General features: G+C 61.3%; 40 protein-coding genes and 1 tRNA gene. 22 read left to right on the top strand and 19 right to left on the bottom strand.

Annotated elements, in window-relative coordinates; all coding sequences use genetic code 11:
- Window positions 1–185: 185 nt before the first annotated feature.
- Together AB5Y80_RS14845 and tcdA are read left to right on the top strand one after the other, a co-directional pair.
- Window positions 186–262, top strand: a tRNA-Asp gene (locus AB5Y80_RS14845).
- A 147-nt stretch (window positions 263–409) separates the two neighbouring features.
- Window positions 410–1,246, top strand: coding sequence for a tRNA cyclic N6-threonylcarbamoyladenosine(37) synthase TcdA (gene tcdA, locus AB5Y80_RS14840; protein WP_368173128.1), 837 nt, complete (start codon window positions 410–412; stop codon window positions 1,244–1,246).
- Window positions 1,247–1,267: 21 nt separating this feature from the next.
- On the opposite strand, the gene AB5Y80_RS14835 is transcribed toward tcdA, so the two are convergent.
- Both AB5Y80_RS14835 and AB5Y80_RS14830 read right to left on the bottom strand, forming a co-directional pair.
- Complete coding sequence (locus AB5Y80_RS14835) at window positions 1,268–1,702, bottom strand: SufE family protein (protein WP_368173127.1); 435 nt, start codon at window positions 1,700–1,702, stop codon at window positions 1,268–1,270.
- A 13-nt stretch (window positions 1,703–1,715) separates the two neighbouring features.
- Window positions 1,716–2,936 (bottom strand): aminotransferase class V-fold PLP-dependent enzyme, encoded by a 1,221-nt coding sequence (locus AB5Y80_RS14830; protein WP_368173126.1) that lies wholly within the window; start codon window positions 2,934–2,936, stop codon window positions 1,716–1,718.
- Window positions 2,937–3,088: 152 nt separating this feature from the next.
- Between AB5Y80_RS14830 and rep the strand changes: the two genes are divergently transcribed.
- Entirely contained in the window at window positions 3,089–5,101 is a 2,013-nt protein-coding gene (gene rep / locus AB5Y80_RS14825) for a DNA helicase Rep (RefSeq protein ID WP_368173125.1), read from the top strand.
- Here rep and AB5Y80_RS14820 read toward each other — a convergent pair.
- From AB5Y80_RS14820 to AB5Y80_RS14800, 5 genes are all read right to left on the bottom strand, one after another.
- On the bottom strand, window positions 5,088–7,391 hold the full coding sequence (locus AB5Y80_RS14820) for a bifunctional diguanylate cyclase/phosphodiesterase (RefSeq protein ID WP_052224759.1): 2,304 nt from the start codon (window positions 7,389–7,391) through the stop codon (window positions 5,088–5,090). The genes rep and AB5Y80_RS14820 overlap by 14 nt on opposite strands.
- 84 nt (window positions 7,392–7,475) lie before the next feature.
- Window positions 7,476–7,928, bottom strand: coding sequence for a cytochrome c5 family protein (locus AB5Y80_RS14815; RefSeq protein ID WP_039041132.1), 453 nt, complete (start codon window positions 7,926–7,928; stop codon window positions 7,476–7,478).
- A 219-nt stretch (window positions 7,929–8,147) separates the two neighbouring features.
- On the bottom strand, window positions 8,148–9,173 hold the full coding sequence (gene tdh, locus AB5Y80_RS14810; RefSeq protein ID WP_010672427.1) for an L-threonine 3-dehydrogenase: 1,026 nt from the start codon (window positions 9,171–9,173) through the stop codon (window positions 8,148–8,150).
- An 89-nt stretch (window positions 9,174–9,262) separates the two neighbouring features.
- Window positions 9,263–10,453 (bottom strand): glycine C-acetyltransferase, encoded by a 1,191-nt coding sequence (locus AB5Y80_RS14805; protein WP_052815560.1) that lies wholly within the window; start codon window positions 10,451–10,453, stop codon window positions 9,263–9,265.
- Between the two features lie 183 nt (window positions 10,454–10,636).
- Window positions 10,637–11,281: a TetR/AcrR family transcriptional regulator gene (locus tag AB5Y80_RS14800; RefSeq protein ID WP_010672429.1), complete on the bottom strand. Its 645-nt coding sequence runs from the start codon at window positions 11,279–11,281 to the stop codon at window positions 10,637–10,639.
- 154 nt (window positions 11,282–11,435) lie between these two features.
- Here AB5Y80_RS14800 and rfaD point away from each other — a divergent pair, with 154 nt between their 5' ends.
- Genes rfaD through AB5Y80_RS14775 form a run of 5 tightly spaced genes read left to right on the top strand, consistent with a single transcriptional unit; the run spans window position 11,436 to window position 16,956 of the window.
- Window positions 11,436–12,395, top strand: a complete 960-nt coding sequence (gene rfaD, locus AB5Y80_RS14795) for an ADP-glyceromanno-heptose 6-epimerase (protein ID WP_368173124.1) — start codon at window positions 11,436–11,438, stop codon at window positions 12,393–12,395.
- A gap of 49 nt (window positions 12,396–12,444) precedes the next feature.
- Window positions 12,445–14,208 carry a polysaccharide deacetylase family protein gene (locus AB5Y80_RS14790; protein WP_368173123.1) on the top strand — a complete coding sequence of 588 codons (1,764 nt, stop codon included), beginning with the start codon at window positions 12,445–12,447 and terminating at the stop codon, window positions 14,206–14,208.
- Between the two features lie 21 nt (window positions 14,209–14,229).
- Window positions 14,230–15,552: an O-antigen ligase family protein gene (locus AB5Y80_RS14785; protein ID WP_368173129.1), complete on the top strand. Its 1,323-nt coding sequence runs from the start codon at window positions 14,230–14,232 to the stop codon at window positions 15,550–15,552.
- Window positions 15,533–16,264, top strand: a complete 732-nt coding sequence (locus AB5Y80_RS14780) for a glycosyltransferase family 25 protein (RefSeq protein ID WP_042864640.1) — start codon at window positions 15,533–15,535, stop codon at window positions 16,262–16,264. Before AB5Y80_RS14785 ends, AB5Y80_RS14780 begins: the two co-directional genes overlap by 20 nt.
- Window positions 16,261–16,956, top strand: a complete 696-nt coding sequence (locus AB5Y80_RS14775) for a glycosyltransferase family 32 protein (RefSeq protein ID WP_039041138.1) — start codon at window positions 16,261–16,263, stop codon at window positions 16,954–16,956. The genes AB5Y80_RS14780 and AB5Y80_RS14775 overlap by 4 nt, the downstream gene beginning before the upstream one ends.
- Before the next feature lie 21 nt (window positions 16,957–16,977).
- Here AB5Y80_RS14775 and AB5Y80_RS14770 read toward each other — a convergent pair whose 3' ends face one another.
- From AB5Y80_RS14770 to AB5Y80_RS14755, 4 genes are all read right to left on the bottom strand, one after another.
- Entirely contained in the window at window positions 16,978–18,027 is a 1,050-nt protein-coding gene (locus AB5Y80_RS14770; protein WP_368173122.1) for a glycosyltransferase family 9 protein, read from the bottom strand.
- 215 nt (window positions 18,028–18,242) lie between these two features.
- Window positions 18,243–19,499, bottom strand: coding sequence for a PTS ascorbate transporter subunit IIC (locus tag AB5Y80_RS14765; RefSeq protein ID WP_011704190.1), 1,257 nt, complete (start codon window positions 19,497–19,499; stop codon window positions 18,243–18,245).
- Window positions 19,500–19,559: 60 nt separating this feature from the next.
- Window positions 19,560–19,847: a PTS sugar transporter subunit IIB gene (locus tag AB5Y80_RS14760; protein ID WP_026142047.1), complete on the bottom strand. Its 288-nt coding sequence runs from the start codon at window positions 19,845–19,847 to the stop codon at window positions 19,560–19,562.
- Between the two features lie 32 nt (window positions 19,848–19,879).
- Window positions 19,880–20,323: a PTS sugar transporter subunit IIA gene (locus tag AB5Y80_RS14755; protein WP_104455056.1), complete on the bottom strand. Its 444-nt coding sequence runs from the start codon at window positions 20,321–20,323 to the stop codon at window positions 19,880–19,882.
- Window positions 20,324–20,575: 252 nt separating this feature from the next.
- Here AB5Y80_RS14755 and AB5Y80_RS14750 point away from each other — a divergent pair, with 252 nt between their 5' ends.
- From AB5Y80_RS14750 to AB5Y80_RS14740, 3 genes are all read left to right on the top strand, one after another.
- Complete coding sequence (locus AB5Y80_RS14750; protein WP_041212112.1) at window positions 20,576–21,598, top strand: LacI family DNA-binding transcriptional regulator; 1,023 nt, start codon at window positions 20,576–20,578, stop codon at window positions 21,596–21,598.
- A gap of 265 nt (window positions 21,599–21,863) precedes the next feature.
- Window positions 21,864–21,986 carry a hypothetical protein gene (locus AB5Y80_RS14745; RefSeq protein WP_010672437.1) on the top strand — a complete coding sequence of 41 codons (123 nt, stop codon included), beginning with the start codon at window positions 21,864–21,866 and terminating at the stop codon, window positions 21,984–21,986.
- A gap of 168 nt (window positions 21,987–22,154) precedes the next feature.
- Window positions 22,155–22,493 carry a DUF2799 domain-containing protein gene (locus AB5Y80_RS14740; protein ID WP_041212113.1) on the top strand — a complete coding sequence of 113 codons (339 nt, stop codon included), beginning with the start codon at window positions 22,155–22,157 and terminating at the stop codon, window positions 22,491–22,493.
- A 57-nt stretch (window positions 22,494–22,550) separates the two neighbouring features.
- Here AB5Y80_RS14740 and AB5Y80_RS14735 read toward each other — a convergent pair whose 3' ends face one another.
- Window positions 22,551–22,721, bottom strand: coding sequence for a hypothetical protein (locus AB5Y80_RS14735; RefSeq protein ID WP_010672439.1), 171 nt, complete (start codon window positions 22,719–22,721; stop codon window positions 22,551–22,553).
- 56 nt (window positions 22,722–22,777) lie between these two features.
- Entirely contained in the window at window positions 22,778–23,209 is a 432-nt protein-coding gene (locus AB5Y80_RS14730; protein ID WP_201927896.1) for a flagellar basal body-associated protein FliL, read from the bottom strand.
- A 145-nt stretch (window positions 23,210–23,354) separates the two neighbouring features.
- Here AB5Y80_RS14730 and AB5Y80_RS14725 point away from each other — a divergent pair, with 145 nt between their 5' ends.
- Both AB5Y80_RS14725 and ubiA read left to right on the top strand, forming a co-directional pair.
- Complete coding sequence (locus tag AB5Y80_RS14725) at window positions 23,355–23,906, top strand: chorismate lyase (RefSeq protein WP_029313450.1); 552 nt, start codon at window positions 23,355–23,357, stop codon at window positions 23,904–23,906.
- Complete coding sequence (gene ubiA, locus AB5Y80_RS14720) at window positions 23,903–24,766, top strand: 4-hydroxybenzoate octaprenyltransferase (protein ID WP_010672442.1); 864 nt, start codon at window positions 23,903–23,905, stop codon at window positions 24,764–24,766. Before AB5Y80_RS14725 ends, ubiA begins: the two co-directional genes overlap by 4 nt.
- 63 nt (window positions 24,767–24,829) lie before the next feature.
- On the opposite strand, the gene plsB is transcribed toward ubiA, so the two are convergent.
- Window positions 24,830–27,253, bottom strand: a complete 2,424-nt coding sequence (gene plsB, locus AB5Y80_RS14715; protein ID WP_368173121.1) for a glycerol-3-phosphate 1-O-acyltransferase PlsB — start codon at window positions 27,251–27,253, stop codon at window positions 24,830–24,832.
- 204 nt (window positions 27,254–27,457) lie between these two features.
- On the opposite strand from plsB, the gene lexA reads away from it, so the two are divergent.
- The 4 genes from lexA to dinF all read left to right on the top strand — a co-directional run bounded on the left by lexA (window position 27,458) and on the right by dinF (window position 30,927).
- Entirely contained in the window at window positions 27,458–28,084 is a 627-nt protein-coding gene (gene lexA / locus AB5Y80_RS14710; RefSeq protein WP_010672444.1) for a transcriptional repressor LexA, read from the top strand.
- 431 nt (window positions 28,085–28,515) lie between these two features.
- The gene (locus AB5Y80_RS14705) at window positions 28,516–28,725 is read left to right on the top strand and encodes a hypothetical protein (protein ID WP_080560358.1); all 210 of its coding nucleotides are present in this window, start codon (window positions 28,516–28,518) and stop codon (window positions 28,723–28,725) included.
- Window positions 28,726–28,915: 190 nt separating this feature from the next.
- The gene (locus AB5Y80_RS14700; protein ID WP_042879170.1) at window positions 28,916–29,542 is read left to right on the top strand and encodes an SCO family protein; all 627 of its coding nucleotides are present in this window, start codon (window positions 28,916–28,918) and stop codon (window positions 29,540–29,542) included.
- Window positions 29,543–29,556: 14 nt separating this feature from the next.
- Window positions 29,557–30,927: an MATE family efflux transporter DinF gene (gene dinF / locus AB5Y80_RS14695; RefSeq protein ID WP_052130377.1), complete on the top strand. Its 1,371-nt coding sequence runs from the start codon at window positions 29,557–29,559 to the stop codon at window positions 30,925–30,927.
- Window positions 30,928–30,958: 31 nt separating this feature from the next.
- Here dinF and trmL read toward each other — a convergent pair whose 3' ends face one another.
- From trmL to AB5Y80_RS14680, 3 genes are all read right to left on the bottom strand, one after another.
- On the bottom strand, window positions 30,959–31,423 hold the full coding sequence (gene trmL / locus AB5Y80_RS14690) for a tRNA (uridine(34)/cytosine(34)/5-carboxymethylaminomethyluridine(34)-2'-O)-methyltransferase TrmL (RefSeq protein ID WP_039041146.1): 465 nt from the start codon (window positions 31,421–31,423) through the stop codon (window positions 30,959–30,961).
- Window positions 31,424–31,493: 70 nt separating this feature from the next.
- Entirely contained in the window at window positions 31,494–32,849 is a 1,356-nt protein-coding gene (locus tag AB5Y80_RS14685; RefSeq protein ID WP_039041147.1) for an ATP-binding protein, read from the bottom strand.
- Window positions 32,846–33,541 carry a response regulator gene (locus AB5Y80_RS14680; protein ID WP_324036443.1) on the bottom strand — a complete coding sequence of 232 codons (696 nt, stop codon included), beginning with the start codon at window positions 33,539–33,541 and terminating at the stop codon, window positions 32,846–32,848. Before AB5Y80_RS14680 ends, AB5Y80_RS14685 begins: the two co-directional genes overlap by 4 nt.
- Window positions 33,542–33,628: 87 nt before the next feature.
- On the opposite strand from AB5Y80_RS14680, the gene AB5Y80_RS14675 reads away from it, so the two are divergent.
- The 4 genes from AB5Y80_RS14675 (at window position 33,629) to AB5Y80_RS14660 (ending at window position 37,061) form a co-directional block, all read left to right on the top strand.
- Window positions 33,629–34,540, top strand: coding sequence for a cation diffusion facilitator family transporter (locus AB5Y80_RS14675; protein WP_043155671.1), 912 nt, complete (start codon window positions 33,629–33,631; stop codon window positions 34,538–34,540).
- Window positions 34,541–34,548: 8 nt separating this feature from the next.
- Window positions 34,549–35,328, top strand: coding sequence for a serine O-acetyltransferase (gene cysE, locus AB5Y80_RS14670; protein ID WP_010672452.1), 780 nt, complete (start codon window positions 34,549–34,551; stop codon window positions 35,326–35,328).
- Between the two features lie 21 nt (window positions 35,329–35,349).
- Complete coding sequence (locus AB5Y80_RS14665; protein ID WP_319909412.1) at window positions 35,350–36,630, top strand: hypothetical protein; 1,281 nt, start codon at window positions 35,350–35,352, stop codon at window positions 36,628–36,630.
- Window positions 36,631–36,851: 221 nt separating this feature from the next.
- Window positions 36,852–37,061: a cell division protein ZapB gene (locus AB5Y80_RS14660; protein ID WP_010672454.1), complete on the top strand. Its 210-nt coding sequence runs from the start codon at window positions 36,852–36,854 to the stop codon at window positions 37,059–37,061.
- A gap of 72 nt (window positions 37,062–37,133) precedes the next feature.
- On the opposite strand, the gene elbB is transcribed toward AB5Y80_RS14660, so the two are convergent.
- Window positions 37,134–37,784: an isoprenoid biosynthesis glyoxalase ElbB gene (gene elbB, locus AB5Y80_RS14655; RefSeq protein ID WP_039041149.1), complete on the bottom strand. Its 651-nt coding sequence runs from the start codon at window positions 37,782–37,784 to the stop codon at window positions 37,134–37,136.
- A gap of 401 nt (window positions 37,785–38,185) precedes the next feature.
- Between elbB and polA the strand changes: the two genes are divergently transcribed.
- Window positions 38,186–40,936, top strand: a complete 2,751-nt coding sequence (gene polA / locus AB5Y80_RS14650; RefSeq protein WP_368173120.1) for a DNA polymerase I — start codon at window positions 38,186–38,188, stop codon at window positions 40,934–40,936.
- A gap of 83 nt (window positions 40,937–41,019) precedes the next feature.
- Here polA and AB5Y80_RS14645 read toward each other — a convergent pair whose 3' ends face one another.
- Entirely contained in the window at window positions 41,020–41,559 is a 540-nt protein-coding gene (locus AB5Y80_RS14645) for a gamma carbonic anhydrase family protein (protein ID WP_043155683.1), read from the bottom strand.
- Between the last annotated feature and the right edge of the window lie 320 nt (window positions 41,560–41,879).

Here is a 41,879-nt window from a genome sequence, read left to right as displayed (position 1 = left end):
CTGACCCCATGCCGAACTCAGAAGTGAAACGCTGTAGCGCCGATGGTAGTGTGGCATTCGCCATGCGAGAGTAGGACACTGCCAGGCACCCAATTAAACGGTGATGTGAAGAATCACATGACTGGCTGCGAGGATGACACCTCATTAAGAAGCGGCAAATGATTTAGCGAAAGCTAACCGAATGCGGAGCGGTAGTTCAGTCGGTTAGAATACCGGCCTGTCACGCCGGGGGTCGCGGGTTCGAGTCCCGTCCGCTCCGCCACTACTTAAGAAGCCCAGTCGAAAGACTGGGCTTTTTTTCGTTTTCGATACCGCACTCCTTTTCTCTCACATCAACACCACCATCATCCGATCATCGCCCCTGAGAGAGGTTGCCGCTATAATGGCCGCCCTCAAGCAAGGTGGTGGTATGAAAGCAGAGTATCTACAGCGATTCGGGGGCATAGCCCGTCTTTATGGTCAGAGTGCGCTGCGCTCCTTCAGCCAGGCGAAAGTTTGTGTGGTAGGGATCGGTGGCGTCGGCTCCTGGGCAGCCGAGGCGTTGGCTCGGGCCGGTATCAACCAGATCACCCTTATCGACATGGACGACATCTGCATCACCAACACCAATCGCCAGATCCATGCCATGCAGGGCACGGTCGGCCGTCTCAAGACGGAGGTGATGGCCGAGCGCATCCGTGCCATCAATCCGGATTGCGAGGTGATCGAGGTGGATGACTTCGTCACCGTCGACAACCTGGGCGAGCATATCAAGCGGGAGTTTGACTATGTGGTGGACGCCATCGACTCGGTCAAGGCCAAGGTGGCGCTGATAGCCTTCTGCAAGCGCAACAAGATCCCGGTGATTGTGGCGGGCGGTGCCGGCGGGCAGATGGACCCGACCCAGATCACCGTGGCCGATCTGGCCAAGACTATTCAGGACCCGTTGGCTGCCAAGGTGCGCTCCGACCTGCGTCGGCTGCACAACTTCAGCAAGAATCCGGCCCGCAAGTTCGGGGTGGAGTGTGTCTTCTCAACCGAGCAGCTGAGTTATCCGGATGGCAATGGCAGCACCTGCCAGGCCAAGGCGGCCAGCGACGGCAATATGAAGATGGATTGCGCCTCTGGCTTTGGCGCCGTGACGCCGGTGACGGCCACCTTTGGATTGGTCGCGGCCTCCCGGGTATTGAAGAAGATTGCCGAGCGGGGAGCTCGTGCCGAGAGAGAGGCCGGGAATGAAGAGGCAGAGTCGATTGGCAAAGCCTAATCGACCACTGGACAAGGCGGGTTAGATTGCCTGCTCCCGGATTGCCAATACGATAGCTCTGAGCCCGTTGCCTCGCGACGGGCTCAAGTGTTTCTCAAGCCCTAGTTCGGTGAAATAGCCCTCCATGTCGAAGGAGTGGATCGCCGCTGCGGGTTGGTGGTTGAGCGCCGCCATCACGATGACGATAAGGCCCCGCACGATGCGGGCATCGGAATCGCAGGCAAAGTGCCAGCAATCATCCTCGCTCTTCTCCCCCTTCAGCCAGGCCTGGCTTTCACATCCCTTGAGGCGAAATGCCTCCTGCTGCCATTCACCGGGCAGTGCAGGCAGCCGTTTGCCGAGCTGGATGATGAGCCGGTACTGGTTTTCCCAACCGTGTGCTGCGGCAAACTGCTGACGGATACTATTTGCGTCGGGCTCAACGCCTATCCGGGTATAGGTTGCGAGGCTGTTCATTGGATTGTCTGCCTTAGAAGAAGTCACTGAGTTTGTGCAGGGCGGCCAGCAGGGCGTCGACATCGTCCCGATTGTTGTAGCAGGCCAGCGAGGTGCGCAGGGTACCGCCGATACCGAGCGATTCCATCAGCGGCATGGCGCAGTGATGGCCGACCCGCAGTGCGATCCCCTGCATGTCGAGCAGGGTGGCGGCGTCCTGCGGGTGGATATCCTCCAGCAGGAAGGAGACGGCGCCGGCGCGCTGGCGAGGTTCGCCGACTAGGCGCAGCCCCGGCACCTGTTGCAGTCCGGAAACCAGATAGTTGGTCAGCGCCGCTTCATGGCTGGCCAATGCCTCCCTGTCCTGCTCCATCACAAAGTCGATGGCTGCGGCGAGGCCGATGGCGCCGGCAATATGGGGGGTGCCGGCTTCAAACTTGAAGGGCAGGGAGTTGAAGGTGGTGCCGGCGAAGCTGACTCTGTCGATCATCTCGCCCCCCGCTTGCCAGGGTGGCATCCGCTCCAGCAGTTCGGTGCGGCCCCACAGCACGCCGATCCCGGTCGGGCCATAGAGCTTGTGACCGGAGAAGGCGTAGAAGTCGCAGCCGATGGCCTGCACATCCACCTCGAGATGGGCCACTGCCTGGGCGCCGTCGATCAGGGTCAGGGCCCCGACCGCCTTGGCGGCAGCCACCATCTCTTTGACCGGATTGACGGTGCCAAGGGCATTAGAGACGTGGGCCACGCTCACCAGCCGGGTGCGTGGCCCCAGCATGGCGTGATAGGCCGCCAGATCGAGATCGCCCCGCTCATCGAGGGGGATGACCCGGATCACGGCGCCGGTACGCTGGGCAATCAGCTGCCAGGGGACGATGTTGGCATGGTGCTCCAGGGTGCTGAGCACTATCTCGTCCCCCGCCTTGAGTTCGCTCATGCCCCAGCTCTGGGCCACCAGATTGATCGCCTCCGTGGTGCCACGGGTCCATATCACTTCGTGGCTGCGAGGGGCATTGATAAAGCGGGCAACCGTCTCGCGGGCGGCCTCGAAGGCTCGGGTGGCGCGGCCGCTCAGGGCATGGGCGGCGCGGTGCACGTTGGCGTTGTCGGCCCGATAGTAGTGCGCGATGGCGTCCAGCACCACCTGGGGTTTCTGGGTGGTGGCGGCGTTATCCAGATAGACCAGAGGGTGGCCGTTGACCTCTTGTGCCAAGGCCGGAAACTGGCTGCGCAGCCGGGCGTGCTGTTGCTGGTTCATGCTCCCCTCATATCGTCTGGAAAAGTCGGCCATGATCCGGAAAATAGCGGTCAAACACAAGGCGCAGTGGCGGGATATTGCCTGCGGTTTCGGCTGCCTGCGGGATCTCTGTTACAATGCCGCCCCTCATCATAAGCCAAGAGATCCGGCCCATGAAGCTCAACCCCAATCAGAACGAAGCGGTCAAGTTTGTCTCCGGCCCTTGCCTGGTGCTGGCGGGTGCCGGATCGGGCAAGACCCGCGTCATCACCAACAAGATTGCCTATCTGGTACAGCAGTGCGGCTACAACGCGCGCAACATCGCCGCCGTCACCTTCACCAACAAGGCCGCGCGGGAGATGAAAGAACGGGTCGGCCAGACCCTGGGTCGCAAGGAGGCGCGGGGACTGATGGTCTCCACCTTCCATACCCTGGGACTCGAAATCATTCGTCGCGAGCACAAGAGCCTGAACCTCAAGGCCAACTTCTCCCTGTTCGATGACACCGACCAGCTGGCGCTGCTGAAAGAGCTGACCGAGGCGGAGCTCGACAACGACAAGGACAAGCTCTCGGCCCTCATCAGCCAGATCTCCAACTGGAAGAACGATCTCATCCTGCCGGCCCGGGCCATGCGCATCGCCCACGGGCCGGAAGAGGTGCTGATGGCTCAGCTCTACGAGCGCTACCACCGCCAGATGGTGGCCTACAACGCGCTGGATTTCGACGACCTCATCGTGATGCCGACCCTGTTGCTCAAGAGCAACCAGGAGGTGCGCGAGCGCTGGCAGAACAAGATCCGCTACCTGCTGGTCGATGAATACCAGGACACCAACACCAGCCAGTACGAGCTGGTGAAGCAGATCGTCGGCGAGCGGGCCCGCTTCACCGTGGTGGGGGATGACGACCAGTCCATCTACTCCTGGCGCGGGGCGAAGCCGCAGAACCTGGTGCTGCTGAACGAAGATTTCCCCAATCTGCGACTCATCAAGCTGGAGCAGAACTACCGCTCCAAGCGGCGCATTCTCAAGTGCGCCAACATCCTGATCGCCAACAACCCCCACGTCTATGACAAGGCGCTTTTCTCCGAACTGGATGAAGGGGTGAAGCTCAAGGTGCTGTTTGCCAAGAATGAGGAGCACGAGGCGGAGCGTATCGCCGCCGAGCTGATGGGCCACAAGTTCATGAACCGCACCCGGTTCAAGGATTACGCCATCCTCTACCGGGGCAACCATCAGTCGCGCATCTTCGAGAAGGCGCTGATGACCAACCGTATTCCTTACCGTATCTCGGGCGGTACCTCGTTTTTCTCCCGCACCGAGATCAAGGACATCATGGCCTACCTCAAGCTGCTGGTGAACCCGGACGAGGACACTGCCTTCCTGCGGGTGGTCAACCTGCCGCGCCGCGAGATAGGCCCCACCACCCTCGAAAAACTGGGCCAGTATGCCAACCAGCGCGGCAAGAGCCTGTTTGCTGCCAGCTTCGAGCTGGGGCTGGAGCAATACCTCTCCGGGCGCGGTCTATCCGCCCTGCAGGCCTTCACCAACTGGCTGGTACGGCTTGGCGATCAGGCGCTGCGCGGCAATCCGGTGGAGGCGGTGCGGGACATGATCAAGGAGATCCACTACGAGGAGTGGCTCTATGAGACCTCCCCCAGTCCGAAGGCGGCGGAGATTCGGATGCAGAACGTCTCCACCCTTTATCGCTGGATCAGCGAGATGCTGGAAGGGGATGAGCTGGAGGAGTCGATGACACTTGCTCAGGTGGTGACTCGCCTCACCCTGCGGGACATGATGGAGCGCAACGAAGGGGAGGATGAGGCGGATCAGGTGCAGCTGATGACATTGCACGCCTCCAAGGGGCTGGAGTTTCCCTATGTCTACATGGTGGGCATGGAGGAGGGGCTGCTGCCCCACCAGACCAGCATCGACGAGGACAACGTGGAGGAGGAGCGGCGCCTCGCCTACGTGGGGATCACCCGGGCCCAGACCGAGCTGACCTTTACCCTCTGCAAGGAGCGTCGCCAGTTTGGCGAGTCGGTACGGCCGGAGCCGAGCCGCTTCCTGCTGGAGCTGCCCCAGGATGACCTGGAGTGGGAAAACCAGAAGAAGGTGACGGCAGAGGAGCGCCAGCAGAAGGGGCAGGTTGGTGTCGCCAACCTGCGGGCCCTGTTCAAGAAGGATTGAGGCCGGAAGGCTTGGCCTCTCGGGCGGCCTGACCCAGCAGGGGGGGAATATCGGCTCCCGGTAGCGGGGGGGAGATGTGGCGCCCCTGCCCGAGGGCGCAGCCAAGCTCGATGAGCTTTTGCAACTGTTGCTGATTTTCGATCCCCTCGACCACCAGGGTGAAGTCGAGGTCCTGGCAGATGTCCCGCATGGCACGGATAAGCGCCAGATCCTTGGGTGAGTTCAACATGCGATGGGTGAAGCTGTCGTCCACCTTGATGTAATCCACCGGGAAGTGAAACAGGGCGTTGAGGGAAGAGAAGCCGGTGCCGAAGTCATCCAGGCTGACCTGGATCCCTTTCGCCCTCAGTTCATGCAAGGCTGTGAGGGAGTCGGCACTCTGCCGGGAGAGCTCGCGTTCGTTGAACTCAAAGATGAAACATGCGGGGATGACACCCTCCTCCTCCATGATGGTGAGCAGTTGCATGATCTGCTCGTGGCTGGCCAGGTGCTTGCCGGAGAGGTTGATGGCTATCCTGAAACGACCGACCCCGGAGGCGGGTTGCCAAAGCTTCAGTTGCTGGCAGGTGCGCTTGAGGATCTGGCGGTCCAGATCCTGAATGAGGCCGCACTGTTCCGCCAGAGGAATGAAGTCGAATGCATCCTTGAGCTCCCCTTCCTCCGTTATCCAGCGCGCCATCACCTCCAGTCCGACCAGGCGGCTGTCACACAGCCTGATCACCGGCTGGAAGTAGGGCACAATCCGCCCTTCCCGCAAGGCTCTGAAGAGCCGCTCTTCCGGTGACCCCGCCTGTTCGGTACAGGCCTCCGAATACATGACGATGCGGCTGCGACCGTTGCGCTTGGCCTGGTACATGGCGAGGTCTGCCTGGTGCAGCAGTTCACTGACATCGGCCGTTTGCTCCGTCACGCTGGCGACCCCCAGACTGACGGTGATGGTCAGTTCGTTGCCCTGGAGCCGGAACGGATGGCCGATACGGCCAATCAGGCGATTGAGCACGGGGCTGATGTCCTCTTCCCGCTGGCTGTTGTCCAGATAGATGACGAATTCGTCCCCTCCGAGCCTCGCCACCATGTCATTTTGCCGGATGCAGCCTTGCAGCCTGCTGCCCAGCTCCTGCAGCAGCTGATCGCCGGCACTGTGGCCCAGGGCGTCATTAACCTGCTTGAAGTGATCCACATCGACGAAGATCAGGGTGAAGCCGGCTGTCTGGTAACGGCGGTAGCGGGTCATGGCATGATGCAGGTGATTCATCAGCAGCGCCCGGTTTGGCAGCTGGGTCAGCGGATCGTGCAGGGCATTGAACTGGAGCCGCCGCTCCAGCTCCTGATGATGCTTGAGCCGTTTTTGCAACCTCAGGTTGGTTTGGCGCAGCTGTTGAAGGCGCTGGTTGATGGACTCCTCCGAGTTGAGCTCATCGAGTTGCTGTCGCACCCTTTTGAGCTCCAGCAACAGGGTCAGCTGATGGCGCAGGAAATCGAGGAACAGCCTGTCATCGGTTTCCAGAGGCCGGGTCATGTTGAGGATGAGGTGGGCAAAGTATTGCTGCTGCTGGCGCAGGGGCAGGCTGTACCAGTAAAGCCCCTCTTCATGGCGCTCTACGCTGTTGGTGCTGTGGCACATGGCCCGAATGATGTCATCGTCGTATGTCAGGTGTGGTGGATAGAGTCGCTCCAGTCGCTGGTTTTCCAGCCGGATCAGCAACATGTCGCTGACCGAGAGCATCTGGCGCAACACAGCTTCCAACTGGGCAAACAGGGCATGCTGAGGCAGGTTGTGAGCCAGGCGCATCACTCGGCCGATCTTCTCGATTTTCTCCTGCCACTGGGGATCCCGCTGCATGAGAGGGGAAGCCTGCCCCGCCAGCTGGGTACCGGTCTGGGTTTCGTGCAGGCGTTTGGCCAGGCACTCCAGCAGCAGCCTCAGGGTGGGTGCCTGCTCCGGGGTGCTGCGTGCCAGCAACCACTGCACGTCGATATGCTCCACAGGCTGCACGCACCAGCCCTGACCTTCATCGAGCCGGGTGAGCTGTTCGGTGAGGCGAGGCTCTTCCCGTCCCAATTGTTGCTTGAACACGTCGGGAAGCTGATAGGTGTAGCGCCAGTTCAGCCCCCCGTCGGCCAGCCCCAGCATGGCGAAATGTTGCAGAGGGCAGAGTGTGTCCAGCAGACCGACCAGTCGGGCGTAATCCTCGGGGGAGGCAATGCCGGGGGCGGGAAAATCCATGATGGAGGAGACGACCGCCAGCAAGGAGTGCGAGTCTGGCGGTGTGGTGGGCTGAACTGACATGCAACACTCCCGAAAAAACTTACCTTCAAGCGTAGTCGGAAGTGATGGGATTGAAAGGGCTGCAAGAGGAGCCCTTTCAATTACTTAGAGCTTGTCGATCATGTAGTGAATGGCGTTCTCGATCTCTTCGTCACTGCAGGTGGCGCAGGTCCCCCGCGGTGGCATCATGCCAGCCTTGCCGGTGAAGCCTTCGATGGCGTGTTTGCGCAAGGTGTCGAATCCCTGGGCGATGCGTGGCTCCCAGGCGGCCTTGTCACCTCGCTTGGGGGCGCCGGCGGCACCGGTATCGTGGCAGGCGAAGCAGGCACCCTTGAACACGGTCTCTCCGTCACGTGGGCCGGAGGAGGCTGCTGCAGGCGCCGCCGCCGCGGTCGCAATGCCTTCCAGATCCTTGGCGGTATAAACCTGGCCAACCGGGGCAATACGCTCGGCGATGGCCTCTGTCGACATGTCATCGGCGGCAAGGACGGCGCCGGACAGAGTGGCGGCCGCCATCCCGGCAGCCAGCAAATAGCTCAGTTTTTTCAACACGCTCATGTACTCCCAGCAGGCTCTTATTATCCCCAGAAAACGACGGGATTATAACCGAATAGTTACAGCCATTTAAACGCTTGTGTGTGAAGTGTTAAGCAATCTGCAAACAAAGTGGTAGAGCGGGAAAGGGTGATCCCACATAAAAAAACCCGGCATGCGCCGGGTTTCGTGAGGCTGAACAAGAGAGGGCGCGCTGATTGCCCAGGCGCCCCTCGCGTGTCCTCAATCCCAGTTCAGGATCACCTTGCCGGACTTGCCCGAGCCCATGGCTTCGAAGCCCTGCTGGAAGTCGTCGATGTGGAAGTGATGGGTGATGATGGGGCTGAGATCCAGGCCAGACTGGATGAGGCTTGCCATCTTGTACCAGGTTTCGAACATTTCGCGGCCGTAGATCCCCTTGATGAAGAGTCCCTTGAAGATCACCTTGCCCCAGTCGATGGCCATGGTGGAGGGAGGAATGCCGAGCATGGCGATTTTGCCGCCGTGGTTCATCTTGTCGATCATGTCCTGGAAGGCGCTGGGCACCCCGGACATCTCCAGCCCCACATCGAACCCTTCGGTCATGCCGAGATCTTCCATGACATCGGAGAGCTTCTCCTTGGCCACGTTGACGGCACGGGTGGCGCCCATCTTGCGGGCCAGTTCCAGCCGGTATTCGTTGACGTCGGTGATCACCACGTGACGGGCGCCAACGTGACGGCAGACGGCAGCGGCCATGATGCCGATGGGGCCTGCGCCGGTGATGAGCACGTCTTCACCCACCAGGTCGAAGGAGAGGGCGGTGTGCACGGCATTGCCGAACGGATCGAAGATGGCGGCCAGCTCATCGGGGATGTTGTCCGGCAGCTTGAAGGCGTTGAAGGCCGGGATCACCAGGTATTCGGCGAAGGATCCCGGGCGGTTCACACCCACACCAATGGTGTTGCGGCACAGGTGGGTGCGACCGGCACGGCAGTTGCGGCAGTGGCCGCAGGTGATGTGGCCTTCGCCGGAGACGCGATCGCCGATGGCGAAGCCGCGCACTTCCTGGCCGACGGCGACCACCTCTCCCACATACTCGTGCCCTACCACCATGGGGACGGGAATGGTCTTCTGGGCCCACTCGTCCCAGTTGTAGATGTGCATGTCGGTGCCGCAGATGGCGGTCTTGCGGATCTTGATGAGCAGATCGTTGTGGCCGAGCTCGGGAGCCGGGACATCGGTCATCCAGATGCCGACTTCGGATTTGAGTTTGGAGAGTGCTTTCATGACAGATTCCTCACGGCGCCATGCCGGGTACAGAGGGTAATAAAATGGGGCCCAACCTTGGCCCCCGTTTTAATCAGCCAGCCATGTGATCAAATCACACCGAGCTCGCGACCGATGCGAATGAAGGCATCGATCGCCTTGTCCAGTTGCTCCCGGGTATGGGCGGCGGACATCTGGGTCCGGATGCGCGCCTGACCCTTGGGTACCACGGGGAAGGAGAAGCCCACCACGTAGATACCGGCGTCCAGCATGCGGCTCGCCATCTCGGCGGCCAGTTTGGCATCCCCCAGCATGACCGGAATGATGGCGTGATCGGCACCGGCTAGGGTAAAGCCGGCGGCGCTCATGCGCTCGCGGAAGTAGGCACTGTTCTCCTTGAGGCGGGCACGCAGGTCGTGACCCTCGGCCAGCATGTCGATCACCTTGATGGTGGCCGAGACGATGGAGGGTGCCAGGGAGTTGGAGAAGAGGTAGGGACGGGAGCGCTGACGCAACCAGTCGATCACCTCTTTCTTGCCGGATGTGTAGCCACCGGACGCGCCCCCCAGCGCCTTGCCCAGGGTACCGGTGATGATGTCGACCCGTTCCATCACCTCGCAGTATTCGTGGGTGCCGCGGCCGTTCTCGCCGATGAAGCCGACGGCGTGGGAGTCATCCACCATCACCAGCGCGTCGTACTTGTCGGCCAGATCGCAGATGGATTTGAGGTCGGCGATGACGCCATCCATGGAGAAGACGCCGTCGGTGGCGATCAGCTTGAAGCGGGCGCCGTCGGCATCGGCCTGCTTGAGCTGGGCTTCCAGTTCGGCCATGTCGTTGTTGGCGTAGCGATAGCGCCTGGCCTTGCACAACCGCACCCCATCGATGATGGAGGCATGGTTGAGGGCGTCGGAGATGATGGCGTCTTCGGCACCGAACAGAGTCTCGAACAGACCGCCGTTGGCGTCGAAGCAGGAGGAGTAGAGGATGCTGTCTTCGGTGCCGAGGAAGGCGGACAGCTTCTGCTCCAGCTCCTTGTGCTGGTCCTGGGTACCGCAGATGAAGCGCACGGAGGCCATGCCGAAGCCGTGGCTCTCGAGCCCCTGATGGGCGGCGGCAATCAGGTCGGGGTGGTTGGCCAGCCCCAGGTAGTTGTTGGCACAGAAGTTCAGTACCTGCTCGCCACCCACCGCAATCTGGGCCTGCTGGGCCGAGGTGATGATGCGCTCCTGCTTGTATAGCCCTTCCGCCTTGACCTGTTCGAGCTGTTCGGTCAGGTGACGATAGAATCCGTTAGACATCCTCGGTCCTCATTGCTGTATCGACTGTGTTATCAGGATCCCGGGCCGTGCAACCCGCACGGTTCGGCGTCGTCACGGTCGCGACGAAACGCCGACAGACCCTAGAATGGGCGACATTTTACTGTAATCCCTGCGTATAAATTCAAATTTTTATGCTGATAATCAACAATTGTGAAACAGATCTCACCCGGCTGGTTGGGCCAGTTGGTGATAATGTTGCTCCAGTTGATGTATCTGGGGGGCCACCTGTGGCTGCACGTAGGGGCGCAGCAAAAACAGCACCCGCAAGACCCCCTGGTAGAGCAGGGGTTTGGTGATGCGGGTGGCCGGGGCCTGGGCGATCTGGAACGGGATCCAGCAGGTGACGACCATCTTGATGGTCTGACCGAGATCCGGCAGGTCTTCATCGCTGACGGCGATGATGCCGCCTTCGCGCAGGCTTCTGAGCAGCGTCTCCACGGTGGCTCGGAGCTGCTCCTGTGCCTTGAGGTATTTCTGCTGCAGCAGCTCGTCGCGACTCAGGATGTCCGGCAGGTTCGCGTAGAAGAAGCGGAACTGCCACATCAAATAGAAGATGGCATCCAGGTAGCCCATCAGATCCTCCAGCCGGATCTCGCTGCTGCGGATCGGAGTGAAGCTGTCGCTCAGGTGGCGGGCGTACTGATCGAAGATGGAGTGGATGATGTCTTCTTTGTTTCTGAAGTGGTAGTAAAGGTTGCCCGGGCTGATGCCAAGGTGTGCGGCAATATGGTTGGTGGTGATGTTGCGCTCGCCCTGATCGTTGAACAGCTCGGTGGCGCTGTGGATGATCCTGTCTCTGGTCTTCATCGCTGCTCCCTCTGCCGGGCCCTAAGGGGAAAAGTCATCGAGGTCGAATCCCCTTGCGGCCCGTGATAAACTTTTCGGCAATTTCAAATTGGCCCACTATACACAGCTTTAACAGGCAGTCACACGGGGCCACAACGTACGCGAGGCAAACTCCATGATCGTAGTAACTGGCGGTGCTGGCTTTATCGGCAGCAATCTGGTCAAGCAGCTGAACGCTCAAGGACGGACCGATATCGTGGTCATTGATGATCTGACCGACGGCACCAAGTTCGTCAACCTGGTCGACCTCACCATCGCCGACTACATGGACAAGGACGAGTTCCAGGCGCGGATCGTCTCCGGTGACGAATTCGAGGAGTGGGATGACGGCATCGAGGTGATCTTCCACGAAGGCGCCTGCTCCGCGACCACCGAGTGGAACGGCAAGTTCATCATGGAGGTCAACTACGAGTACTCCAAGGATCTGTTCCACTACTGCATCGAACGGGAAATCCCCTTCATCTACGCCTCTTCCGCCGCGACCTATGGCGGGCGCAACGACAACTTCATCGAAGACCCGAGGTTCGAGCAGCCCCTCAACGTCTACGGCTACTCCAAGCAGTTGTTCGATCAGTACGTGCGTCGCTGGATGCCGGAGATCAACTCTCAGGTGGTGGGTCTCAAGTACTTCAACGTCTATGGTCCCCGCGAGCAGCACAAGGGCTCCATGGCGTCCGTGGCCTTCCACCTCAATACCCAGGTGAAGCAGGGTGACAATCCCAAGCTGTTCGAGGGCTGTGACGGCTTCCCGGATGGCGGCCAGATGCGCGACTTCATCTACGTGGACGACGTCTGCAAGGTGAACCTCTGGTTCTGGCAGAATCCGCAGCACTCCGGCATCTTCAACTGCGGCACCGGCCGGGCTGAGCCGTTCCAGAACGTGGCGGAAGCCGTGATCAGGCATCACCAGACAGGCGCCATCGAATACATCCCCTTCCCGGATCACCTCAAGGGTCGCTACCAGAGCTTCACCCAGGCGGATCTCACCAAGTTGCGCGGCGTCGGCTATGACGGCGAGTTCAAGACTGTGGCCGAAGGCGTGGCCGATTACATGGCCTGGCTGAACCGGGCTTGATCCCCCTCTGGCGGGTGGCTCTGGCCACCCGTCGATCGGATGCGCTTGCATGAACATATTGATGGCTCTCTCCCAGCTCGAAGTGACGGGCGCGGAGGTCTATGCCACCACGGTCGGCAACGAGCTGACCCGCCGTGGCCACCAGGTTTTCTACGTCTCTGACACCCTGACCAAACCGACTCTGGGGCCGGTCTTTCGGTTGCGCTTCAACAAGCGCAGCATCCTGCGCCGCTTCTGGCACGTCTTCTATCTCATCTATCTGATCCGCAAGCACAGGATCCAGCTTGTGCACGCCCATTCGCGCGCCTCGGGCTGGAGCAGCTACGTCGCCTGCAAGCTGACCGGCACTCCCATGATCACCACGGTGCACGGGCGCCAGCCGGTACACGCCTCCCGCAAGGCATTCCATGCGCTGGGCTATCGGGCGGTGGCGGTGTGCGAGGATATCGCCAGCCAGATCATCGACAACCTGGGGGTGGACCCGGCCATGGTGCAGGTGCTGCGCAACGGCATCGAGACCGACAAGTTCCAGCCCGTGCCGATACCGGACAACGACAAACCGGTGATCGCCATCATAGGCCGGCTGAGCGGCCCCAAGGGGGAGCTCTGCTATCGGCTGCTGGACGAGGTGCTGGATCTGGAAGCCTGCCGGGTTCGCGTCGTCAGCGGCACCCAGGTGCCGGCGCGTTTTGCCCGTTTTCAGGACAGGGTCGACTTCGTCGGTTATGTGGACGATGTGCCCGCCCTGATGGCGGGCTGCGATCTGGTGATTGGTGCCGGTCGGGTGGCGATGGAGGCGCTGCTGTGCGGTCGTCCGGCGTTTGCCATCGGCGAAGCCAGGGCCATCGGTCTGGTGACGGAGCAGAATCTGGACGAGGCCCTCGCCAGCAACTTCGGCGACATCGGCCCCAGGGATCTGGCCATCGACTTTGCCGGGCTGAAGGCGCAGATCCCTTCGGCGCTGGCCTCCAAGGTGGTGCCAGACCCAGTGCGCCAACGGATCCTGCAAGAGTATGATTTGCAAGGCGTCGTGACCGGGCTGGAATCCGTCTATCAGGATGCCGTGGTCGAGACCCTGCGCCGGGAGATGCCGGTCATCATGTATCACCGCTTCATCGAGCACGAGAGCGAAAAGGGAGTGCATGGCACCTGGCTCCCGGTCGCCATGTTCGAGAAGCACCTCAAGCTGATGAAGTGGCTGGGCTACGAGACGCTGACATTTGCCGACCTGGCGGAGAACGGGTTCATCCACCGGCTGCAATACGGCAAGAAGTACCTGATGATCACCGTGGACGACGGCTATCGGGACAACCTCACCCGCATGCTGCCGCTACTGGAAAAGTATGGCTACAAGGCGGTGGTCTATGTGGTGACCGGTGAGGATCACAATCGTTGGGATGTGGAGCACCCGACTCACCCCGATACCCCGGTGACCCTGATGACCCCGGACGAAATCAAGGCGCTGGTGGCCTCCGGTCATGTGGAGATCGGGGGCCATACTCTGACTCACCCCCGCCTGAGCACGCTCCCCCCAGAGGAGCAGGCCCACCAGATCCAGGCCAACAAGGCCTGGCTGGAGCAGTTGCTCGGCCATCCCCTGATCTCGTTTGCCTATCCTTACGGGGATCTGAACGACAGTGCAAAAGCCCAGGCCGTTGCCGCCGGTTATCGCTATGCTGTGGCCACCAACAGCGGCCCCAGAGCCATGCACCGGGATCCGTTCCAGATCCGCCGGATCGCCATCTTCCCCCGCACCGACATGTTTGGTCTGTGGCGCAAGATCCGTGGCAACTATGTCTTCCGAAAAACCTGACAGGGATACACCTTGATCCGTATGACAGATCATGACTCATCGACGAGTGACGATTTTCTCCGCATCTTTCACGGCCAGGCGTTCGGCAACTTCATCTTCCTGAATATTCTGGGTTACACCCTGTTCAAGGATTCGATTCAGCTGATCGCCGACGTCTGTCAGACCATCATAGTGTTGGCCACCCTGATGGCCTTCTATGTGGAGAGGACCTCCTTTGCAAGGAACAGGATCTTTCAACTGCTCTGTCTGGCCGTGGTGGTACAGTGCCTGAGCTGGGTCGCATCCAGACAGTTCGTGCCCGAGTATGCCCTCAAGTACCCTTCTGTGAAGTCGATGGCATACCTCTTCTTTTTCCTTGGTCTCGCCTACTGGCTGAAGGGGGACCCTCGCCGCATCGTCATCACCCTGCTGACCTTCTGCCTCGGTGTCATTTTCACCTTTGCCTATCACTCATCCTTCTTCTCCATCGTCGAGACAGGTCTTGATGGGGCCAGGGTAGATTTCAATTACCGCAATGCCCAGCACGGCTCCCTGATCGCGGGGGCCTGCTTCCTGTTTTTTGTGCTCTTTTTGCTTACATCGAAATTCAGGAAGCTGTCGCTGGGCAATGCCGGGATCCTGCTCGGCATCCTGTTGTTCGGGGTCTTCTCCGTCATTCTGCAGTCCCGTCAGTCCTGGCTGGCGATCTCGGCTTCGCTGGCCATCCTCCCCTTGCTGGGGGGAGGAGAGCACTGGCCAAGGCGCAAGGTGGTGTTGACCTACGCCATTTTGCTGATGACCATGCTGGCGCTTTATCAGGTTTCGTTCATCCGGGAGCGGTTGCTGGCCGGCTTCGTGCATCAGGGGGATGTGCATGCCATCCTGACGGGTAACTGGAACGAGGTACGGGACTTCAGCATCGGGGTGAGATTGAAGACCTGGCTGGAGGCCATCCAGTGGTTCCTGGCTCACCCCTTCTTCGGGACAGGCTATGGCAGCCAGTCGTTGGTGATCACCCTCTCCAAGACGCTGCCTGACTACATTACCCGGGAGTTTCGTCACCTGCACAACTCCAACATGGAAACACTGGTGTGCTGGGGGGTAGCCGGTTTCCTGGTGTTGTATGGCACGCTCTTCTCGGTGCTCCGCCAGGTGCTGTGCTGTCCGGTTTCGTCCCGTTTCATCAAGATGCTGGCCATCTCCTTCATCCTCTATTGGCTCATCATCAACAACTTCGAATCATTCTTCTACATGCGCTCCGGGCAGTGGGTATTCAGCGTCTTCATGGGCGCCATCTACTCGGCCGCATTGCATTGGGAACTGAACAGGTTTGGAAAGGAAGGTCATGAAAATTTACGTCATTAGTCTGGATAGGGCCGTCGAGCGGCGCAGTCGTGTCGAGTCTGTGCTCTCTGCCAGAGGCATCCCCTTCGAATTTTTCAGCGCAGTGAACGGTTTTGAGGGGCTGCCCGAGCGGCTGCAAGCCCTGCCGGATGATCAGCACAGGATCCGGTTTCGCAGCAGACCGCTGACGCCCGGGGAAAAGGGGTGCTATGCCAGCCACTACCTGCTCTGGGAAAAGTGTGTCGAGCTCGACGAGCCCATCCTCATCCTGGAAGACGACTTCCTGCCCACCCAGTATTTTGAAGAGGTGGTGGGTACCCTGCCGAAGATCCACGAACAGTACGAGTATGTGAAAGTGGAACCCCAGATCGGCACCGCCACGGCCCTGACTACAGTGGACAACATGCAGCTCATGTTCTGGCACAACAACTCGTGCTGGACCACGGGATACAGCATCTCTCCCCAGGGGGCCCGCCGGTTGCTGGCCCACAGCCAGCGGTGGCTCTGTTCGGTCGACAACTTCATCGGTGAGTCCTATCGCACCGGGCTCATCTGTACCGGCCTGATTCCCTATGCCATCTACAGTCCGCGGGACATGGGCAGCGACATTCAGAATCAGGTCGTGCTGAAGAAAGTTCCGCTGGGATTCAAGTTGACCCGTGAACTCTATCGCTTCTACCGCTTCGTCAGGATGGCCCTGTGGAACATGAAACAGGCGGGGGGCAAGGCATGAGTGCGACCAACAGAACCATTCACGCCATCTGGCTCGGCAGCCGCTTGCCTCCTCTGGCGCACGTGTGCATCGATGACTGGCGCAAGCAGGGTTACGACTACAAGCTCTGGCTGGACACGGATCCGCAGGTCAAACGCTGGATACAGGAGTGCACCTTTGCCCGGGAGTGCTACCGGCGAGGCCTGCTGGCCTTCGTGACCGATTACCTGCGGCTCAAGATCCTCGCTCAGGAAGGGGGTCTGTACCTGGATACCGATGTCACCATCAACCAGGATCCCTTCCCGCTCTTCGAGTCCGTGGCCTTTGGCGTTGGCTACGAATCCGATCGGCTGATCGGCACCGCGGTCATCTACGCCAGACAGGATTCGGCCATGCTGTCCGAACTGGTACGCTTCTATGAACAGGAGATCATGTCCTCTCCCATGTACATGGGGCCGGAGATCATGACACACCTGGTCTCGGAGAAGCTGGCATCATCAGGGGATACCGCCCTGATCGCCCCCGTGCACTATTTCTACAACTACCAGGGGGAGGCGATTCATTTCGAGCCGGCGGCAGAGCGCTACATGACTCACTGGTTCCAGCACAGCTGGAAACGCTCATCCGGTCTTGTGTTCCTGCGTGCCAAGGCCAAAGGCTGGTCAGGGTATCTCTATGAATGGCAGAAGGAGTTCTTCCGCCTGCGCAAATGATGGCGATATGGCATCACCGTGCTAGACAGTGGGCAGGGGAGCCGTGTCTCCATCTGCCTGCTTGCCGGTGACGGGAGTGACTTGACTCCAGAGCTCATCCAGCTGCATCTGTACCTCGCGCACTTCCTGCTGCGGATCCTGACGACCCGTGTCGACGAAGCGATAACGGGGATGAGAGACGGGATTGGCAATGGCGGAGTGTCCGAGGGGAGAGACGATGGTGAGCAGGGGGATATCCAGCGCCTGCGCCATATGCCGTGGGCCTGTGTCGTTGCCGACGAACAGCTGGCAATGGGCGAAGAGCCCCACCAGCTCCCGTACCGAGCGGGTCTGAACATGGTCAAACACGCTGGCCTGCAGCGCTGCTGGCAGCAGCGGCTTCAGGCTGCGGTTGTACTCCTCTTCCCCCGGCCCGCAGTAGATCAGGATCTGGGCGTCGTGCTGCTCGATCAGCCAGCGCGCCACCTCGGCGAAGCAGTCGATGGGCCAGCGCTTGTAGTGACCGAGGGAGTTGACCCCCATGGCGATGAGTGGCCGGGTCGGGTCGACGCCAGCGGCCAGCAGGGTCTCGCGCCCCCGTTGTCTCTCCCCGTCGCTGAGCCAGAGGTAGTAGTTGCGATCTTCGCTGGCCAGCTTGAGCGGCTTGAGCAGTGAAAACCGGTCGTCCACCAGGGTGCTGTTGCCCTGATGCTCGGTGTCATGGCGAAAGCGCACGATGCGGTTGTGGCCCAGGCGCCATGGGAAAGAGTCGAAGCCGATCCGCAGGCGGGCGCCGGAGAAGAGGCAGGTCAGCAGGCCTATCATCTGGCCCTGGCTGTTGATCACCACATCGTAGCGCTCGCGGCGAATGCCCAGCAGCAAATCCTTCATGTAGCGCCACTCGTTGCGGCGCGCCTTCTCGATGACGATCAATCGATCGATGTTGGGGTTTCCCTCTGCCATGCCCGCGCAGTAATCCATGACCAGATAGTGAACTTTCCCGGCAGGGTCGTGCTGCTTGAGGTTGTTGCACAGTGCGGTGGAGATCAGCACATCTCCTATCTGTTTGGTTTGTACTACCAGGTATTTCATGGAAAGGGCCTCGAGCGAGGTCGGGTTGAACGTCAGCGCATCAGCATATCGCACTCCCCTGTCAGATGCTGCCGCTATGGGGTGAAAATCCGATCCAACGCACTGTGTTTGCACATATTTTCGACGTTGTTCGGGCTGGTGGGGCCCGGCTGGCAGTGCGGAAAGATGAGCGGGGGCATGGCACCGTCGGCCATGCCCCCGATGGGCAAGAGTGATCAGCGTACGATGAGGCCGAGCAGGATCCCCACCACGCCGAAGTCGGCATCGCTGAAGGTGGTGTTGGCAAAGCCGAGATCTCCCAGTACCGGCAGCAGGAACACCGGCAGGAAGGTGATCAGCAGGCCGTTGGCGAAGGCACCGAGTAAAGCGCCGCGACGGCCGCCGGTGGCATTGCCGAACACCCCGGCCGCCGCGCCAACGAAGAAGTGCGGTACCACCCCCGGAATGATGACGGTGAGCCCCAGCAGGTAGAGCAGCACCATGCCCACCAGACCGGCGGCAAAGCTCGACAGGAAGCCGATCAGCACCGCATTGGGGGCGTAGGGGAAGACGATGGGGCAGTCCAGCGCCGGCTTGGCGTTGGGCACCAGCTTGTCGGAGATCCCCTTGAAGGCCGGCACGATTTCGGCGATGACCATCCGTACCCCCTGCAGGATGACGTAGACACCGGCGGCGAAGGTGATGGACTGCATCAGGGAGAACATGAACCAGTGTTTGCCCTTGGCGACGCTGGCGACGAACTCGGGGCCGGCGAAGGCGGAGGTGATGAGGAAGATGATGCCCATGGTGAAGGAGATGGCCACCGGGGTATCGCGCAGGAACAGCAGGCTCTTGGGCACCTGCACCTCTTCGCTGCTGTGGGCCTTGTTGCCGAATTTGGCGCCGATCCAGCCGGCCAGCACGTAGGAGCAGGTGGAGAAGTGGCCGAGTGCCACGTCATCGGAGCCGGTGATCTGCTTCATGTAGGGGTGGGCGAGGGCCGGGAACAGCACCATGGTCACGCCGACCACCAGGCTGCCCACCGCGATGAGCGGGATGCCGCTCATGCCGCCGGCGGAAAGGATGGCTGCCACCATCATCGACATGAACAGGGTGTGGTGACCGGTCAGGAAGATGAATTTCCACGGGGTGAGCCGGGCGATCAGGATGTTCACCAGCATGGCGAAGAACATGATCATCGCCATCTCCTTGCCGAACGACTGCTGGGCGATGGAGACGATGGCCTCGTTGTTGGGCACCACCCCCTTGATGCCGAAGGCGTGCTGGAAGATGGTGGCGAAGTCGCCCAGCGAGTTCACCACCAGGGTGGCGCCGGCTCCCAGGATGACGAAGCCCATGATGGTCTTGACCGTGCCCTTGATGCACTCGGTCACCGGTTTCTTCTGGGCGATCAGGCCGATGAGGGCGATGAGGCCAACCAGCACGGCCGGCTCCGACAGCACGTCAAACATCAGAAAATTGAAAAATTCCATGGTCAGCTCCAAGCAGATGGAAGCGGCGGCTCACCGGCCGCCCAGACAGTCGCAAAGGGGTTAGAGTGCGCCCAGCTCGCGCAGGGCGATGGCGAGTTTTTCTTTCATGGCGGCCTTGTCGACCATGTTGTCCAGCGATACCAGCCGGCCGTCGACGCCCATGCTGACCAGCTGTTCGGCGATGTCGCGGGTGGCGACAAAGATCTCGGCGCGCTCGCTGCCGGCGGAGGCGAGATCCCGGTGATCCACCTCGGCCGTCACGGCCAGCTCCTTGAGAATGCTCTTGATGCTCATCTCCATCATCAGGCTGGTGCCCAGGCCGTGTCCGCATACAACCAGAATTTTCATGTTCTCTTCCTCTGTGGGGCGCAGGGCGCCACTCAATAACGCGCCAGGATGCGCAAGATGTCGTCTTTGCTGGTGGCCGTCATGATGGCTGCCACGTCTTCTTCATTCATGAACAGTTCGGCCAGCTGGGCGATGGTCTCCACGTGGGAGTTGCTGTCGCTGGCGGCCAAGGTGACCAGCAGCCGGACCGGGTCGTTGCCCTCGGAGCCGAAGTTGACCCCCTCCTTCAGCACGGTCAGCGCCAGTCCCAACCGGTTGACGCCGTCTTCCGGGCGGGCGTGGGGCATGGCCAGGCCCGGTCCCAGCACGTAGTAGGGGCCGAGCTCCTCGTGGGAGCGATAGAGCGCCGCCACATAGGAGGGCTCTATGGTGCCGTTGGCCAGCAGGGGGGCGGTGGCCAGCTCGATGGCGTGGCGCCAGTCGCGGGCGCCCGCTTCGATGGAAATGACCTCCTCGGTCAGCAATTGGGTCAGCATGGCAGTGTCCGGGCTGGATAGGATGGCGCCAATCTAGCGATCTTGCCCTTTGATAACTGTGAGCTTGATCGCGAAAGTTAGCGCTACCAGATAGCGCTAACATTGATCTGTGATAGCGCTATCATTTCTCTCACAGAAGGGATTCATCCTGCCCCTTATCGGCCTCAAAGAAGGTAAAATCCGGTTTGAGCAAATAGTCAGTGCCCCGCTTTTGCCTTAAAGTGAATGCCCGTATGCCGAGGAAGGGAAAGGATGTCAGAAGCGAAAAAACGCCGCAGCACGGGTCGGGTGACCCTCAACGACGTGGCCCAGTTGGCTGGGGTGGGAGCCATGACGGTGTCGCGCGCTCTGCGCACCCCCGAGCTGGTGTCCGACAAGATGCGAGAGCGCATCGAGGCGGCGGTGGATGAACTCGGCTATATCCCCAATCGGGCGGCGGGGGCGCTGGCTTCCGCCACTTCCCAGACCATAGTGGTCATCGTCCCCAGCCTGGCGGAGCGCGCCTGCGGTGACATGATTGCCGGGCTGCAGCAGACCCTGCTCGCCGAGGGCTACCAGATCATGCTGGGGGATGCCCAGCACCTGAAGCAGCAGGAGGCCAGCCTGCTCAGCAATTTCCTGCAGCACAATCCGGCCGCTGTGGTGTTGTTTGGGGGGGATCCCGGGGAGGTCATCCGGCAGCGCCTGCAGGCGGCCCGCTTGCCGGTGGTGGAGGTGGGAGCCATGGCGCGCCATCCCATCGACATGAACGTCGGGGTCTCCAACTTCGATGCCGGTTATCAGCTGACCCGCCACCTCATCGAGCGCGGTCATCGCAACATCGGCTTTCTCTGTGCCCGCCAGGAGCAGTGGATGCTGCAGCAGCGCATGCAGGGCTGGCAGAAGGCGCTGCTGGACAACTACCTCTCCCCGGACGCCATCATCAATACCTCTGAGCTGCCGAGTTTTAGCACGGGGGCGGCCATGCTGGGGGAGTTTCTGCTGCGCTGGCCCGAACTGGATGCGCTGATCTGCGTCAACGACGAGCTGGCGGCCGGGGTGCTGTTCGAATGCCAGCGCCGCCATCTGAGCGTGCCGGGCAAGCTCGCCATCGCCGGTTTCGACGATCTGGATGTGGCGCGCGCCTGTCATCCTGCGCTGACTTCGGTCAGGATCCCCTATCACCAGATGGGCAGGGAGGCGGCGGAGCTGATCCTGCGCCAGCTGGCGGGCGAGGAGGTGGCCGGCATGAGCCTCGCCCTGGATTTTCAATTGCAAAAGCGCCAGAGCACCTGACGAGCGATGCCACGACAGGTCGAGGCAAGCATGTTCAAGGCGTTGTGACCGAAGACCAGGTCGGTGCACCGTCGCCCTGCGCGGGAACTGCCAGCCGACGTGTTCGCCCGGTCTGTCACCGGGTTGGAGCAGAGCGTGGATGCCACCGGAGCCATGACTCCAGGTGGCTGGCTGCACCCTGGTCAAGCTCTGATCGGAACCACTGGCGAGCCCCATTATTCTGGATAGACTTTGTAGGCCGGTGCACTATCCAAGGAGAATGAGCATGGGTACGCAGACGCCTGATTTCGATCTCGATGATGACTGGGAGCCGGAATCCTGGGAAGACGAGCTGGAGGAGCTGGATGACGAGAGCTGGCAGGACTATGACCCTCTCGACGATCAGTGACTCCCTGTAACGCCTGAGGGCGGGCCTGGTGCCCGCCCGATTTTTTGTGTGGCGAGGGGGGCAGCCCTTGGTGAGAACGGGGCGGGCTGGTTAGAATGAACTGCTCAAATGACGCTGTACAAGGCAGGCAGCGGCTCAACAACGATTCCAACGACGCCAAGGATGAATATGCGCTCACTCGTCATCATGTTTTGTGCCGCCCTGCTCGGGGGCTGTGTTTCCAACTCCGACGACCCTTGCGAGAAGGTGTGGAGCGACGTGGGAGAGGCGGACGGCAAGCTCGGTTTTGCTGGCGATAGGGTGGCTTTTCACCAGACCCAGTGCGGGGAAAAAGTGGACCTTGCCCTTTGGGAGCTGGGTCGCCAGAAGGGGCTGGCCTGGTATTGCCGACCCGAGCATCTCTATCTGGCAGGACGGTCGGGAGAGGAGTATCGCGGCGTCTGTCCCAACGACGTGCAGGCCCGTCGCCTGTTTGAACAGGGTCGCCATGGCTGGACTGATCAATAAATCAGCCTTCCTCTCTCTTCTGAAATCTTGCGTGAATCTCTTCGTGAGAAGAGGGACCTACCCTTCCTTATGTTTCAGCCGCAGCGGCTGGCACAGGTAATCCTTGTCATTGGCGCTGCGGGCACACTTGCCACACACGAATTTGGGTTTGCGCACAATCTTGCGCAGCGTCTTGAGATCGGCGGGGATCTCGTGACGGCGCCACTCACACAGCGTCTTGTGACCCATGACGTCCTCGACAGTGAATGCAACGGGTGAGAGGGGCAGGACCCCTCCCGGTGTGGTTACTGGTACAGGTATTTGGTGAAGATGAGCTCGCGGACCGCCTTCTTGCCCGTCTCCTTGACCAGCAGTTCGTTGACCTTGGCCTCACACTCCTTGCGCAGCTCTTCCCGGTTCACCAGGGACTTGATCTGTGCGCCCGTCTTGCTGCCAATCAGCCGGATGATGGCGTCGCGGATCAGGGGGTCGTGCTGCTCCAGCAACTTGAGGTCGGCAGCGTCCGTGGCCATCAGCTCTACCGTCACCCGTACATAGCCGAGGGTTTTGCCGTCGCCAAGGTAGTTGGTGATGATGTCCGGATCCAGAGCGTGATAGGCGAATCCCGGCTGGACGGCGGAGGAGGCGGGATCGGTGGCCTCTTCCTCATTGGCGAAGGCATGTGTATTCAAGAGGGTACACCCCAGGGACAGCAGCAGAATTCTGAAGATCTTCATCTGGATGGCTCGGCAGCGACGGATGCCCCATTTTTGATGCTGCCATCGGGGCCGTCAAGCACGGATGTTCTTACAATTCGCCATTGATTTACGGATAATAAACCGGTTTTTAACCTGACAACGGAAATCTCCGGATGGTGAAGCTGTGAAGTCCGAGTTGACTGTTCCCCTCGTCCAGCTCGTCCCGTGGCGGGCGCCTGCAGAGTGCGAACCACCCGAGGCGCTGCGTCCCTGGTTGCTGGAGGCCGATTCCATGACCCGGCGCCTGCGTCGTTACAATCATCACCTCTCGGTGCAACTGCTCGGCAATCGCGCCGTGTCGCTGACGGTGGACGAGCAGGCGCTGGTGGCGGTGTCGGCCCCCGTGGGCATGTGCCGCGAGGTGATCCTGCACGGTGATGGCGGGCCTGCCATCCTGGGTTGGACCCTGTTTGCCGAAGCGGCCTTGCAGGGGGGCGGTTTGCAGGATCTGGGAGAGCAGCCGCTGGGAGAGCGCATTTTCGGTGATGCACCGGCGCGGCGGGATCACCTGCAACTGGCCTGTTTCGAGATAGCGAGCAATCCCTGGTGTCCGGCCGCCACCGTCTGGGGGCGTCGTTCCCGCCTGTTTCTGGGGCAATGGCCACTGCTGGTCCATGAACTTTTCCTGCCCTCGCTATCGTCTCATTCGTTGCCATCGGATAAGGAGCTGGAGTGAAGCTGTTAACCAAGGAGCGGGGACTGGCCTATGCGCAGTTGGCCCGCATCGACAAGCCCATCGGTACCCTGCTGCTGCTGTGGCCGACCCTGTGGGCGCTCTGTCTGGCGGCTGGTGGCCTGCCTGACCCCTGGATCCTGACCGTGTTCGTGGTGGGCGTTTTTCTGATGCGCTCCGCCGGCTGTGTCATCAATGACTATGCGGATCGCAACTTCGATGGTCATGTGAAACGCACCGCCGGGCGACCGCTGCCCATGGGGCGGGTCGCCGAGCGGGAAGTGCTGGTGCTGTTCGCCGTGCTGGCGCTTCTCTCGTTCGCCCTGGTGCTGACGTTGAACCCACTCACCATCAGCCTGTCCTTTGCCGGTCTGCTGCTGGCGGTCTGCTACCCCTTCATGAAGCGCTTCATCCCCATCCCCCAGCTGGTGCTCGGCATGGCCTTCTCCTGGTCCATTCCCATGGCCTACGCGGCTCAGGCCAATGCCCTGCCGCCGGAAGCCTGGCTGTTGTTTCTTGCCAACCTGCTGTGGACTATCGCTTATGACACCGAGTACGCCATGGTGGACAGGGATGACGACCTCAAGCTCGGCCTGAAATCGAGCGCCATCCTGTTCGGCCGTCACGACAAGCGGATCATCGGCGCGCTGCAACTGGCGACCCTGCTGATCCTGCTGGGGGTCGGGCAGCTGATGGGGTTGGGGTCAGGTTATTACTGGGGACTGCTGGGGGCGGCGGCGCTGTTCGTCTACCAACAGCGACTGATCCGTGAGCGGCAGCGGGAAGCCTGCTTCCAGGCCTTCCTCAACAACAACTACGTGGGGGCGCTGGTGCTGCTCGGGGTGATGGTTCACTACCTCTAACCCGCCCCCTTCCTTGATGAAAAAAGGCCGCATGATGCGGCCTTTTTATTGGGTGTCGACGCCTCAGAGCCGGTTGCCCGCCTGGATGGTGCGGCGGATCTTGTTGCTAAGCAGCGGCACTATGTTGTCGGCCAATGCCTGGAAGCGGCCGAGATCCGGTTTGCAGCCCGGATCCAGATAGCCTTCGCTGCGCAGGGTGTGGATCAGGGTGCTGAACAGCTTCTGGTCGAAGAACTCGGGGGCGTTGATGCCGTGCAGGGTGCCGAGGCGCTCCGCCATCATCAGGCCGTCCGCTTCCAGCTGCTCCGCCTCGATGTGGGGCTGGGCCAGCATGCGGGTCAGCACGATGGCGTAGCGTTGCAGGGTTTCCTGAATGCTTTCGGCCAAGAGCAGCAGGCGCATCTGGTTGCCGGGGTTGACCCAGTAGCCGCCGTCGCGTGCCTCGACCAGTTGCTGGCGTAACAGCTCGGCCAGCAGGGCATCGATCAGTTCAGGCAGCTCCTCCTCTTCATAGCGCAGGAAGAGTTCGGTCTTGAGCAGGGGGTAGATGTCGACACAGCGGGCGACGATCTCGCTGCGGGAGATCCCCTCGCACCGCTCGATCAGAGCCGCCACCAGGGAGGGCATGGCGAACAGGTGCAGTATGTTGTTGCGGTAGTAGGTGAGCAGGATCGCCTGATAGCGGTCCAGGCTGATGATCTGGCCCAGCTTGTCCTCGCTCACCTCGAACTTGTTGAGCTCCATCGCCTGCTCCAGCAGGGTCCTGGCGTCCTCGTCCGGCATGGTGCTGTGCGGGCTGTAGGGCACCTGCTTGAGCAGGTCCAGATAGGTGTTGAGCTGGGCCTGGAGTTCGTCCCGGGTCAGGGCGTGGCGCTCGGCGGCCAGCAGGGCCAGGGCACTCAGGGTCAGGCCGTTGACGGCGGCGGCATCGTTGATGCGGGTCATCAGCAGCTCGGCCAATTGGTTGACGGTGGAGGCCATCCACTCGGGACGCTCCTCCTCACCGATGTGATCCTTCCAGCTGGGCACGTGCTCGTTGAGGTAATTGTTGAGGGTCAGCGGCTCACCGAAGTTGACGAAGCCGCGGCCATAGTTGCGCAGCTTGCGCAGGATGCCGAGCACCTGCAGGAAGCTCTCCTTCTCCTTACGGCTCCCCTTGAGTTCGTTGTGGTAGGTGTTCACCTCCATCACGTGCTCGTAGCCGAGGTAGACGGGGACCAGGGTCACCGGCCTGTCCAGCCCGCGCATCATGGCCTGCAGGGTCATCGCCAGCATGCCGGTCTTGGGGGGCAGCAGGCGACCGGTACGCGAACGCCCGCCCTCGGTGAAGAACTCCACCGAGTAGCCCTTGGCAAACAGCAGGTTGAGGTACTCCCGGAATACCGTGCTGTAGAGCGGATTGCCCTTGAAGGTGCGGCGGATGAAGAAGGCGCCGCCGTGGCGGAAGATGGGGCCCGCCGGCCAGAAGTTGAGGTTGATGCCCGCCGCGATGTGGGGCGGCACCATGCCCTGGTGGTAGATGACGTAGGAGAGCAGCAGGTAATCCATGTGGCTGCGATGGCAGGGGACGTAGACGATCTCGTGCCCTTCCTGGGCGAGCTGGCGCACCTGCTCTGCTCCGTTGACCGAGAGGCCGCGATAGAGCTTGTTCCACAGCCAGCCGAGGAAACTCTCCCCGAGGCGGATCAACCGATAGGAGAAATTGGAGGCGATCTCGTCCATGTAGCCGTGGGCACGCTTTTGCGCCTTCTCCAGGCTGATCCCTTCCCGTCTGGCCTCCTCCTCGATGGCCTGCTGGATCACGCTCGAATCCAGCAGTTGCTTGAACAGCAGGTTGCGGTTCGGCAGCTTGGGCCCGGTGGCGGCCAGCTGCTGGCGGCTGAAGTGGGTACGGGCCACCCGCGCCAGCTTGTGGGCGATGGCCTCGTCGGTGCCGTGCTTGTCCGCCATGTAGCGCAGGGAGAGGGGCGGGGAGAAGCGCACCAGGTTCTCGCGCCCTTTCAGGATCACGATCAGCGCCTTCTTCAGGCGGTTTGGCGCCAGGCTGCTGATGATGTTCCAGCCGGAGGCCTCCTCGCCTTCCCGGCCCGGTGCGCGGCCCCAGAACAGGGTGACGGGTACTACCTGGATGTCCAGCGCCGGATCCTGCTTGTGCAGGTCCAGCAGCTGGTGGAACTCCTGCAGGAAGGGGAGCGGCTTGTTGCGCGTGCCGAACAGGGGAGGCGGACGATCCAGACAGACGTTGCGTGGCAGCAGTTGACCGTTCAGCTCCAGCGGCGTGAAGGGGCCGGGCAGACCGAGATCCTCGCAGCACTGTTGCAGGGTCATCAGGTCGGTGATCGAGCTGGTCTTCAGGGCATAGACGATGGGTCTGGCCGGATCCAGCTTGAGCTCGGTGATGGGGTTTTCCGGCAGGCTCTTGTGATTGACCAAGCCGCTGACCGGCCATTGCAGGATGGCTCTGGAAATCTTCTGTCCAAGGGACATGTGCGTCTGCTCTCCAAAAAAATGCGGCGTGAGCATAGCAAATCACCGGTTGCTTGTCGCCGAGAGGTACGATGAGTCGGCACTTCAGAGCAGGGGGAGGGACAAATGTGCGTCGGGTCGCGACAAATGCCAGTTGCGCCTTGCCTTGGCCCCAGCACTGTATATACTGCCAGTGTGCTGTATAAAAAGACAGGTGCCCATGCTATGAAACCCCTTACCCCTCGCCAGGCTGAAGTACTCGAGCTCATCAAGGCGAACATGAACGAGACCGGCATGCCGCCGACTCGCGCCGAGATTGCCCAGAAGCTTGGCTTCAAGTCGGCCAACGCGGCCGAAGAACATCTAAAGGCCCTGGCCAAAAAAGGGGTCATCGAGATCATGCCGGGTACGTCCCGCGGCATTCGTCTGCTGCTCGAAGAAGAGGACGTGCAGCCTGAAGAAAACGGCCTGCCACTGATTGGCAAGGTGGCGGCCGGGGAACCCATCCTGGCCCAGGAACACATCGAGAGCCACTACCAGGTGGATCCCGCCCTGTTCCACCCGCGGGCAGACTTCCTGCTGCGGGTGCAGGGCATGAGCATGAAGAACATCGGCATCATGGACGGGGACCTGCTGGCGGTACACAAGACCCAGGAGGTACGCAACGGCCAGGTCGTTGTGGCACGGCTCGACGAGGACGTCACCGTCAAGCGCTTCCAGCGCAAGGGCAGCCAGGTGTGGCTGCTGCCGGAAAACGAAGAGCTCTCCCCCATCGAGGTGGATCTCGCCAGTCAGCACCTCACCATAGAGGGCCTGGCGGTCGGCGTGATCCGCAACGCCGACTGGATGTAAGCATCCGATGCGATGAAGAGGCCTCCTGCGGGAGGCCTCTTCATTTTCATCTGCCGATGGCATCTCCCTCCCCACCTTTTCGCTTCTCCTTCCTGTGCACACAGTCTCGCCGCACGACATGCATTTCGGATATATCCTTTGATAAGGCCCCTGTCATGGTCGGTGATCAGGGAAGGGGGAGTCGCACCGGGCAGTACGCCATGGCAGGGATGCATGATCGCCGGGTCGGTGCGCAGAAGGGAGAGTCGCCTCAGACTGGGGACTCGTACAGTCAGTACGCTGCCGTGGTTGGTTCGTCGTTGAGGACAAAGAGACCCGTCAGCGTGACCTGTTGAGCAAGGAGGACAGGTATGGCTTCAAGCTCGCCGTGGGATCCGGTGCCGGCCGCAGCGCCCGCATCTTCCATCACCCGATTCATCAAGGGCAGTCGGATGACATGGTTCTATGCGCTCTGGGTCTATCACAAGGGAGATGGCTGGACCATCTGGCTTGGGTGCCCCAAAGACAAGATTGTCCGCCTGGTTCGTCTGTTTCGCCGTCATCACGACATCGGATTGCCGGATGAGCCCTGGACTGCCCCCGTCATCCCGCTGCGCGTCCCCCTGAGACGTGCCCAGCCGCAGCACAGGCTGCGGCCCTGATCCCTCTTCCTGTACAGACAAGAGCCCCGCCAGAGCGGGGCTCTTGTTTTGGCGCCGATGCGGCTTATCCATGGCACAGACGCTTTCCCGCCGGGATGCAAGACTAGCCATCGGCGGGGGCAGGCGGGTTACAATGACCCCTACCGGTTTTGCCCCCAGGGCTTCTAACATAAGCAAGGCTTTGTTTTATATGGTTAAACCACGCTTTTACCTGCTGCTGTTGCTGTTCATCGGCGCCATTGCGGCGGCTTATTACTGGAGTCAGCCCGCGGTGCCGGAACAGGCCGATTACTACCCGGCGGGGCGAGACATCAACCCGTTTGCCCTCACGGATGCGGATGCACAGCCCTTTACCCCTGCCAACCTGACGGGACACTGGAGCTTTCTGTTCATCGGTTACACCTACTGCCCGGATGTCTGTCCGACCACGCTGGCGGATCTGCGCAGCGTCTATCCGGCGTTGAAGAAGATAGCCCCCACTAGCCAGGTGGTATTCATCTCGGCGGATCCCCAGCGGGATGACAGCGCCCGCCTGAAGAGCTATACCGCCTTCTTCGAGCCCGAGTTCAAGGCGGCGACCGCACCTCACAGTACCCTCTTTCCTCTGGTCCGCAATCTGGGGCTGGTCTATTCCATCGTGGAAGGGGATCGCAAGGACTACCTGATCGACCACTCCGCCTCCATCGTGCTGATCAACCCCGAGGGGAAGCTGGTGGCCACCTTCCGACCCAAAGTAGCACCGGGTGAGGTGCCCCACGTGGACATGCAGGCCATGGTGGCCGACTTCGCGCGCATCGTGCGGCTGGTTGGCGAGTGAGCCCGGCGCGCACCATGCTGATTCCCGCCTGGCTGAAGGATCCTCGCCGCCACAGAGCCGTCTTCGCCCTGGCCCTGCCCATGGTGTTCTCCAACGTCACCACGCCCTTGCTGGGGCTGGTGGACACCTGGGTGATCGGTCATCTTGGCCAGGCCTGGTTTCTCGGCGGCGTCTCGGTCGGTGCGACCTTCATCAATCTGCTGTTCTGGTTGCTTGGCTTCCTGCGCATGTCCACCACAGGGCTGACCGCTCAGGCTCAAGGTGCAGCCCATGCCGAAGGGCAGCTCGACACCCTGGCGCGGGCCCTGGGCTTGGCGATCGGACTGGGCATGGCGCTGTTGCTCCTGTTGCTGCCGTTCCTGCCTGCCATCATCGCCCTCGGTGGCGGCTCTTCCGAGGTACAGACCTATGCCGGTCAGTATGTGTCGGTGCGGATCTGGAGCGCCCCGGCGGCCTTGTGCAATCTGGTCATCATGGGGTGGTTGCTGGGCATGCAGGATGCACGCAGTCCCATGCTGCTGCTGATCCTGGGCAATCTCGTCAACATGGTGCTGGATGCCTGGTTCGTGCTGGGATTGGGCTGGCAGGTGAAAGGGGTGGCCGCAGCGTCCCTGCTGGCGGATTACAGCACGCTCGGGGTGGGGCTCTGGCTGGTGAGCCGGCATCTGCGCCGACTTGATCCCGGGGTGTGGCACAACGCCTGGCTGCGTTGGCGCCAGTGGCCGGCCCTGCTACGGCTGCTCGCCCTGAACCGGGATATTTTCATCCGCTCCCTGTGCCTGCAACTCTGCTTCGTGTTCATGACTCTGCAGGGGGCCAGGCTGGGGGATGTGGCGGTGGCCGCCAATGCGGTGCTGCTCAATTTCCTGATGCTGATTTCCTACGGGCTGGATGGATTTGCCTATGCGGTGGAAGCCATGGTAGGGCGCGCCATCGGGCGGCGTGATAGGCCGCTGCTGCGGGAGGCCATCGTCCTCAATCTGGGCTGGGCGCTGCTGATCGCCCTGGCATTCACCCTCTCGTTTGCCCTGGGGGGCCACTGGCTCATCCGTCACATTACCGACATACCGGCGGTGATCGCCGAGGCGCAACGTCAGCTCCCCTGGCTGGTGGCCATGCCGCTGCTGGCGGTCTGGTGCTTCCTGCTGGACGGGGTCTTTATCGGCGCCACCCGGGCCCGGGAGATGCGCAACAGCATGCTGGTGGCGGTGTTTGCCGGCTTCTTTCCCATCTGGTGGTTCTGCCAGGGATGGGGTGTGGCGGCCCTGTGGGCCGCCATGAGTGCCTTGATGGCCGGTCGTGGCCTGACGCTGGGCTGGCTCTGCTGGCGACTGGAGCGTGATGGACGGCTGCTGGCGGGGCAGGGGACGGCGCAGTCAGTCTGAATTCTGGCCGCCTTGCCAATATCGTCAGCGGTCAGAGCGAGCCTGAATAGTCGAACTGTCGCCAGCTCTCGTAGACGAACACCGCGACGGCGTTGGCCAGATTCATGCTGCGGCTCTGGGGCAGCATGGGAATGCGCAGCCGCTGCTCGAATGGCAGGCTCTCGATGATCTCCATGGGCAGGCCTCGGCTCTCGGGCCCGAACAGCAGGGCGTCACCGGGGGCAAACCGGGCCGCCGAGTGGGCGGTGCGTCCCTTGGTGGTGCAGGCAAAGACCCGTTGGGGGGCGACGGCCGCCAGAAACGCCTCATAGTCAGGCCAGCGCTTGACGTCGGCAAACTCGTGATAGTCGAGCCCGGCCCGCTTGACCCGTTTATCATCCCACTCGAACCCCAGGGGCTCTATCAGATGCAACCGGTAGCCGGTATTGGCGCAGAGGCGAATGATGTTGCCGGTGTTGGGGGGGATTTCCGGTTGGTAGAGCACGATATCGAGCATGGAAGGATCCTAGGCTGGTGCGAAACGGGCGTCAGCATACCCAGCACCCGTGCCGATGAAAAGGGGGAGGTCAGGGCATGGGCAGACGGATGGTGATGACCAGGCCGGTCGGCTGATTGCTGCTGGCCCGGATGGTCCCCCCATGACGCTGGATTGCCTCGGCGGCGATGGCAAGGCCGAGACCAGTGCCCCCGGTCTTGGCGTTGCGGGCATCGTCCACCCGAAAGAAGGGCAGGAACAACCGGGGCTGCTGCTCCACCGGCACGCCCGGGCCGTCATCCCGTATGGTCATCACCCATTCCCGTCCCTCCCGGTACCAGTCCACCTTGATGAACTCGCGGGCATACTTGAGGGCGTTGCGCAGGGGATTTTCCAGGGCGCGTGCCAACAGTTCCGGCCACATGGTGAGGGATTCGGCGGGCAGGGAAGGGAGCCTGAGCTGTTTGCCGTTCTGGTTTGCCTCGAACATGGCATCGTCCAGAATGGGCTCCAGCAGCTCCGCCAGGGGCAGCGTCACCGGCGCCTCCACATGTTGCTGCACCCGCGACAGATCCAGCAGATCCCCTATCAGCTTGTCGAGCCGGGCTATCTCCCCTTCGATGCGCGCCAGCTCGGCGCTGTCCCCCTGCTTGCGGCGGATCAGCGCCTGTGCGAGCTGGATGCGGGTCAGGGGGCTGCGCAGCTCGTGGGAGATGTCGGAGAGCAACTGCTTTTGCTTCTGGATCATGTCCTTGAGGGTGTCGACCATGCGACTGACATGTTCGGCCAGCTGGCCTATCTCGTCGCGCCGCCCCAGGTTGGGGATCTGTATTTCCAGGTTGCCCTGGGCGAGTTGGGAGACCGACTGCTGCAACTGCAGTATGGGGCGGGTCAGGCGCCAGGCGAGCAACAGACAGAGCGGGGTGCTGACCAGCATGGCGATACCCAGGATCTGGATGGGGTGATCCAGGATCTGGATGAACAGGAACAGGTAGGAGTTTTCGACGTTCAGACCGAAATAGACATGATAGGTCTGGCCGTGATGGACCATCTGGAAGGGGCCGGCGATGGCGCGCTGGTGCTCGCTGCCCAGCATGGGCTTGGCCGGGTTGTCCGAGTCGAGCATGAAACGGATCACGAACTTGCTCAGCCGGGTGCTGGACTGCATCTGCCCCTTGGCATCGCGTAGATAGATGTTGTCCACCGGCAAGAGGCCCGCGGCATCGATGGCCTTGGCCAGATCGAAATCCTGCTCGGGATCCGCGCCCCGTTGCAGCGCCGCCAGGTTGTTGTTGAGACGGGTGATCTCGTGGGCCGGCAGCGGGATGATGTTGCGGGGGTCCAGGGTGGGGAGGATCACCACCGCGGCCACGACCAGCAGCAAGATGAACCAGAACCAGAGGAAGATCTGGGTGGAAAGGCCGTTGAAGGTGCGGGCCGATTTCATGCCTGCTCCAGCCACAAGTAGCCTCGTCCCCGCACTGTCTTGAAGCGGGGCTGGCCGTCGGCCCGCTCCGGCAGCTTCTTGCGTAGGTTGCTCAGGTGCATGTCGATGGCCCGATCGAAGGGTTCGAGCTTCTTGCCCAGCACCTGCTCGGAGAGCAGGCCCTTGCTGACGATCTGGCCCGGATTGCGCAGCAGGCACTCCAGCAGGCCGAACTCGGTGGCGGTGAGTTCCAGCAACTGATCGTTGCAGCGAGCCTGTTGCAGGCCGGGCTGCAGCACCAGATCCATGAAGCGCACCTCTTCCGAGCTGCCGCCGCGCTGGGGAGCCTGGCTCTGGGTTCGACGCAGGATGGCGCGCACCCGGGCCAGCAGCTCCCTGTCGTCGAACGGCTTGGCGAGATAGTCGTCGGCACCGGCCTCCAGCCCGTTGACCCGATCCTGGCTGTCGCCACGGGCGGTCAGCATCAACACCGGGGTGTCGTGGGTCTTGCGCAGCCGGGTCAGCATGGCGAAACCGTTGAGTCTGGGCATCATGACGTCCAGCAGCACCAGGTCGAAAGCCTGTTCTGCCAGTCGCTGCAATCCCTCTTCCCCATCCTCGGCGACGGTGACCTCAAACCCCTCCAGGGTCAGGATTTCGGTGAGCAGCTGGGTCAGTTCGAGATCGTCGTCGACCAGGAGTATTTTGTTCATCTGGGAGTCACTCTGTTGATTTTGCACGCCAAACTGACGTCCGGGTCAGGGTATAATAAGTTTTTACGCGTCGGAGGAAAGCCGGTTTTGAGCCACCAACACTATTCCCGCTGGGTTACCCTGGCCAGCATGGCCGCTGTGACCACCGCCACCCTGCTCATCCTGGGCAAACTGATCGCCTGGCTGATGACGGATTCATCCAGCCTGCTGGCATCCCTGACCGATTCCTTCATGGACATCAGTGCCTCTCTCATCAATCTGCTGGCCATCCGTTATGCACTGGCCCCTGCCGACGAAGAGCATCGCTTCGGCCACGGCAAGGCGGAGTCCCTGGCGGGTCTGGTGCAGTCGGCCTTCATCTCGGGGTCCGCCCTGCTGCTGGTGATGCACGGCATCTCGTCGATGCTGAATCAGGTGCCCGTGGTGCGCCTGGAGGCGGGGATCTGGGTCAGCGTCGGCTCCATCGTGCTGACCCTGCTGCTGGTGAGCTTCCAGGGCTTTGTCATCCGCAAGACCAACAGTGTGGCCATCAAGGCCGACATGTTGCACTACCGTTCCGACCTGCTGCTCAATGGCGGCGTGCTGGTGGCACTGGTGCTGGCGGGGCAGGGGTGGTACTGGGCCGACGGCCTGTTTGCCATTCTGATCGGTCTGTTCCTGGTGTGGGGGGCTGTCCATATCGGCTACGAATCGGTGCAGGCCCTGCTCGATCGTCAGTTGCCAGAGGAGGAACAAGCGAGAATAATGGCCCTCTGCTGCGCCGTAGAGGGGGTGCATGGCGTACATGACCTGCGTACCCGCCAATCCGGGCCGACCCGTTTCGTGCAGTTGCATCTGGAACTCGATGATCAACTGCCTCTGGTCAGGGCCCATCAGATAGCCGACGAGGCTGAACTGGCCGTCCGCCAGGCCTTCGAGCGGATGGATGTGATCATTCACATGGACCCCATCTCGGTGCTGACAAAAGAACGACAAAGCACTCACCCTGAACAACAGTAGGCTGCAACATGGATGATCTGGTTGCCAGAACCTGGCAAAAAATTCAGCAGGAAGCGCAGAGCATGGCGGCCCAGGAGCCCATGCTGGCCAGCTTCTTTCATTCCACCATTCTCAATCACCGGGATTTGCGCTCGGCGCTGAGCTTCCAGCTCGCCAACAAGCTCGACAGCACCACCATGCCTGCCATCGCCTTGCGGGAAGTGATCGAGCTGGCCCTGCGCAGCGAACCCGAGCTGCTGGCCGCAGTGGCCGCCGACATCTGCGCGGTGCAGGATCGCGACCCGGCGGTCGACCTCTTCTCCACCCCGCTGCTCTACCTCAAGGGATTCCATGCTCTTCAGGGGTATCGGGTGGCCAACTGGCTGTGGCGTCAGGGACGCCGTGCCCTGGCGCTCTATCTGCAAAACCAGATCTCCGTGGTGTTCGGCGTGGATGTACACCCTGCCGCCCGCATCGGCAAGGGCATCATGTTTGACCATGCCACCGGTATCGTGGTCGGGGAAACCGCCGTCATCGAGAACGACGTCTCCATCCTGCAGAGTGTGACTCTGGGGGGGACCGGCAAGGAGAGTGGCGATCGTCACCCCAAAATCCGGGAAGGGGTGATGATAGGGGCGGGGGCCAAGGTCCTCGGCAACATCGAGGTGGGTGTCGGCGCCAAGATCGGTGCTGGCAGCGTGGTGATCAACCCGGTGCCGCCTCACACCACGGTCGCTGGCGTGCCCGCCAGGATTGTGGGCCGCCCCGAGTGCGACAAACCTTCCCTGGACATGGATCAGTGCCTCTGATCCCCTGACCGAGGCCGTTGTATGGTCAAGCGCTGGTCAGGCTTTCTGATCCTGGGGATGTGGCTGCTCAACCTGCTGCACCTCTATCTGGACTTCTCCCCCTGGCCCGCCGCCATCGCGGCCTGGGCCGCCTCCCTGCTCACCTGGCCCTGGCTGGTGGGAGCCGCACGGCGTCAGGCGCTGGCCCTCTACGGCGCGGCGCTCCTGCTGCTGCTCTTTTCCTGGTGGCGAGGGGCCAGCCTCAGCCCAGGTGACTGGTTCTTGCCGAACATCAACATGCTGACCATGTTTGCCGCAGTGAGCACCCTCAATCTGGCTACCTCCGGCCTCTTGACCGGCACCGCCTCCTGGTCCGGTCGCAAGGGGCTGTGGAGCACCATGGCCAGCCTCAATCTGCTGGGGGCCGTCATCAATCTTTCGGTGCTCTTCATCATCGGCGATCGGCTGGAGCGCAACGGGACGCTGGAGCGGCGTCAGGTCATGGTGCTGAGCCGGATCTTCTGTGCGGCTGCATTTTGGTCCCCCTTCTTCGTCGCCATGGCGGTGGCCCTCACCTATGCACCGGGTCTGCAATTGGGCAGCATACTGCCTTTTGGCATACTGGCGGCCTTGCTGGCCATGGGGCTGACGGCCTGGCAGGTAGAGCGACTCGGTGTGGAGACCTTTGAAGGCTATCCGCTGCGGCTCCAGACCCTGGGGCTACCGGTGACCCTGGCACTGCTGGTGCTGGTGATCCACCGTTTCTGGCCCGGACTCAGTATTCTGGCGGTGATCGCCCTGGTGGCGCCCTTGCTGGCCTTGTTGTTCATGCCGCAAGCGGGGCGAGGGACTGCTCTCAAGCGCCAGGTGGTTGAGCGCTTCCCGGCCATCGGTGGCCAGCTTGTGCTGTTTCTGGGGGCCGGCCTGCTGGCGGCTGGCATCAACAGCGCGCTGTCAGTACTGGACTTTGGCAGTGGTCACGGCCTGCCGCTGTTCAACCACTTCGGCTGGCTGGAAGCCTGTCTGACCCTGCTGCTGATCTTCCTGGTGGCCATAGTGGGCGTGCATCCTCTCATCAGCATCTCGGGGGTGGCGCCGCTGCTCTGGCCGCTGGCACCGGATCCCAGCCTGCTTGGCATGTGCTTCCTCATGGGGTGGGGGCTGGCGACCGGGACGAGCCCGCTCTCCGGCTCCAATCTGGCACTGGCGTCCCGCTACAACCTGAGCGCCGGGCTGCTGCTGCGCTGGAACCTGCTCTACGGCCTGTTGATGTACGCCGTGGCCTGTCTGATGATGGGGGGCTTCATCGCCTTGCATGGCTGATGGCGGCATCGGCAGGAGGGCGGGTTGTGCCACGGCGGACGCCCGGGATCGAGGTTCCTGCTGCCTGCGAGAAAAACCGACGCATATTTAAGCAATACCGGGCCGCAGGGCGCATTTTGCAACGTGCTGGCTTGTTTGTGCCGAGCGCATCAGGGTATGCTGGCTCCACGCGCTTGAATCGCCCTCTGTGGGGCATCGCAATTGAACATACAGGTATGCATATGTCACTAGAAGTCCTTGAGCAACTCGAATCCAAAGTACAATCCGCCGTCGACAACATCTCCCTGCTGAAGATGGAGCTGGACGAGCTGAAAGAGCAGAACAGCAAGCTGCAAGACGAAAACCACCAACTGCGCAACGAGCACGTTGCCTGGCAAGAGCGTCTGCGTGCCCTGCTGGGCAAGATGGACCAGATGGGCGATGCCATCTGATCCCGTCTAGATTGACCGGAATGAAAGCGGGCCGCTCTTTGAGCGGCCCGCTTGTTTTGGTTTGCCGGGCAATCAGAGTGCCAGCAGCTGTTTGACGGTCTTCTCGATGCCGTCCGCCGCCTCCACAATATTGTTGGCCAGCATGTAGGCAGGGGTGGAGATGACCTTGCGCTCCTGATCCACCACGAATTCGCGCACCGGGCAGTCGAGATGACTGCCACCCATGGCTTCGATGGCGTTGGCAGCGCCCTCGTCGTTGCCAATGGTGGCCAGGGTGCCTGCCCCATAGATGAGCGGGATCATGGCCGGTGCGATGCAGATGTAGGCGGCCGGTTTGCCTGCTCTGGCAAAGCTCTGGCAGGCCTTCAGCACATCCGGCTGGATGCGGCACTCTGCGCCCTTGATGGCGAAGTCACACAGGTTCTTGGCGGCGCCGAAGCCGCCCGGCACCAGCAGGGCGTCGAAGTCGGCTGCATCCAGTTCAGCCACATCCCTGATCTGGCCGCGGCAGATGCGGGCCGCCTCGACCAGCACGTTGCGGCTCTCTCCCTCGCTGACCTCGCCGGTCAGGTGATTGATGACATGAAGCTGAGGGACATTGGGGGCGAAGCATTGAACGGATGCCCCCTGACGGGCCAGCGCCAGCAGGCTGATGACGGCCTCGTGGATTTCGGCGCCGTCAAACACGCCACAACCACTCAAGATCACGGCCACTTTTTTCATGACAGACTCCTCGTTGTTGAAAATGTGAGCCAGGGTAGATTGTTGTACTTTTGTATGGTTATCGTTCGACCTCCGCTGGTCAAGTCATCTCCCTGTGCTAGGATTGTTTCGTTTTGGATCCTGCCTCAGTACCCCCCTTGAATTTTTTTCCACATTGATCGAGATCATGATGAGTGTGTCATGTTGAGTTTTCATGATCTCAACGTAATGTTTTAAAAGATATTTTTTGTTTTAATCCACAGCTTTGTCACGGCCGTGATGCAATGGTGCCATTTTTGAGCACAGAGTTATCCACAGCAATGTGCCCCATCGGTGCGCCGGGGTGATGGTGGGAGTCCCCTTGGTGTGGTGCGGGCCCTGTGGCATCCTAGCGGCTGTTTATTCTTGGCAGGACGATTTTCATGGCCTCTAGCAATCCTCTTATTCTGGTCGACGGCTCTTCATATCTTTACCGCGCCTTCTTTGCCTCGCAGCAGGCCGATCTGCGCACCTCGACCGGCTTGCCGAGCGGCGCCGTCCGTGTCATGGCCAACATGATGCGCAGCCTTCGCAAGCAGTACCCCGACTGCCACGTGGCCGTGGTGTTCGACGCCAAGGGCAAGACCTTCCGTGACGACATCTATCCCGAATACAAGGCAACACGCGCCAGCATGCCGGACGATCTGCGCAGCCAGGTCGCTCCTATCCACCAGATGATCAAGGCAATGGGTTTCCCCTTCCTGATGGTCGAAGGGGTGGAGGCCGACGACGTGATCGGCACCCTGGCCCGTCAGGCGACCGAGAAACAGCTGCCTGTGCTCATCAGCACCGGCGACAAGGACATGGCGCAGCTGGTCTCCGACCATGTCACCCTGATCGACACCATGAAGGATGTGAAGACCGATCGGGAAGGGGTGATCGAGAAGTTCGGCGTACCGCCCGAGCTCATCATCGATTACCTGGCGCTGATGGGGGACAAGGTGGACAACATTCCCGGCATGACCGGTGTCGGCGAGAAGACCGCACTGGCCCTGTTGCAGGGGATAGGCAGCATCGACGAGATTGCCGCCAACCTCGACAAGGTGGCGGCGCTCGGCTTCCGCGGCTCCAAGGCGTTTGCCGACAAGTTCCGCGAGCAGGAAGAGCAGGTGCGCCTTTCCTATGTGCTGGCCACCATCAAAACCGACGTGGTCCTGGAGCAGAGTCTGGAAGAGCTGCAGCTTGGCCCCATCGACAAGGAGGCCCTGCTGGCGGTCTATCGCGAGTATGAGCTGCGCAATCTGATCAAAGAGCTGGAGTCTGGTGGCGAGGAGAGCGAAGCCGCAGGTGATGAGGAAGGCGCCGCCCCGGCAGCCGCCATCGAAACCGACTATCGCTGCATCCTGGATGAGGCCGAATTCGACGAGTGGCTGGCACGGTTGCAGGCGGCGCCGCTGTTTGCCTTCGACACCGAGACCACCAGTCTCGACTATATGGAGGCGCGGGTCGTGGGCGTCTCCTTTGCCATCGAACCGGGCAAGGCGGCCTATGTGCCCTTCGGCCACGACTATCTGGGGGCGCCGGTGCAGCTGACCGAGGCCGTGGTACTCGGCAAGCTCAAACCGCTGCTGGAAGATCCGACCCGTCTCAAGGTAGGGCAGAACCTCAAGTACGATCGCAACGTGCTGCTCAATCACGGCATCGAGCTGCAGGGCATCGCCTACGACACCATGCTCGAATCCTATGTGCTCAATTCCACTGCCAGCCGCCACGACATGGATTCCCTGGCCCGCAGGTATCTGAACGTCGAGACCATCTCGTTCGAGGACATTGCCGGCAAGGGGGTCAAGCAGCTCACCTTCAACCAGATCGAACTGGAGCAGGCAGCTCCTTACGCGGCGGAAGATGCCGACATCACCCTGCGTCTGCATCAGGCGCTGTGGGGCAAGCTCTCTGCCAAGCCGGGACTTGCCAAGGTATTCAGCGAGATCGAATTGCCGCTGCTGCCGGTTCTGGCGCGGATGGAGCGACTCGGTACCACCATCGAACCCAAGCTGCTGCATCAGCAGAGCCAGGAGATCGAAGTGCGTCTGGCAGAGCTGGAGAAGCAGGCCCACGAGCTGGCCGGGCAGGAGTTCAATCTCTCCTCGCCCAAGCAGCTGGGTGAAATCCTCTTCACCAAGCTGGGGCTGCCGATCATCAAAAAGACCCCCAAGGGAGCGCCATCCACTGCGGAAGAGGTACTGGCCGAGCTGGCGGAGACCTATGAGCTGCCGCAACTGCTGATGGAGCACCGTGGGCTGGCCAAGCTCAAGTCCACCTACACCGACAAGCTGCCGCTGATGATCAAGCCGCAGACCGGGCGGGTGCACACCTCCTATCATCAGGCGGTAGCGGCGACCGGTCGGCTCTCGTCCACCGATCCCAACCTGCAGAACATCCCGGTGCGCAACGAACAGGGGCGCCGCATCCGGCAGGCCTTCATCCCGTGCGCCGGTTACAAGCTGGTGGCGGCGGACTACTCCCAGATCGAGCTGCGCATCATGGCCCACCTCTCCGGTGACAAGGGGTTGCTGACCGCCTTCGCCGAGGGCAAGGATATCCACAAGGCGACCGCCGCCGAGGTGTTCGGGGTCGCGCTCGATGCGGTGACCAGCGACATGCGCCGCAGTGCCAAGGCGATCAACTTTGGTCTCATCTATGGTATGAGTGCCTTCGGTCTGGCCAAGCAGCTGGGGATCGGTCGCGCCGAAGCGCAGAAGTACATGGATCTCTACTTCGAACGCTACCCGGGGGTGCTGGAGTACATGGAGCGTACCCGCCAGCAGGCGGACGCCCAGGGCTATGTCGAAACCCTGTTTGGCCGTCGCCTCTATCTGCCGGATATCAAGTCCCGCAACGCCGGTCTGCGCAAGGCAGCCGAGCGGGCCGCCATCAACGCGCCTATGCAGGGCACGGCCGCCGATATCATCAAGCGCGCCATGATCAACGTGGATGGTTGGATCCGCGGGATTGAAGACGAGTCGATCCGCATGCTGATGCAGGTACACGATGAACTGGTGTTCGAGATCCGCGAAGAGAAGCTGGAGGAGTACATCGCCATCATCAAGGAGAAGATGTCGGCCGCTGCCGAACTGCATGTGCCGCTTCTGGTTGAAGCGGGTACCGGTGACAACTGGGATCAGGCCCACTGATCCTGCCTGATGGTCACATAGCTATAGCTATATAAGAAGAGAAGCCCGGCATCATGCCGGGCTTCCTGTTTGTGGCTGCAGGGTCAGGCCTCTTGCAGGTATTCATCCTTGAGCAGCACATAGTTGTCGGCCGAGGTCTTCAGGAAGGCGATCTCGGCCGGTTTGAGAGGGCGGGCCTGCTTGACGGGATTGCCCATATAAAGAAAGCCGGCCTCAAGCCGCTTGCCTGGTGGCACCAGGCTGCCCGCCCCGATCATCACATCGTCTTCAACGATCACCCCATCCAGCAGGATGGCACCCATGCCGACCAGCACCCGGTCGCCTATGGTGCAACCGTGCAGCATGGCTTTATGACCGACCGTGACATCTTCACCTATCAGCAGCGGATAGCCGCCGGGGTTGCTGGCACTCTTGCGGGTCAGGTGCAGCACTGTGCCGTCCTGAATGTTGCTGCGCGCACCGATGCGGATATGGTTGACGTCCCCTCTGGCGGCCACCATGGGCCAGATGCTGGCATCGTCGCCGAGCTCGATATCCCCCACTAGGGTGGCGCAGGGATCCACATATACCCGTTTGCCCAGTTGCGGGCACTTTCCCTTGTAAGGTCTCAGTCGCATGTCCATCTTGGCCTCCTTGTTTTCGGCCATTCTAGCAAGACGACACCGGTTTCTGTGGATAAGTTTGTATAAAAGCTGTGCTTGGATATGAATAACTAAAAAAGTGCCGATTTTTGCAATTTTATTGCAGAGGAGGGGTTGCCAGAACGAATTCGCTCCCTATAATGCGCCTCCATCGACAGGGCAGGCGGCAACGCAAACAAGCCTGTCGGTGCCTCGAAAAAGCCTCGTAAAATAAGGCTTGACTCGAGAAGGCGGTTGAGTAGAATGCCACTCCCGCAGCAGCCAAAAGCTGCGTCGCTCTTTAACAATTTGAATCAAGCAAT

This window comes from Aeromonas sp. R2-1 (assembly GCF_040908425.1).
GTDB classification, from domain to species: domain Bacteria; phylum Pseudomonadota; class Gammaproteobacteria; order Enterobacterales; family Aeromonadaceae; genus Aeromonas; species Aeromonas caviae.
Note: the sequence above shows the minus strand (reverse complement) of the source record. Positions and strands in the feature narration are given on the sequence as shown.

What these genes read in the sequence shown, in the direction of transcription:
- tcdA (WP_368173128.1), top strand. Translation starts at nt 410, where the DNA reads ATGAAAGCAGAGTATCTACAGCGATTCGGGGGCATAGCCCGTCTTTAT.
- AB5Y80_RS14835 (WP_368173127.1), bottom strand. Translation starts at nt 1,702, where the DNA reads ATGAACAGCCTCGCAACCTATACCCGGATAGGCGTTGAGCCCGACGCA.
- AB5Y80_RS14830 (WP_368173126.1), bottom strand. Translation starts at nt 2,936, where the DNA reads ATGAACCAGCAACAGCACGCCCGGCTGCGCAGCCAGTTTCCGGCCTTG.
- rep (WP_368173125.1), top strand. Translation starts at nt 3,089, where the DNA reads ATGAAGCTCAACCCCAATCAGAACGAAGCGGTCAAGTTTGTCTCCGGC.
- AB5Y80_RS14820 (WP_052224759.1), bottom strand. Translation starts at nt 7,391, where the DNA reads ATGTCAGTTCAGCCCACCACACCGCCAGACTCGCACTCCTTGCTGGCG.
- AB5Y80_RS14815 (WP_039041132.1), bottom strand. Translation starts at nt 7,928, where the DNA reads ATGAGCGTGTTGAAAAAACTGAGCTATTTGCTGGCTGCCGGGATGGCG.
- tdh (WP_010672427.1), bottom strand. Translation starts at nt 9,173, where the DNA reads ATGAAAGCACTCTCCAAACTCAAATCCGAAGTCGGCATCTGGATGACC.
- AB5Y80_RS14805 (WP_052815560.1), bottom strand. Translation starts at nt 10,453, where the DNA reads ATGTCTAACGGATTCTATCGTCACCTGACCGAACAGCTCGAACAGGTC.
- AB5Y80_RS14800 (WP_010672429.1), bottom strand. Translation starts at nt 11,281, where the DNA reads ATGAAGACCAGAGACAGGATCATCCACAGCGCCACCGAGCTGTTCAAC.
- rfaD (WP_368173124.1), top strand. Translation starts at nt 11,436, where the DNA reads ATGATCGTAGTAACTGGCGGTGCTGGCTTTATCGGCAGCAATCTGGTC.
- AB5Y80_RS14790 (WP_368173123.1), top strand. Translation starts at nt 12,445, where the DNA reads ATGAACATATTGATGGCTCTCTCCCAGCTCGAAGTGACGGGCGCGGAG.
- AB5Y80_RS14785 (WP_368173129.1), top strand. Translation starts at nt 14,230, where the DNA reads ATGACAGATCATGACTCATCGACGAGTGACGATTTTCTCCGCATCTTT.
- AB5Y80_RS14780 (WP_042864640.1), top strand. Translation starts at nt 15,533, where the DNA reads ATGAAAATTTACGTCATTAGTCTGGATAGGGCCGTCGAGCGGCGCAGT.
- AB5Y80_RS14775 (WP_039041138.1), top strand. Translation starts at nt 16,261, where the DNA reads ATGAGTGCGACCAACAGAACCATTCACGCCATCTGGCTCGGCAGCCGC.
- AB5Y80_RS14770 (WP_368173122.1), bottom strand. Translation starts at nt 18,027, where the DNA reads ATGAAATACCTGGTAGTACAAACCAAACAGATAGGAGATGTGCTGATC.
- AB5Y80_RS14765 (WP_011704190.1), bottom strand. Translation starts at nt 19,499, where the DNA reads ATGGAATTTTTCAATTTTCTGATGTTTGACGTGCTGTCGGAGCCGGCC.
- AB5Y80_RS14760 (WP_026142047.1), bottom strand. Translation starts at nt 19,847, where the DNA reads ATGAAAATTCTGGTTGTATGCGGACACGGCCTGGGCACCAGCCTGATG.
- AB5Y80_RS14755 (WP_104455056.1), bottom strand. Translation starts at nt 20,323, where the DNA reads ATGCTGACCCAATTGCTGACCGAGGAGGTCATTTCCATCGAAGCGGGC.
- AB5Y80_RS14750 (WP_041212112.1), top strand. Translation starts at nt 20,576, where the DNA reads ATGTCAGAAGCGAAAAAACGCCGCAGCACGGGTCGGGTGACCCTCAAC.
- AB5Y80_RS14745 (WP_010672437.1), top strand. Translation starts at nt 21,864, where the DNA reads ATGGGTACGCAGACGCCTGATTTCGATCTCGATGATGACTGGGAGCCG.
- AB5Y80_RS14740 (WP_041212113.1), top strand. Translation starts at nt 22,155, where the DNA reads ATGCGCTCACTCGTCATCATGTTTTGTGCCGCCCTGCTCGGGGGCTGT.
- AB5Y80_RS14735 (WP_010672439.1), bottom strand. Translation starts at nt 22,721, where the DNA reads ATGGGTCACAAGACGCTGTGTGAGTGGCGCCGTCACGAGATCCCCGCC.
- AB5Y80_RS14730 (WP_201927896.1), bottom strand. Translation starts at nt 23,209, where the DNA reads ATGAAGATCTTCAGAATTCTGCTGCTGTCCCTGGGGTGTACCCTCTTG.
- plsB (WP_368173121.1), bottom strand. Translation starts at nt 27,253, where the DNA reads ATGTCCCTTGGACAGAAGATTTCCAGAGCCATCCTGCAATGGCCGGTC.
- lexA (WP_010672444.1), top strand. Translation starts at nt 27,458, where the DNA reads ATGAAACCCCTTACCCCTCGCCAGGCTGAAGTACTCGAGCTCATCAAG.
- AB5Y80_RS14705 (WP_080560358.1), top strand. Translation starts at nt 28,516, where the DNA reads ATGACATGGTTCTATGCGCTCTGGGTCTATCACAAGGGAGATGGCTGG.
- AB5Y80_RS14700 (WP_042879170.1), top strand. Translation starts at nt 28,916, where the DNA reads ATGGTTAAACCACGCTTTTACCTGCTGCTGTTGCTGTTCATCGGCGCC.
- dinF (WP_052130377.1), top strand. Translation starts at nt 29,557, where the DNA reads ATGCTGATTCCCGCCTGGCTGAAGGATCCTCGCCGCCACAGAGCCGTC.
- trmL (WP_039041146.1), bottom strand. Translation starts at nt 31,423, where the DNA reads ATGCTCGATATCGTGCTCTACCAACCGGAAATCCCCCCCAACACCGGC.
- AB5Y80_RS14685 (WP_039041147.1), bottom strand. Translation starts at nt 32,849, where the DNA reads ATGAAATCGGCCCGCACCTTCAACGGCCTTTCCACCCAGATCTTCCTC.
- AB5Y80_RS14680 (WP_324036443.1), bottom strand. Translation starts at nt 33,541, where the DNA reads ATGAACAAAATACTCCTGGTCGACGACGATCTCGAACTGACCCAGCTG.
- cysE (WP_010672452.1), top strand. Translation starts at nt 34,549, where the DNA reads ATGGATGATCTGGTTGCCAGAACCTGGCAAAAAATTCAGCAGGAAGCG.
- AB5Y80_RS14665 (WP_319909412.1), top strand. Translation starts at nt 35,350, where the DNA reads ATGGTCAAGCGCTGGTCAGGCTTTCTGATCCTGGGGATGTGGCTGCTC.
- AB5Y80_RS14660 (WP_010672454.1), top strand. Translation starts at nt 36,852, where the DNA reads ATGTCACTAGAAGTCCTTGAGCAACTCGAATCCAAAGTACAATCCGCC.
- elbB (WP_039041149.1), bottom strand. Translation starts at nt 37,784, where the DNA reads ATGAAAAAAGTGGCCGTGATCTTGAGTGGTTGTGGCGTGTTTGACGGC.
- polA (WP_368173120.1), top strand. Translation starts at nt 38,186, where the DNA reads ATGGCCTCTAGCAATCCTCTTATTCTGGTCGACGGCTCTTCATATCTT.
- AB5Y80_RS14645 (WP_043155683.1), bottom strand. Translation starts at nt 41,559, where the DNA reads ATGGACATGCGACTGAGACCTTACAAGGGAAAGTGCCCGCAACTGGGC.